Consider the following 57,201-nt stretch of genomic DNA (forward strand, 5'->3'; position numbering starts at 1 on the left):
ATGTATTAGGCACGCCGCCAGCGTTCGTCCTGAGCCAGGATCAAACTCTCCGAAGAAATGTTTGACTTGCTCATTTGCTTTTTTGATAGTGTGTGCTCACTTAAAATTTAACGTTGGCGCTTTGTTTTGTTCAGTTTTCAAAGAGCAATGTCTTTCGGAACAGCTTATTTATAATAACATTTCCTTTACTCTGAGTCAACAACTTTTTTAAAAACTTTTTAAAGTTTGTAATCTGTTTGCAACTCGTTCGTAACGACAGATATAAATATAACACCATTACGTTAACTGTGCAATACCTTTTATAAAGTTTTTTTGAGATAATGTTGTTTTTCTTTCAAACCCTAGAATTCGTACTATATAAAAGATATGAAATTATAATTAAAAAACAAAAACCGAATTGGACTTACCAGGATCAGAGGTTGCCCCCAATGATCCCAGCCATCCGAATTCGGCATGCAATCAAAACTCATTTTACTTATATTAGCGATGTCTCATTAAAGGGAATAGCAGGACGTCACGTATGGAAGGAGAATTGGTCAATAGCATAACCAAACGGTCAACACCAATTCCGAGTCCGCCAGTAGGCGGCATTCCGTACTCTAACGCCTCCAGGAAATCTTCATCCATTTCATGAGCTTCATCATTACCTTGCTCTCGTTCTTTTAATTGAGCTTCAAAGCGTTGACGTTGATCAATCGGGTCATTAAGTTCAGTGAACGCATTTGCATGCTCCCTACCTACAATGAATAACTCAAAACGATCTGTGAAACGGGAATCTTCCGGATTTTTCTTTGCTAAAGGAGAGATTTCCACTGGATGTCCATAGATGAATGTAGGTTGAATTAACTTATCTTCCACCTTTTGTTCAAAGAATTCATTTACGATATGGCCAAATTCCATGGATTCCTTAATTTCAATCCCATTTTCTTTAGCAAGCTGCTGGGCTTCTTCTTTACTCATTTCATTCCAGAAGTCCACACCGGTATATTCTTTTACAGCGTCAACCATGTGAAGTCGTTTCCATTCCGGTTTTAACTCTATCTCATACTCCCCATACTGGATGGTAGTCGTGCCCAGAACTTCCTGAGCAATATGGGCAATCAGGTTTTCCGTTAAACTCATGATATCTTGGTAATCCGCATAAGCCTCGTATAATTCAATCAATGTGAATTCAGGGTTGTGTCTTGTGGATACCCCTTCATTTCTGAAAACCCGGCCAATTTCATAAACTTTCTCCAATCCGCCAACGATCAAGCGTTTTAGATGAAGTTCAATGGCAATCCTTAAATTCAAAGGCATATCCAAAGCATTATGGTGAGTAAGGAATGGGCGTGCAGCTGCTCCACCAGCAACAGAGTGCAATAGCGGCGTCTCCACTTCAAGGTACCCATGATCATCCAAATACCTTCTCATGGCTTGTACAATGCGACTGCGCATGATCAACGTATTTTTGCTTTCCTCATTTGTAATTAAATCGACATAACGTTTCCGGTAACGCTCTTCAACATCCTTTAGGCCATGAAATTTATCAGGCAACGGGCGAAGCGCTTTAGCAAGGAAAACATATTCTTTAGCTTTAATGGAAAGTTCCCCGACTTTAGTTTTGAAAATAACGCCAGTTACTCCTACGATGTCGCCAAGATCCGTTTGATTGAAAATTTGGTAAGAATCTTCACCTATGTTATCTAAACGGACGTAGATTTGGATTTGACCGCTAATATCCTGGATATGGGCAAATCCCGCTTTCCCTTTTCCTCGCTTCGTCATGACACGGCCAGCGATCGTAACTTCAATTTCTTTTTCTTCAAGATCTTCCTTTTCTAATTCACCATAAGCACTGATTATCTCTTGAGTGTTATGTGTGCGCTCGAATCTGCTCCCGAAAGGGTCTTGTCCATTATCCATCATAGCCTGCATTTTATCGCGCCTTACCTGCAGTTGGTCATTCAATTCTTCATGACTCACGAAAATCATCTCCATCTTTATTAATAAATGCTTTATATAATTAATCAGAAATTCTTTTGCATACATATTTATTCTTACATAAAGTTAAGGAATTCAACAGCTTTTTATCATAAAACATTGTTTATGTACATATAAAAACTGCCAGGATTACTGGCAGTTAAGATAAGCGTATTATAGGAAAATAGGAAGGTGATGTCAAATTCAGACCATTTGGATATTTTGTTGCTTCGCTTCCACTTCATCAACAAGTCCATAGAGAAGCTTCACAACATCTTCCCTTGTTTCACAATCATTAATTCCTTTGCGAGCCGTAGCATTCCCTTTAACACCCTTTAAATACCAAGAAGCATGCTTACGCATTTCGCGAACGGCGACATTTTCATTTTTCAACGCAATCAGACGATCCATATGAAGCACGCAAACATCCATCTTTTCACGAACTGAAGGCTCATCCATCAGTTGACCGGTTTCAAGATATTTTACAGTCCGGTAAATCATCCACGGGTTACCTAGAGCTGCACGGCCGATCATGACTCCATCAACACCCGTTTCCTTCAGCATTCTTTCCGCATCCTGTGGAGTTTCCACATCACCGTTACCGATAAGGGGAATATTAATCGATTTCTTCACTTCACGTATGATGTCCCAGTTAGCTTTTCCTTCATACATTTGAACACGTGTTCTGCCATGCATGGAAACAGCTTTACCACCTGCGCGTTCAACAGCCTGAGCATTTTGAATCGCAAAAACGTGTTCATCATCCCAGCCTATGCGCATTTTTACCGTTACCGGCTTTTCAACAGCATCAACCACCGCTGAAACCATCTCATAAATTTTGTTTGGATCGAGAAGCCACTTGGCACCCGCATCACATTTAGTGATTTTAGGGACAGGACAGCCCATGTTGATATCGATGATGTCAGCAGTTGTATTTTTATCTACAAATTGCGCAGCTTCAACCAAAGATTTCTTCTCACCGCCAAAGATTTGCAAACTTAACGGCTTTTCTCTTTCATCTATATAAAGCATATTCATCGTTCTAGCATTTTTAAGAACGATTCCCTTGTCACTGACCATCTCCGCACAAACAAGACCAGCTCCAAATTCCTTGACAGTCAAGCGGAATGCCGAGTTACAGACTCCCGCCATCGGTGCTAGCACTACCTGGTTCTTCATTTCTATATCGCCTATTCTTAACACCTTGTGACCCCCTATAACATTCTTTCATTTATCCTCAGGTGGCTGAAGCTCCTCAATGGAAATATGAAGAATTTCCGCCACTTCCAGTAAAAATGCTTCTGAAGGGTTACGGTTCCCTCGTTCAACTTCTCCCAGCAAGGAAACGGAAACACCTATCTCCCTCGCAAACCCTTCCTGGGTATAACCCTTTAACTTTCGAAAAGCGCGAATACGCCTTCCCCATTTTTCACCTTCCATAATCGAACTCCTTCTTTATCCGAAATCTGTTCAAGCAGGTCGCTCAAAGGTGCATGCATTTGCGGAAGTGATATATCTGGGTCCACTTCCATTAAAGGCACGATAACAAAAGCCCTCTCGTGCATACGAGGGTGCGGGACTGAAAGAATCTCTGTCTCAATATTTTCATGATTATATAACAAAATGTCAAGGTCTAAAGTACGAGGACCCCACCTAATTTCCCTTTTTCTCCCTAAATCCTGTTCAATTTTCATACAAGCGTGAAGTAATTGTTCGGCTTCTAAATCGGTTTTCACTTTAAGGACAGCATTTAAAAAACAGTCCTGGTCTTCATATCCTATCGGGTCCGTTTCATAAAATGAGGAGCATGACACCAATTTGATATGCGGGCTTTCAGACAATAATTGGAAAGCCTTTCTGAATGTTTCAAGGCGATCACCTAAGTTCGACCCTATTGAAAGGTAAGCAATATTTCTCACAATCAGCGTCCCCTTACAATCTCTATAGCAACCGAATCATAGTGACCTGCTATTGGAGGATCTGGTTTATAAACCTTGACGGTGCATGTCTCGATGGAAGAATATTTATTAAGCAGTTCAGAGGCGATTTTTTCAGCGACAGCTTCCACTAACTTAAAAGGTTCTCCCTCAACAACATTTTTACACACTTCATATAACTCGCCATAGTTGATTGAGTCTTCAAGGTTGTCACTCTTTCCTGCCTTGGCTAAATCAGTCTGGACGATTAAATCCACTTTAAATCGCTGACCAAGCTTCGTTTCTTCCGGAAAAACTCCATGATAACCGTAAAACTCCATTTTATTCACATATATCTTATCCATATCATTCACCTTTTCCTAAAAGAGCATCCATCATCTTTGCAGTCCGTGCCATTTCCTTCACATCATGTACGCGAACCATTTGACAGCCTTGTTGAATGCCATGACAGATTGTGGCGGCCGTTCCTTCCATTCGCTCACTAGGCGGCAGGTCCAGAACATGTCCAATCATGGACTTTCTTGATGTGGCTAACAGAACTGGATAACCTAACGATACCAGCTTATCAAGATTCCTCATCATTTCTAAATTTAACTTTAAATCTTTCGCAAAGCCAATTCCTGGATCGAGTATGATGTTTTCATCCTTGACACCTGCATCCTTCACCAACATGATGCTTTCGAATAAATCTTGAAGTACATCCCGAACAAAATGTCCATATTCCATATTACCCCTGTTATGCATCAAGATGATCGGCACCTTATATTCCGCAGCAACCTTCGACATCAAGGAATCGGCTTTACCTCCCCAAATGTCATTTAATATATGGGCTCCTGCTTTTACCGCCGCTTCCGCCACTCTTGATTTATACGTATCGACCGATATTGGAACCTCAATATTACGGGATATGGCCTCTATAATCGGGGCGACTCTCTCTATCTCCTCTTCCTCCGATATCCTCTCATAATTAGGTCGGGTGGACTCTCCGCCTACATCCAATATATCCGCTCCATCGTTGACCATCCGTTCGGCATGCTTCAAAGCAGCATCTATCCGATTATATTTCCCGCCATCCGAAAAGGAGTCCGGGGTAACATTCAAAATCCCCATAATTAAGGTTTTATTGCTGTAATCCAAATCAAATGAACCGCATTTTATTTTTGACGCTCCAGCTAATGACATCCAACGTTCTCCTTCACTTAAAGAAATCTATATATACGAGTTTACCCATTTACACAGGCATAGTGCAAGCTCCATGAAGATTCGGAACATCTCTACAGACATTACTGCAAAAAGAAAAGCAAAGCCCCTAAGGAACTTCGCTTCTCATTTTTAGCGTCTTGTCTTACTCAAAGTTATATAATGGCGTACTTAAGTAGCGTTCACCATTACTTGGTATGATGGCAAGTACCTTTTTGCCTTTTCCCAGTTTGTCAGCCACTTTAATGGCAGCTGCGATTGCACCTCCAGAAGAAATTCCGCCAAGTATTCCTTCTTCTTTTGCTGCGCGGCGTGCATAATCAAAAGATTCCTCTGTATTGACTTGAATGATTTCGTCATAGAGATCTGTATTCAATATACTTGGAATGAAGCCTGCTCCGATTCCTTGGATTTTATGAGGTCCTGGAGTCCCGCCCGATAATACTGGGGAATCCGCAGGTTCAACAGCGTAAATTTTAATGTCAGGGAATTTCTGACGCAGGACTTCACCGGCACCTGTAATGGTTCCGCCAGTACCGATTCCGGCAACGAATGCATCCAGTCCTTCATCTCCAAAAGCTTCAACGATTTCAGGGCCTGTAGTGTTCCGATGTACTTCAGGGTTGGCTTCGTTTTCGAATTGCTGTGGAATGAAGTAACCTTTTTCTTTAGAAAGCTCAGTCGCCTTTGCGATTGCACCCTTCATTCCTTCAGGCCCAGGAGTAAGAACTAATTCTGCGCCATAAGCGCGAAGCAAGTTACGGCGTTCCAAGCTCATCGTCTCCGGCATAACCAGAATTGATTTATAGCCCTTTGCCGCAGCTACCATCGCCAGGCCTATTCCAGTATTTCCGCTTGTAGGTTCAATGATCGTATCACCTGGCTTAAGGGTACCATTTTTTTCTGCCGCTTCGATCATCGCAAGGGCGATACGGTCTTTTACACTGCTGCCTGGGTTAAAATACTCAAGTTTCAAATAAATATCTGCACTGTTTTCATTTTGAAGCTTGTTTAACTTAACAATAGGTGTTTGTCCAATTAAATCGATTACAGAATTAGCTATACGTGCCATTTTCTCCACTCCCTTATCATTTCAATACCGAGTATGTTTATTGGTTTTATAATTTTAAAGTTACCAGTTTTAATAGTTCATTGTCAATGATTATATACTATATTCTAAATTTTCTCACACAACCATTGACCTACTTTTCTTCCTTCAATCCATAAAACCATTCTACATCAAATTCGTCCCAGAAAATTTTCCCTGAGACCGGTGCCTGAATCTGTTCAAGAGCTATTTGGCGGTGAATCTTGTCTTTAACTTCTTCATATTCATATTGCTTGCCCTCTATTCTTTCATGCAGGTAGAGAACGGCCCAGCCATCCTCCGTTTGGATTGCATCACTCCACTTTTTCACCTTCAATTTCTCGGCAGCGGTAATGTATTCCTTGGATACTTGCTCGTTATCCTGTGATATATAACCCATGTCGCCCCCTTGATTGGCAGTAAATTCATCAAGGGACTTTTCCATCGCCAAGACATCAAAGGAGACACCTTTCTCCAGTTCACGTATGACTTGGTCTGCCTGCTTTTTTGTAGACGTGGTAATATGGGAAATATGGAAAGCAGTAGGGATTCTATAGATATCCTTATTATTATCATAATAATTCCGCATTGCCGTTTTGGAAACCGAAACGTCCTTGGTGAGGAGCTTCTCGAGGAGGAGACTCGACTGAATTTCCTGCCTCAATTGATCGTTACTTTTATTAAGGTTCTGACCGGCAGTCCCATACATCGTTTTCATCATTTTAAGTTCCCGATCTAGCTCTTCATCCGAAATTTTCACTTTGTATTTTTCAGCTGCCTGTTTCACTACCTCTTTATCGACCATTTCCTCAAGTACATCTTCCCCATATCTTTTTTCGAGTTCATTCATCCATGCGTCCCGGGAAATATCCTTCGACCCGACCTTCGCGGCCGTTTCTTCCCCTATGACGGTTTTTGAAATGATTAGTGGTTTTATGACAAAGATAATGATAGTCAATAGGTTCAACAAGGCAAGGCCAGCAATAATTGCCCGAAGCTTGTGTTTTGGCAAACCCTTATCCCCCGTACATTATTTTTTGGTTTCCGCTTCCAGTTCCTCAAGTTGTTCCTTAGAGAATTGGTAGGTCTGATTACAAAAATGACAATGCGCCTCCGCTTGTCCGTCTGTCTCAATAATATCCCGAATCTCAGCCTGCCCCAGGCTGATCAATGCATTCGCAATTCTTTCCCTTGAACATTGACAGGAGAACTGGACATCCACTTTTTCTAATATATTCACATTGCCCTCACCTAAAATTTCGGTTAGGATTTCTTCAGGAGTCATGCCGTTTTGAATCATCTTGGAAACTGGAGTAATCGTGCTTAGTCTTTTTTCGATTTTGGAAATCGTATCATCGGATGTACCCGGCATCAACTGAATGATAAATCCGCCCGCTGCAAGGATTGAATTATCCGGATTCACCAGGACCCCAACCCCCACTGAAGAAGGCACCTGTTCGGAAGTAACAAAGTAATAAGTGAAATCTTCACCCAGTTCTCCCGATACAAGCGGTACTTGCCCTGAAAAGTAATCACGAAGACCAATATCTTTCACAACAGTCAACAATCCATCGGTACCCACCGCTTTCCTGACATCCAGCTTACCTTGCTCATTCAAATCAAAGTGGGTTTGCGGATGAGTGACATATCCGCGGACTTCTCCCTTTGCATTGCTGTCGACCAGGATGGATCCAATTGGACCACCGCCCTCGATTTTAATCGTCAGCTTTTCTTCACCTTTTAACATTCCACCCATCATAACGCCTGCCGTCATAGCCCGTCCAAGGGCAGCCGAAGCAGTAGGCCATGTATAATGGCGTCGCTGAGCTTCTCCTACGGTGTCTGTTGTTGAAACAGCATATGCACGAACCTGTCCTTCATAACCTAACGCCTTTATTAGATAATCCTTCATTTATATTGCTCCTTTCATGCTTTATGTTACTTCTTCACTTGCTCACGATTACGTTTATAAATCAGCTGCAACCCCTTCAAGGTCAAAAATGGCTCCACTACGTCAATAACAGTAGACTCGTTAGCAATTAAGGTAGCCAGTCCGCCTGTCGCTATTACCGTTGGTTCTAGATTACTTTGCGCTTTAATTCGATTAACGATTCCTTCTACCTGCCCAACATACCCATACAAAATACCAGCCTGCATGGCGGACACCGTGTTTTTCCCAATAATTCCTTCCGGCCGGCTGATTTCTATTCTCGGAAGTTTGGCTGCCTTTGAATAAAGCGCCTCAGTAGAAATATTTATACCCGGGGCAATGGCTCCGCCTATGTATTGTTTATCCTCATTTATGTAGCAATATGTCGTTGCCGTACCAAAATCCACGATAATGAGAGGGCTTCCATATTCCTGAATGCCAGCAACAGCATTAACGATTCGGTCCGCTCCCACCTCACGGGGATTTTCGTATTTAATATTCAATCCAGTTTTTATTCCAGGTCCAACTATAAGCGGTTTAATTCCAAAGTATTTTTTGCACATGCGTTCAAGTGCAAACATAATTGGCGGAACTACCGAAGAAATAATGATTCCATCAAATTGATCAAACGTAAGACTTTCATGCTGCAGCAAAGACTTTATGATCATTCCATACTCATCTTCTGTCTTATGACGGTTAGTCTCAATTCGCCAATGATATTTTAAAATATCTTCATCGTATACGCCTAATACGGTATTCGTATTCCCAACATCCAATACAAAAATCATCGTTTCATCACTCCGGTAAATTATTCTCCAACATCATACCACACTGTTATTTCCCACGCTATTAGTCGCACTTTTCGAAAAGGTATCCCAGGAACTTTATCATAATTAATTTAAGAGTTAAGAAAAGGGTATTTCCGAGGCGGAAATACCCTTTTGAATTTAGTCGATTAAGACTTTTTATTGTCGTCTTCGTTCGGGAAGGAAAGCGGCTGATCTTGAGGTGCACCTTCTTTGATTGGAGGAGTATTCAATCCTTCCTCCGTTATTTCAAGGTCCTCAGGTCCTCTCTTATCCAATGGATCCAATAGGGCCTCTTTTTCTTCCTTCTTCTTATTGATGTTCACCTTGACATTCTCATCAGTGGTTAAATTCCCATTCAAGGCCGTATAATCCCGATCTGGCAATTTACCATTATGGAATAAACCTTTGATTTGTTCCGCATCAAGTGTTTCCACTTCAAGCAGGGTTTTTGCAACCAAATCAAGTTTTTCACGATTTTCAGTAAGGATTTTCTTACATCTTTCGTATGCTTCCTTGATGATACGTTGAATTTCAAGATCGATTTCATATGCTATTGCATCTGAATAGTTTTGATCATTGTTGAAATCGCGGCCTAGGAAGACCTGACCTTGAGAATTACCGAATTGAAGCGGTCCGAGCTTACTCATTCCATATTCCATAACCATGCTACGAGCTATGCCCGTTGCACGCTGGAAGTCGTTATGCGCACCGGTACTCACTTCTCCGAATGTAACTTCTTCGGCTACACGGCCACCCAATAGTCCTACGATTTTATCTTTTAGCTCAGGTTCCGTCATGAAGAAACGATCTTCTTTCGGCAGCATAACTGCATAACCGCCAGCTTGACCACGAGGAACAATCGTAACTTTATGAACGACTTCGGCATCATCCAGAACCAGCCCAATAATGGTATGGCCCGCTTCATGCCACGCTACGATATTTCTTTCCTTTTTGGAAATGACACGGTTTTTCTTGGCAGGTCCGGCGATAACTCGATCAGAAGCTTCATCCAAATCGGACATATCGATCTTCTTCTTATCTTGACGGGCAGCAACAAGAGCCGCTTCATTCAGTAAGTTTTCAAGATCTGCACCAGAAAATCCTGGAGTACGCTGAGCGATCGCTTTCAAATCGACTGTTTCTGCTAATGGTTTATTGCGTGCATGCACTTTCAGCACTTCTTCACGGCCCTTAACATCAGGGCGGCCTACCGTTATTTGACGGTCAAATCGTCCCGGACGCAATAATGCCGGATCCAATACATCAGCACGGTTAGTCGCAGCGATGATTATGATTCCTTCATTACCACCGAAACCATCCATTTCCACCAGTAATTGGTTCAATGTCTGTTCACGTTCATCGTGACCGCCACCTAGACCTGCGCCACGTTGACGACCGACTGCATCAATTTCATCGATGAAGATGATACATGGTGCATTCTTTTTAGCATTTTCAAACAAATCACGAACACGGGATGCACCGACACCCACAAACATTTCAACAAAATCAGAACCACTGATTGAGAAGAAAGGAGTTCCGGCTTCACCAGCTACTGCTCGTGCAAGTAAAGTTTTACCTGTACCAGGAGGCCCAACTAAAAGTACCCCTTTAGGAATACGGGCTCCAAGCTCGGCATATTTGCGAGGATCTTTCAAGAATTCAACGACCTCGACAAGTTCCTGCTTTTCTTCGTCCGCCCCGGCAACATCATTGAAGCGAACTTTTTTCTTATCATCATTATACAATTTCGCCTTACTTTTCCCGAAGTTCATGACGCGGCCACCACCGCCGCCCTGAGCTTGGTTAAGTAAAAAGAAGAAGAGGATAAAAATGATTACAAATGGAATGATGGAAGTGAAAAATGTCACCCAGCCACTTGTTTTTTCTGGAGGTTCCACAGTGATGATGTCCTTATCCAACTTGGTTACGGCATCATTTATCCGACTTTGCGAATATTCACTGAAAGGCACGTACGTCACAAAGAATTTGTTTTCCTCATAACCTTTGAGCTTTCCTGTGATTTCAAATACACTGCTTTCGGGCTGCATCGTCAGTGCAGTAACGTCCCCATTCTCCAAATGCTTATAGAATTCATCTTGGGTCATTTTCTCCGTTGGTTCATTGTTATTATTAAAAATGCTTACAATCCCAATGATGACCAAAAAGATCAGTAAATAAAATATGGTATTACGGAAGATCCGATTCATCCCTTACCTCCTCCCACGGGTAAACAAACTATAGTAAATACTATCATACAAAATTAATGAATTACAATAATTTAACACCGCTGTTTTTATCTGGTCTTCCCTTTCAAACAGGTACGATTAATTCGAGTAAATTTCAGGCTTCAATATGCCGATATACGGGAGATTACGATACTTTTCCGCAAAATCAAGACCATATCCGACAACAAATGCATCCGGAACGATGAACCCGGCATAGTCCGGAGTGATATCCGCTTTCCTGCCTGTTGGTTTATCCAATAAAGTAACGATTTTAATTGATTTTGCTTTTCGATAACGGAAAAGTTCCGCAAGATAGCTAAGAGTCAAACCGCTGTCGATAATATCTTCGATGATTAAAATATCCCGGCCTTCAACCGATGTATCAAGATCCTTGATGATTTTCACTTCACCGGAAGATACAGTGGAGTTACCATAGCTCGAAACATCCATAAAGTCCATTTCAAGATGTGTATCCACACGTTTCAGTAAATCTGACATAAATGGCATGGCGCCTTTCAGCACTCCGATGGCCAACGGGAACTTACCTTGGTAATCAGCTTCAAGCTGCGCACCCAATTCCCTTATTTTCAATTGAAGTTCTTCCTCTGTTATTAAAACTTTTTCAATGTCGTTTTGCATGGTCATTGTAATTATTGCCCCCCATGAAGAATTAAGCTTTTTTATATTCTAAGTAAATTAAAGATTTTTCATCAGAAATTATATCCGGCTCAATATTCGACTTCTTTAAACCAGGCAGCCAAATCGCCGTACCCGTTTGATCGATGATGACCGGCCACACATTTCTTTCTAGCATCGGGATCTTTTCATTAATAAAAATATCCTTTAACTTTTTAGTTCCACCTAATCCCTTGACGGCCATCCGTTCGCCTTCATTCCTGGTTCGGACTGTAAGCGGAAACTGAACAGCTGATTCGGGAAGAATAAAAGAATGATTTCCCCTAAGTACCGGAATTTCTTCTTTTATATAGTGCGCTTTAATCTTATATCCATTCGGAAGAATAGTCTCACCGGGAATTTGTAATTTCAGGGAATATTCACGGCTTTTTTGCCGGAAAAATCTAAACGTGCAAGTTTGATATGATTTTTCCGCAATAAGGCCCTCCGGAAGATGCAATTCTGCAGATGGTTGAGGATTCAAAAACAAAACTAAAAGTTGGTCAATATGTAATGCCGAAAGCGATGAAGGTCTCTCCAAATAAAGATAGTTTAATATTAGTTGAATCGCCCTTCTTTGTAAAGGTTTAGGCATCGCGAGAACCTTATCAATCTGAATAACCGCTTGATCTTTATCCTGCTGGATCCAAACCTCGGACATTTTGCTTGAAACCAGGTTCAAAAAAAACTCTTCATCTTCATATAGCTCTTCACTGAATCGTTGAAAATGCTCATGAACCTTTCTATTTTCTTTCTTTAAAAACGGAAGAACTTCATGTCTAAAACGATTTCTTGCATAGACACCCGTTTCATTGCTCGGATCAAACCTTGGTTCAATATCATGGAGGCCTGCATATTCGATTATTTGGCTTTTCGTGATTTCAAGAAAAGGCCTGATCAGATTCCCTGTATGAAAACGTCTCTTTATGGGAATACCCGCTCTTGCCTTGCCTGTCGCCCCTCTTGTTAAACGCATGAGCATCGTTTCTATTTGATCATCTCCATGATGCCCCAGGACAAGCGTGGAGGCTTGATGCTTATCCATGACTTCCTCATAGAAAGCAAAACGCAGCTTTCTTGACGTTATTTGTGAACTTTCCCCCGTCTGCTCCATCCGGGCAGGAACATCGATCCTTTTTCCCTCAAAGGTAATGCCCCACCGTTCACAAATATGCTCGACATATTTATAATCCCCATAGGATTCTTCACCACGAAACATATGGTCAACACTTGCTACGATCATCTCGTAATGAAAAAGAGGCTGAATTTCCTTAAGGATATGGAGAAGCACCAGCGAGTCCGGTCCTCCGGAAACGCCTATTAGCAACTTCGAGTTTTCCTTAATCAATTCGTTTCTATAAATGGTGCTCAGAACTTTTTCCTTTAACATACAATCTTCCTTCTTTATGGACAGGCATTAGTTTTATACGATTCAATCATGAAATGGTTTCAACCATTTCATGGCATTCACCTAATAACTATATCATAACAACTGTTCATATATGTAAAGAACATAGAGCATCGATATGATGGCAACCAGCAAAAACGTTTCAAAAAAACCGCCGCTTTTCTTTTTTGATTGGTTTTGGGACCTTCTTGCTTGTCTTGTTGAAGGTTGCGCGGTTTGCTGCTGACCCGTCGCTGTCTGGTTCGGGCCCTTTTTCTTCGAATGATTTTGCTTACTTAGCACAGTGACCAGATCCTCCCGCATTTGGACGGCTGAATCATACTGCCCGTGGAGCGCCTTATCCAACATCTTCCTGTATGGATGCAATTCCTTTTTCTGCTTAATCAAGTCGTTAAGCTGTTTATACCCCTCCCCTTTCTTCTGGAAACGTCCGGGATAGGCAGAATTGATTATAATCATCGCCACAGCGAACAAGTCATATTGCGGATCGGCCTTTCTTGATCCAAGTCCCCAGTACCCCCTGTCAAAGAACTCGGTGAATTCTTTAACAGACCGCCCGATCAAGGTGGTTCCGCCAACATCCACGCACCGAACCTTATAGGCTGGTGATGTCACGATCAAGTTCTCGGGTTTCAAATCACCGAACACCCAGCCATTGGAGTGCAAGGCAGACAAGCTTGTTAAAAGCTGAAGCATCAAGACTCCAATCCATGACGACCCTTTCTTATCGATGAAACGCAAAAAATCGTGTCCATGGATATATTCCATGACATAAAAAGGGAGCTGCTTTCCTGTTTTTATGAAATCATCCGCTTCCAAAAAGGAAGGTCCAAGGGTAGACCCCTGGACCTTTGAAAAGGATTTTAGGATATTCATCTCCGAAATAATGGACGTCCCATTATCACTGAGCTTTAAAGCATAATGACGATTTCCGCTTTCAACCAAATAAACGATCCCGTTCGCTCCACACCCCAATTCCTTAATTATTTTGTACTGGTTTTTATTCCATTTTCCAGTGACCAAACTGCCAGGAAGAAGGTTACATTGATTCCTCAAAGTATTGTTCATCATCATGTGATAACAATCCCCTCAATGAACGTTTTTTGTTGAAATGAGTTAAAGCTTCACGAATGGCTGGACCTGTCGGAGTGAGTCCCCCTGTACTAAGCTTAGGAAAAGTTGCCGTCAAGGCTTCGAGGTTCGGGGTCCAATCCAGCAACTTTTCAACGTCATTTCTTTTCCCAGGAAATACGAATACGGAAAAACGGCTGTCACCCATCCTTGCATTCATACTAAGGGAAAGATCTAATAAGGAATCTTTTACTGTAGGCAGTTTATGTTTCATGCTTGCACTGGTGTCAACAAGAATCAGTACTTCGAGCTTGCTTGTTTCCCCAAGCTCATCGACCACCTCCATCACTTCTCCCCGTTTATCCGGCGGAAGATCCTCCATCGTTTTTGAATCTCCGAGTATTTGTTGAAGTTCACGATTGATGACTCCCTGTATCGTTTGAGTCATCGCCTTTTGTGTCACCATCTGGACGGTTTGGGACAACTGCTGCGAATAGACTACTTGACTTACGCCACCTCCTGAACCAGCAATCTTCTCGATTTCCTTAAGTCCCTTTTCATCTATCACATCATTTTCCATTACACCTATGACATTGATGGTTATGCCTTGCTCCCTTGCTAATTCAGCCATGGCAGACGGCTCCTCACCATGATTTGAACATCCGTCGGTTATAAGCAAAATCTGTCTTAATGTTCCTGCTTTCATGTTTTGCTCTCCCTTCCTATCAATTTGTTACCATAATTGACTAAAAAAGGGGAATTTATACGCAATAGACATTACATCAAGTCATATCATGGAGCGGAATGATTGAAAAGAGTTCATCCCTTTACCTTTTATCCTTCTTCCATTTACACCACCTCATTTTGGGTTTTATTTATTTTATATATAAACGGCCTTTACTGGGCCTTTTTGCGTTTTGGGGAAACGGGAATGGATGCCCATTTCGGTGTGTTATGCTTAATTTTCGATGTCACCACTGTCATGTCATCATCTATGATGCCTTTTGTTCGGATGACCTCTTCCAATATTAAATCAGAGATTTCCTGCGGATCGTCAGTTTCCATTTCCTTGATTTTTCGTTTTAGCCAGAACTCGATATTTTCAACATGTGAGGGGCCATCGAACACTCCATCGCTCATCATGATTAATATATCCCCTGCCTTAAGCTCTTCTGATACTACATCAACATCGAAATCCTGGATGATCCCCATAGGGAGGTTACTTGATTCAATTTTTATTATCCTATCCCCCCTTTTAATGAAACTCGGTATCGAACAGATTTTTAAAAACTTAGCCCTTGCGTCCTGAAGATCAATCATTGCCAAATCAAGAGTCGAAAATATTTCATCGGTAGTGCGTAGAGATAATACGGAGTTTACGGATTTAATGGCTATTTTTTCTTCTATTCCCGATTGTAAAAATTTTTGTAGCAGCTTCAATGTTTCTGTACTTTCAAAATGGRCCCTTTCCCCATTTCCCATTCCATCACTAATGGCTATTGCGAATTTGCCGCAGCCAATTTCCATGGTCGTAAAACTATCTCCTGATACAAGCCCTCCCCCCTTGGCAGCATGAGCCACACCCGTTTCGACCGTGAATTTTTTTGCTGACCTAAATATCACCTCACATTGCCCGCTTGGATACGTTGCACACTCTTCTGAATGAACGACTATCGTTTCACCTAAAATGTCAGAAAGCATAGGTGCAATCAACTTTTCACATTCCCCTCTGCCCTGGCAGTATGGGACACTCATCTCTATATCAACATTTCCTTGTTCTAGACTGTATATTTCCACATGGCCTATGTGCAGGCCAAAATCCTGGATGGCTTCCAAAATGGATTCTTCATGTACATGATGATTCTTCCTTTCCCTTTGAATTTCTTTTGCAAAATCATCCATTACTGCCGAAACGCCCCGCAGTTGATCCGCCACTAGCTTCCGACTCTCCTTCACCTGCCTTTTTAATTTTTGGTTAGCTTCAAAATAAGTAAGCTCCTGTGATATCGCCCCGATCACCTGAGGCCCGCGACTGCAATATTTCCCCCATTCTTTCGAAGTTTTTTGGGGGAGCTGACCATTATTTTCACTTAATTGAAGCATAATTTCCTGCATGCCGTCATAGGTTGTATTAAAGTTCTTGGACCAGCATTGTTCCTTTTTAAAACAAAGCTGGCACGTCTTTTCCGTTACATTACTTAAGAAGTAGTCGAATTCTTTCTCATCTTCCTCCAATCTTCCCCTTTCATCCACTTGGGAAAAGCTATTAGAGAGCGCCTCAAATACATGTGAGAATTGCTCCACCCTTTGAGCGGTGACATCCCTCACTTTTCGGGCATACTGCTGCTGTTCATCAGAATTCTCGACTGTTCCCGGTATATGTTTCGCTATTTTGTTGATGATGGATGACGGTGTCAATATAAATAGGGCCACAGCTATAAGTGATTCATAAAGGGTCACCATAATATTATTGGTGCCCTCACCATATAAACCTATCAGTAATGTGGCAATCAAGAGGCCGCTCGCAACCCCTATCTTCCTTCCCTCCTTCAATAGTCCGCCCAGAAGCCCTGAAAATGCGAGAAGGCTCATCTGATATAGACTGGCAATACTTGCCAAGCTGAATATCAATCCAGTAACTACACCTACAGTGGAGCCTATGGCGGCCCCTCCCGCCAGCCCGAAGAGGAGGACCAGGTATCGCGAGAATATATGGTCGAGTGATAAATCGTATATCATCCAGCCGATGGTTCCGGTCATCACCGAAGCCAGCAAGATGATGATGCTGACAATTTCCTCCGTCTTTAATGTTTGGGCCTTTGTCCTGACGGTCAGCATCGGGATGGACTGTATGAAGATTAAAGTTAAAATCATCGCGAGTCCCGCCTCTACTCCTACCATCATCAAGTCGTACAGCTGAATCGTTCGAAATACCAGATATTGCTCGGCCAGGTTGACCAGGAATAGTGAAGCGAAGACGTACATCGACATCGTCTTGAATTGTCCCTCCACGGCGGGCTTCTTGATCTTATGAAATAACAGGAGCAGGAACGCCGATGCAAAGATGACTAAACTATTCGAATAGTGAACGGTCAGCCCACCTGCAATCAATCCGAATAATGCCAGTGGAGCCCTATCACGCCTCATGAGAAAAACGGCTGCGAAAAACGGAAGTCCAAATGGTGCCAGCTGCGAAAGAATTAAAGCCCTTCCTAATAAGAAACCGATGATTGCTAAAGAGATACCTTTTTTTATGAATATGTCTTCACTCTTCATTTGCAGTTGTTGGATCCAATTGATGGCCCCTGCCTTCGCTTCTTTTAACTGAACATCTCCTAGAGGTTCCATCATAGGTCTTTCCACTTTTTCCATTTCAACACCCCATTCGTATTAGTGATTTTTATTATAAAGAGGGCTTGTCTATTTTTTTGTCAGAATTTTATAAGCGGATAAGAAAAACGTTCGACGAAATTCTTGTTGAATAATCATTTGTATACAGGTTTTTGTGCCTTTTTTTCCAATACAGAAACGGGTGTTCTTTTTTTTTTGAAGAAAAGCAAAGTTTTTAGGTTATTTTTGCGGAAAATAACCCGAATAAATAATCAGGAAATGGAAACCGACAAACTTTAATATTTTTGTTGACATTTTTTCTTCACGAATGTAAGATATAACTTGTGCTTCAGTAGCACTTACCATCATGGCGGCGTAGCTCAGCTGGCTAGAGCGTACGGTTCATACCCGTGAGGTCGGGGGTTCGATCCCCTCTGCCGCTATCTTTTATCATGAAACTTACGGCCCGTTGGTCAAGCGGTTAAGACACCGCCCTTTCACGGCGGTAACACGGGTTCGAATCCCGTACGGGTCATCAAATACCAAAAGCGCCTCTGCACACTTATATCAGTAAGTGTACAGAGGCGCTTTTTTTATGTCGTTGATAATAAAAGAAGACAAGCCGGCAAGCTTGCCTTTATCTACACTATGAATAATTTCACAGGAAAAGTTGCTAAACTATTATTTTTCAGCAGCAGTTTTATCCGCGTCTTCCTCCTCGACCTCCCCGTTTCGTTTCGGTGCTACGTTTTAGGGTCGTTAAGCGGTCTTCGCTATCTTTTAAGAATTTAGCCATTTTTTGCTCAAAGTTTTCTTTCGGTTGGAAACCATTACCTTTCGAGCGGAAGTCTTTGGAACGGCTGTCATTCCCTCTACCTTGGCGCGGACGTGGTGTGTATGCAGGTTTTTGCTCAACTTCAGGACGGTCTATCGCTTTTTTTATGGACAAGCCAATCTTGCCATCTTTAACGTTGATGACTTTCACCTCAACTGTATCGCCCACTTTTAAATGATCATTGATATCCTTGACATAGTTATCAGCCACTTCACTGATATGGACAAGACCGGTTGAACCTTGAGGTAGCTCTACAAATGCACCAAAATTAGTTATGCCTGTTACTTTACCTTGTAACTTGCTGCCTACTTCGATTGACATAAAAAAAATGTTCCTCCTTAGAAATGTTAAAAAAATCTCTTCACCCTATATTATAACGAAAGTAAAAAAACAGTGTCAATATTAGTCACTATCTTCCTTACCTTTTGGAAGGGTAAAAATGATTTCACCCTTTTCAGACAAGAAATAATCCCGTCTTGCTATTTTTGCTATATAATCGTCGTCATTAAGCTTTACGATTTCTTCTTTAAGAAGGGTCTCGTCTTTTTTCAATTCAGCTAACTTTCCCTTCAATTCTTGCTTTTGCTGAACTTTCTCATCCAGTGCAACATTTTGCGTTATGAGGGTGGAAACGGCAAAAATCAAAAAGACAGCGGCGAAAACTGAGTAAAGAGTTAATCTACGCATTAGACCACGCTTCTTTTTTTCTACGGTTTGTACTTTTTTCTCTTGTTGAGCGACGTAGGGATTTTCTATTTTTGCCACTTTCCTTTTACGCAGGCTACTCATTTTTTATCGCTCCTCATTTCTTTTTATTTTTCCATCCATTTAGCGTTCTAAATATAGAATTCTTTATTTTCAATAAAATCCCTTTTCCTTTATTATAAAACTTCCCGACGTTTTTCGTAACAAAAACCGGCAATAAATTCCATATATAAGTCAGAATCCATTTTAATGGTCTCCAGAATATATTCAAAATAAAGAGAAGTATTTTCCCCGCCCATTTTAATAAGGTCAAAACGAACTTACCTATCCCGATGATGATGGCTAATATGGATACTATTACCCACTTTATCGGTAGAAATATCAGCATGTGAACCGAATTTGCTATAAATCTCGCCAACTTTATCACAAGTATTATCAAAAACTCCAAAAAACGTTGATAGAATCCTTTGAAAAGTGCTTGGTAAGCTGAAAAACCGCATAATAAGGCCAAAAATAAATAGAGGCGAAACTCTCCCTCATTCACTAAAAACAAAACATAAAAAATAAGGAGACCCTGAATGATCCAGAAAAGGAAGTCATGGATGAATACAATCCATCTTTTCCTTTCTGAACGATTCAGGAACCGGCTATACGTATCCAGGGCAGCTCCAAAGCCACTGCCCATGCCTATCATTGCAAGCAACGTATAAAATTGGATCGTTAAAGTCATTTGAACAACTTGCCAAAGAATCCTTTAGCTTTCTCCCCTGATTGCTCATCTAAATAAACAAGGTCGAAAATCTTTCCCTTAATGGAAACGATGCCTTTATCTACGTCCAAATTCTTCATTTGCAAGTTTTGGCCCCGGATAGATAAGAATCCCATTGACGTTTCGAGCAGAAACTCTTCATTATCAAAGCTTTCAACTTGTTTGACACCGGTAATATCAAGTAAACGGCGGCCTTTCATCGTTACATCATGCTCTTGGGTCGTTCCCTTTGTGTAACCAGCATTCGGATCAATATATTGGCTCATTTTATCATCCCTCACAGTACCACTGATTTTGTACAAGTGTATGTCCGTAAGAGTGGAATTAGAACCAAGCCTGTCCTTACTCCTCCGCTAGCTTTTCTTCCTTAACGATGGTATACATATCTGCAGCAGCTTCTTTTTTCGTCGTTTCTTGAATTTTATCGACACGTACCGTAACAAGCTTTTGACCGAATCTGACTGTCAGCTCATCGCCATCTTTCACATTAGAACTTGCTTTGGCCTGTTGTCCGTTAATCGTGATTCTCCCTTTATCCGCAACCTCTTTCGCAAGTGTGCGGCGCTTGATCAACCTTGAAACCTTTAGGAATTTATCCAATCTCATCGACATTCAAATCTCTCCCTTAATTAAAGTCCTTTAGCTTTTGCTTCATCCCAATATGAATCCAATTCTTCCAATGTATAATCCTCAAATTTTTTGTCTGCCCTTTGAATGCACTCTTCTATATATGTAAAACGCTGGTGGAATTTCTGGTTTGCTTTGTAGACGGCTTCTTCCGCTTGTATGTCATAATAACGTGAAATGTTGACAAGCGCAAAAAAGAGGTCGCCCAGCTCTGATTTTATTCTTTCGGCATCCCTGTTCGGACTTAATATTTCCTCTTCCAATTCCTGCACTTCTTCCCTGACCTTCTTCCAGGCTTCGGAAACCTCGTCCCAATCAAATCCAACCTTCGCAGCCCTTTTTTGATACTCTTCGGCCCGAAGTAAGTTTGGCAGCGATTTCTCAATACCATCCAGTATGGATTTCAGAGCTTTTGATTCGCCCCCCTTTTCACCTTCTTTGATTTTTTGCCAGTTCACCAATACATCTTCCTCACCGTTCACTTCAACATCTCCGAATACATGAGGGTGGCGCCGAATCATTTTTGCCGTAATGCCTTCAATCACATCATCTATCGTGAACATGCCCTCATCTTCACCGATTTGTGAATGAAGCATCACCTGAAGCAGGACATCCCCAAGTTCACCAACCATACCCTCATCGTCACCTTCATCGATGGAATCAATCAGCTCATATGCTTCTTCTATTAGATATTTCTTCAAGCTTTCATGAGTTTGTTTCTTATCCCACGGACATCCGTCAGGACCTCTAAGTTCTGCGATGACCCACCGCAGCTTAGAAAACTCCCTATATCGTAAAGCTTCATCTTTAACGGGCGGAACATAAACACTCGTCAAGTTACTTAACTCCATCTGACGGTCGAGTTCGAAAAGGGCACATTTTGTCACTTTTTCCTGACTGCTGCCTGCCGCAGTTACGATATATACCTCGTAGTCATCCGGTAGCTTTTCCATCAAAGTCAGCTTCACATCGGATGCACTGAATGCGTCATACACCTGTCCGATTATCATATGCTGGGTAATGTGTAAATCATCCGGTGAAAGATCTGTTCCATCCATTAGCTGAAACCCTTCAATTGGATCGATCCTAACAGCCTGAAACAACGGGTCAAGGAAACTTTGCCCGCCTTCGAGCTTAATGGCTATTCCAAGAGCCGGACCCTTTTCAAGCAAAAGCTGTACCGTTTTTTCCGCAACCATCGGATGCCCCGGAACTGCGTATAAAACGGAACGGTTCGAGGCCTCGTCTAATAATGTTTGGGCAATTTCTTCATATACGTCTTCAAATTGGTCGTGCTTTTCATATGTCCCGTCAAACGCCGTGAAATTTATTCCTTCCCTTTTCAAATCCCCGATTACCGGATGATCAGCCGTTCTGACGTAGCATTGTTCCGTTTGAACCAATTTTTTATAAATCCCTAGTGGAAGCTGCTCTAAATCCCCAGCACCAAGGCCTATTATCGTAATCTCATTCATGATTTCGTATACTCCTATTCGTTATTATAAATCGTTTAAGCTTTGAACCTGCAGGTATAAGTGAAAGTTCTTCTTCACCGAATAAGCCTGCACGAATGGCGGTCATCACAAACACGGCTGCACCGATCCCTACACCGATCAAAGCTTGGAGCGTAGCCAACAACCGGCTTTCGCCTGAGGACATCCATTCGAATAAACAATTGAATAAAACAACCGCCGCACCCATGTAAACCGTACTCTTCAGGATTATTAGCACATGCCGCTTTTCAATTAATGTCTTTTTGATATGTACTCTCAATACCACATAAAATAATACCGTCATGATCATATACGCAAGTACTGTTGCCGAGGCTGCTCCCGCGATTTTGTAATGGGGCACCAGAACAAGGTTCAAAGCCCACTTGCTGCCCACCCCCACAATCGTGATGATCACCGGCACGAACGAATGACCTAAACTTTGAATCACTGCCGCTTCTGCCATTATGAGGGATGTGAATAAAATCGATAAAGAGAATATTGCTAAAGTAATCGTCCCTTTAACATCAGTGAACAGCATATGATTGACAGGCTTCATCGTCACCACCAGCCCGATCGCAGCAGCGACCCCGATCGTCGCACTTACACGAAGCGCCAATTTGATCTTATTCAATAATTCAAGTTGACTTTTACTCTGAACGAATCCGGATATGACAGGTACTAGCGCCAATGCAAAAGAATTAGCCACGACTGTACCTAGCTGAAGCAAAGGCTGTCCTCGATCATATACCCCTTTCCATTCTTTGGCTTCCCTTTCCCCCATCCCCGTTTCCCTTAGCAGGGAATACAGGTGCAGTGAATCGACAAACTGAAACAAGATAAGGATCAAACCAGTAATGCAAAAGGCCAACCCTTGGAAAACCAGGGCTTTGGAAATTTTGATGAAATTCACCGGTTTGATTCTCATTCGTAAAAAAAGCTTCCATTCTTCTCTTAAAATAACGAAAGCAATAAGCAGTACCAAGCCAGTAATGCCGCCTGTTATCGAACCGAGGACCGCCCCCTTGCCGACAACATATTCAGAGTAGCCCTGATGCACGAATATTGTGGAAAGGACCAGTATCGTCAATACCCGGATGCATTGTTCAGCGACCTGCGAACTTGCCGTCGGTAACATGTCGTTTATTCCTTGAAAATAGCCTCTTAATACAGAAGAAATCGGCATTAATAAATAGGAATAGGCAACGATCCTCAGCAGACCGGCTAAATGCGGATCCTTCATCCATCCTGCAATCCAATCGGCGCCAAGGAATAGTGCAGCAAACATCATGACACTTATCGAACTTAAGACGACGAATGATGTCACCAATATGTCCTTGACTGCAAAGTTATTTTTGGAAGACTCCCGTTCTGCAATAAGTTTGGATATGACTACCGGAAAGCCAATTGTCGATAATGTAAAAGCAACACCGTAGAAGGGATAAACCTGTTGATAGATATAAAACCCGATGTCACCCGCAATGTTCTGATAAGGTATGCGATAGGCCGCGCTCAAAACTTTTACGATAATCGCTGCAGCGCTCAAAATCAGCGCACCTCGAAAAAGTTCATTTGATGTTTTATTAGGCTTTTCAGCCATTCTTTTTCCCCTTTTCACTCATATGTGGTAGTTATTATAGCATAATTCTAATGGTTATTTTTCAATCCCAGCAATACTGTAAATCATTTTCCATATTCACCTCGAAAAATATTCTCCCCCTCTTTATTTCCGCCCCGATCCGGTTAACCTTTTAGAAAGAGCAAAAAGGACAGCGCGAATGCTGCCCTTTCCATCTTTTAAGATATGAATGCATGTCCAAGGTTACTGTTCCATTTGTCTAGCTAGGAAGCTTGCTGCTGTTTCAACCGATTTCTGTTCCACTTCACCAATGGTGCTGTCTTTAGAGAAAATCAAGACGGCACCAATCGGGTCGCCACTCGCAATGATCGGAGCTGCAGTATAAGATTGGACCTCTTCATCATTGGAATCAACGAATGAGACTTGTCCGTTCGGAGACTCCAAAACAGGATTTCTTTCTTCCATGATCTTTTCCACTAGGTCACTAACACTTTTGTTTAAGTATTCTTTTTTGGAGCCGCCTGCCACCGCAATGTAAGTATCCCTGTCACAAATCATAACTGGGTTTCCAAGGCTATCATATAGTGCTTCTGCATATTCCCTTGCAAAATCGCCTAATTCACTAATTGGAGAGTATTTCTTTAGGATGACTTCACCATCTCTGTCCACAAATATTTCCAATGGATCTCCTTCACGAATACGGAGTGTCCTGCGAATTTCCTTCGGGATGACGACTCTTCCTAAATCATCAATTCGGCGAACGATACCAGTTGCTTTCATCTAATGTTGCCTCACTTTCATCTAATTGATTTGATAAATCCTCATTTTGTAGCAAAATCATCACCAGCTATTGTACTTAGTATTTTTCTAATGGTAAGTTCTATGCACTTTGAAAAAATTTTTCTTTTTGTTGCATTTTTTTACCATGGTACCTAAAAAAATTTCTTCAAGAGGACAATCATCAATTCTAATTTTTAGTGGCTTGCGTCTCTTTTTTTACATACTGTAAACCCTTGGCCATCTCAAATAAGATATTGAGCCATTTGCTTTGTTCCACGCCTTTTATGTGCAGGACCAGCTTCATTCGATTGCCATCCATGCCGAAGCCCACCATACGGCCATACTTCGATCCCAGCTCGAACACCTTTTGTCCATCCACATCGCTGCTGACCTTTTCCCTAAGGAGAATGCTGATTTCCTGTTTTAATTGTTTAATGCTTTCAATTCCGGCCTTTTCAGCATATACCTTCATTTCGGCAATCATGAATAAATAGGAAACTTCTTCTGGATACTCTCCGAAACGATCGATCATTTCATCCTGTAATTCTTCCACTTCTTCAAGTGAAGCGATACCTCTGAACCTTTTATACATTTCTATTTTCTGATGTCCATCCATTATGTAGGCATCAGGGATATAAGCATCCACTTCAACGTCAATTTCCAGTGTGTTCTTCTCTTCAGCTGGTTGGTCATTACGTTTCGCATCCACCGCTTCTTTCAGCATTTGTGAATACAGATCAAAACCAACCGAATCGATGAAGCCATGTTGTTGAGCCCCTAGAATGTTTCCAGCTCCCCTGATGGATAAATCACGCATCGCGATTTTGAACCCTGAACCCAATTCTGTAAATTCCTTAATGGATTGAAGACGCTTTTCTGCCACTTCCGTCAACACTTTATCTTTCCTATAAGTGAAGAATGCATATGCCACCCGATTGGATCGACCTACACGGCCACGCAGCTGATAGAGCTGTGAAAGTCCCATTCTATCCGCTTCATTCACGATAAGCGTATTGACATTCGGGATATCAACACCCGTCTCTATAATGGTTGTACTTACCAAAACATCATATTCGCCTTCCAAAAAGCCGAACATGACGGCTTCCAGTTCTTGCTCTGTCATTTGCCCATGAGCATAGGTAACACGGGCATCGGGCACAAGCATGGAAATTTCTTCTGCTTTTCTTGCTATATCCTCTACCCGATTGTAAAGGAAATAAACCTGACCGCCCCTGGCCAATTCCCGTTCTATCGCTTCCGTTACCAATGAGCCATTATACTCCATGACATAAGTTTGGATCGGAAACCGGTTCTCAGGCGGAGTTTCGATGACGGACAGATCCCTCACGCCCAGCATCGACATATGAAGGGTCCTCGGAATCGGTGTCGCAGTCAAAGTCAGTACATCCACATTAGTTTTTAACCGTTTGATCTTTTCCTTATGTGTAACACCAAAGCGCTGTTCTTCATCAATGATAAGCAATCCCAAATCGCGGTACACGATATCTTTGGATAAAATCCTATGCGTGCCAACCACAATATCCACCGTGCCGGCCTTCAATCCTTTTATCGTCTCCGTTTGCTGCTTTTTAGTCCGGAAGCGGCTCATATGGCCAATCGAAATCGGATAATCCTGAAAACGCTCCCTTAATGTTTCATAATGCTGCTGGGCAAGGATTGTGGTCGGAACTAGAAACGCAACCTGCTTCCCATCCATTATGGCTTTAAAAGCGGCCCGGATCGCCACCTCTGTCTTCCCATAACCAACATCGCCGCATAATAAACGATCCATCGGCCGTTCCCGTTCCATATCCTTTTTGATTTCGACTATGGAACGTAATTGATCTTCCGTTTCGTTATAAGCGAATGATGTTTCGAATTCCCTCTGCATATCACCATCAGGTGAAAAGGCATAGCCCTTTGCCGCTTCTCTTTCTGCGTATAACTTGATTAAATCATCGGCAATGTTCTCAACGGATGATTGAACCTTGCTTTTGACACGTTTCCATTCCGTACCGCCTAGCTTATAAAGCTTCGGCTCTTTTCCTTCAGAACCGACATATTTTTGAACAAGATCAATTTGGTCGACAGGAACATACAATTTGTCATCCGCTTGATAACGAATATTCAGGTAATCTTTATGGACCCCATTTATTGTAAGGGTTTCAATACCTAAGTATTTACCGATACCGTGGTTAACATGAACGACATAGTCACCGATCTTCAGTTCGGAATAACTCTTGATTCGCTCTGCATTCGATAGTTTCTGTCTCCGTACCGATTTCTTTGACTTCTTATTAAACAATTCCGTTTCCGTAATGATACTGAATTTTTGCATAGGCAATTCAAAGCCACTATTCAGACTGCCGCGTAAAATCTGTACTTTACCTGGAAGGATGCTGTCAGCATTAAACAGTTCTGCTGCCTCTATATCATAGTCGGCTAAAACCGAATGCAGCTTTTTTACCCGTTCTTCATCCTGTCCAAGTATGACGACTGTATATTTCCCTTTTTTCCAACGTTCCAGTTCAGCTTTGAACACATTCATCTGTCCATGGAAATTTTGCATTTGTTTACTGGCAAAATTCAGGATATTCTGAGGATTCGTATGCGGTACATGCCGTAAAAACAATGAAAGGTATACAAACGGCCTGCTGGATTTCATTATTAATTCCTGCATGGGATGGGCTAATTTAATGTCATGGATAATTTGTCCCTGACTTAAAAGGTCCGTGTACCAACCAGCCTCTTCCTTTTCCAAAGAATCATTGATTTCCTGGATTCTACTGATTTCATCTAATAAAACCAAACCATTTACCGGTAAATAATCTATTAAACTAGCTGGATCTTCATACGCTAAACTTAAGTATTTAAAGATTTTGTCGGGTATATTCCCCATTTTCAGCTGTTCAAGTTCATAACTGATCGTTTGGACCAGCTGTTCCTTGGTTTTCTCGTCCTTAAGTTTCTTCAAGCTTTTACTTAATCCGCTCTCGAGCCTAGTTATGATTCTTTCGATATGCTCCGTCTCTAGCAAAGCCTCACTGACGGGACCGATCGTCACTTTCTTGAGTTTTTCGATGGATCGCTGGTCTTCACTTGAAAAAGTCCTTATTGAATCTATTTCGGTATCGAATAATTCAATTCGTATTGGATTAGGTTCGGTGATCGGGTAAATATCGATGATACCGCCCCTGATACTGAATTCACCTGGAGAAGCAACCATTTCAGACCGGTTATAACCCATGGCAATGAATTTATTAAGCGTTGATTCAAGCTCGATGTCTTCCCCTAGATTAAACGCTAGCTGATACCTCTTCCAAATATCCTTTGGAGGAAGCACACGACGCACCCCAGGAATCGGGGCAATGACAATCCCTTTCTTTCCCTCTGCCCAAAAATTCAATGCCTCAACACGTTGGGCCCTTAATTCCGGGCTTGCAACACTCAAATCAGCCGCAATCAATTCATTGGCTGGATATATATACAATTCTTCCTCGGGAATGAAACTTGATAAGTCCTCATGGAATTTTTGTGCTTGCAATAAATTATGGGTAACCAATAAAATAGGCCTATTCGTCTTTTCATATACGGAAGCCAGCAATAGCGATCTCGAGGAACCTGTGAGACCAGAGACGATTTGCTCCTTAAGCCCTTCATCGATGCCGGCTATTAACGAATGAACATCATCTTGTTTGGAGAACAAGTTCTGCAATCCATTCATTTTCTTTCCCCCCTCTCTTTAACGTGCGAAAAACCATTTGCTGTATTTGAACTTGGCCATCACCAAGATCCTCTTTATTAACGGCAACTTTTATGTGCCCTGGTATTCCAGACAAACGGAAAAATGCTTTGGATTTTGTCCAAAGCCCTCTCCCGCTAATGAATAATATAATCGTTTTCATATAAATCAGGGTTTCTTTGCAGCGATTCATGGCAATCTTCACATATCGCCCTTACATGCATATCCCCTTCAGAATCATAAACGATCATCTCTTGTCGCTCTTCATCGGTAAGTTGATTAAAACCTAACTGCTCCGTACTCAGTGAGTGTGCCTCGATTGAGCCCAGCTTAGTTCCGCAATGTCGGCATCGATAATGGAGAGCCATTTGGTAACCCCCTATTTTTGTAATAGTGTTAGTATGTACAAAAGTAGAGGGTTTTTATTCAGCGAAACAGGAAGATATTATTCTTTACTTATATCTACTCTCTGCTTATTGGTTATATTCGTTCATGACCTGTATAAATGGTTTTTCCAACCAGGATTCACATGAAGCTGCGCTTTTTTCGATCGTTGCCCCGACATGATCCCATTCTTCAGGCGAAAAACGCCCTAATACATAGTCAGATACCGGAATGCGGCCAATCGGGCGGCCAATGCCTATTCTGATTCGATTGAATTCCTGTGTACCCAAATGGGCAATTGAAGATTTTATCCCGTTATGACCGCCTGCACTTCCTTTTTGACGAAGGCGAAGCTTTCCTGGAGGCAAATCAAGGTCATCATATATTATGACCACATCCGCGATATCCACCTTAAAGAAATGCATGACAGCCGAAATAGATTCTCCTGACAAATTCATATAGGTTAAAGGTTTAAGCAATAAAACTTTTTCTCCCTTTACCATTCCTGAACCATATATCCCCTTATGTTTTGCTTGATCAAGAGGGATCGACCATCTCCTGGATAACTCATCTATTACTTCAAATCCGACGTTATGTCGGGTTTTTTCATATTGTTTACCGGGGTTCCCTAACCCTACAATAATTTTCATGATTCACACTCCGTCATTACGGTTATTTAGGGAGTTACACTGGGACGAAGTTTTTCCAAGATCCATCGACCTTAGAAAAATAGTACCCTAATTTCAAGCTGGACTGCAAGCGACCGGAGAACTAATTAGGTAAAATCCAAATTAAAGGATTCCATTACGAAAAAAAATCTGTCCGATTTAAATGGATGCATCCAGAGATTGAAAAGACGTAACTCGTTAAGAGCTACGCCTATTATATCATGATTCACTTGTTTAATCCCGGCATCATGACTCTGGTGATGCCTTGGTTTCCCTGCCTTCTTCATTTTCAGGGATACCGCCATCCTGCTGTTCGCCCGTACTTATTTCCTCTTCCTGGCGAGGAGCCAAAACAGATGCAACAACTTCTTCACCATCGTGGCCGATTGTAACTTGCTTATTCGTTTGGATATCGGATATGTAGATTGTATCCCCTACCTGAAGTTCGGTAACGTCAACATCGATGGAGTCAGGAATGTCATTAGGTTTAGCCGTGACCGTCACTTCATGAAGAGACTGCTGGAGGACCCCACCGTCTTTCACGCCTTTACAAACACCGACAAGGTTAATGCGAACTTGTGCCTGTAATTGAGCGGACATATCCACAATTAAAAAGTCTGCATGATAAATGGAGTTTTTTAGTGGATCCTTTTGATAGTCAGAGAGCATGACTTTATAACTCTTACCTTCCAAGTCCAAAGAAATGATTCCATTACGGCCTATTTCCTTGATTGTCTTTTGAAGCTCGATATTATTGACGGAAATGGCCGTACTGTCATTTTTATTGCCATATACTATCGCAGGGATTTCGCCGCTTTCCCTCAAATTCCTTAAATTAGAGTGTTTTGAATCCGTACGTTCTTTTGCAGCTAATATATTACTCATACATCCTCCGCCTTCCTAAATATGAATTACAAGTTTCTCTATATTTAACATTTCCCTAAATGGTGAATCATTAAACATGAAAGGTAAAATCCGCTGGGAGCAAGAAGGCGATAAACATATGGTAAACATAGGAATTCTCTGCAAAATCTTTTTTCATTCTTTTTTCTCTAATTCAAGCGTGAATCGCTTTTTTTTCCATTTTTCCTTCAACTTGCATCACTCGGTCAAGGATTTGGGCTGCTAGTGATGAGTATTGAATACTATCCTTTTTCCGTGGTCTCGGCAGATTGATTTCCTTATTCATGACGACTTTTCCTTCTTCGATTAATATGACACGGTCGGCAAGCATTACGGCTTCTTCAACGTCATGTGTAACAAGTAAGGCAGTAAAGTCCCTTTTCCTCCATAGTTCTTCAATCAGCCTTTGCATGCCAATTCTCGTCAAAGCATCCAATGCCCCTAGCGGCTCATCCAGGAGGAGAATATCAGGTTGGTTAACCAATGCCCTCGCTAATGCAACCCTTTGTTTTTGCCCCCCAGATAAAACGGACGGCCAATCATTTGCTCGATCTGCAAGGCCCACTTGCTCCAGTAATTCCATAGCGTTTGACTTCCAATCCCCTTTCAAGCCTACGCCAATATTTTGAAGGATTTTTTTCCAAGGAAAAAGCCTGCCATCCTGAAACATCGTCCGTGATGATTTATTTAATCCATTCAATGGTTTTCCATTCACCAGTATCTGCCCGCCCGTCGGCTTTTCCAGTCCTGCCACAAGACGAAGCAAGGTGCTCTTTCCACATCCGCTCTTACCGACAATGGCTATGAATTCTCCCTTTTTAAATGCCAGGTCCATCCCCTTTAATACTTCAAACTCCCCAAAATCCTTTCTTACACCCTGCAACTCCAACGAATTACCATTTTTCATGTTAATGACCTCCTCATTGGTATGACGGATGCCACTTTAAGCATCTTTTTTCAATTATTTTGGCCGCAACGTCCGATATTTTCCCTAATAAGGCATATAAGAGAATACTAAGAACAACAATATCCATCCTCATGAATTCACGGGCATTCATAGCCATATATCCAATTCCGGAATTAGCGGATATTGTTTCTGCGACAATTAATGTGACCCACATGATTCCAAGGGAGAAGCGGATTCCCACCAAAATGGATGGAAAGGCTGCAGGGAGAATCACATTCCAGAATAAAGAAAAACCACTCAACCCATAAACCCTCGCCGCTTCGATTAATCCCTTATCCACCGATTTAACACCATGAAATGTATTTAAATAGATAGGAAATAGAACCCCTAAAGCGACAAGGAAGATTTTCGCTTCTTCATCTATACCAAACCATAGAATCACCAGCGGTATTAAAGCTAAATGCGGAATATTACGCAACATCTGAAGCGAGGTATCGAATAAGGTTTCAGCAATGGATGATAATCCATTTAATAAACCAAGTACAAAACCAATAATCCCGCCTATTAAAAAGCCGATGAAGGCACGCTGAGCACTGATGCCGATATAATCAATAAGTTCACCCGTCCCCAGTAATGCAACACCTGCTTGAAACACTTCAGTCGGGGCAGGCAATATCCGTTCCGACAGAATCCCCCACAAGGACAGCAGCTGCCAAGTTACCAAAAGGAGAATGGGCACAAGCCATGATATGAGGTGGAACTTATTGAACTTTTTGTTTAACTTCATCTTCAATTTCACTTCCTTTTGTAGGGTAGTGGTCATTAGCCAATATTTCCCCGAATGGGCTCGTAGCTTTTGAAACGGGTCCTTGCAGCCTCTCAACAGGGAGTAAAGGGAATAATAATTCCGCAACTCTGTACGCTTCTTCAAGATGAGGGTATCCAGATAAAACAAAGGATTCTATTCCGATTTCTTCATATTCCTTCATTCTGGCAGCAACATTTTCTGCACTCCCGACTAGTGCCGTACCCGCGCCCCCGCGCACAAGACCTACACCTGCCCAAAGGTTAGGGCTGATTTCAAGCGAATCCCTGTTTCCGTTATGGAGTTGCGACATCCGCTTTTGGCCCACTGAATCAAACCTTTCAAAAATCTTTTGTGAATTTTCAATCATTTCATCATCCACATATTTAATGAGTTCGTCCGCTGCCTGCCAAGCTTCTTCTTCCGTTTCTCTCACAATGACATGCATGCGAATGCCGAATCTGACTTCACGTCCGTACTCTGCTGCTTTTTTACGTACCTTTTCAATTTTTTCAGCCACTTGCACCGGTGGCTCACCCCAAGTCAAGTACACATCAATATGCTTTCCCGATATATCGATGGCTGGATCGGATGAACCTCCGAAATAGAGCGGTGGATACGGTTTTTGTACAGGTGACAACAGAATATTTCCACCTTCAACCTTTAGGTGCTCCCCTTCATAGTCCACACTCTCACCAGACATTTCCTTTCTCCAGATATCGAGAAATTCATTTGTTTGCTCATAGCGTTCCTTATGATTTAGAAACACGCCATCACCTGCCAATTCGACTGGGTCCCCCCCAGTTACAACATTGATCAAAAGACGGCCATTCGACAGCCGGTCGAAGCTTGAAGCCATACGCGCAGCTAAGGTTGGCGACATTAAACCTGGACGAATCGCAACTAGAAATTTCATTCTTTCCGTTGCGGAAATCAGTGAAGAGCCCACTACCCATGCATCCTCACAAGACCGTCCCGTCGGAAGCAAAGCCCCTTCAAAACCTAAATGATCAACCGCCTGTGCTATTTGTTTTAAATAAGGAAGCGTGATTGCCCTCCCTCCCTTTGTCGATCCTAAATAGCGACTTTCCCCATGCGATGGTAAAAACCAAAATACTTTCATTTTCATTTCCCCCTTATTGTTTTTTAAGATCTGCTGAAGCATCCAGAATATTAATCTTGCTTGGGATTAATTTAAGATGGTAAAACGTATCGGCAATCTTTTGTTGATCATCCAAAACCCCATTGGAAATCTCCTCAAGTCCATATTCTTTTCTATTTAATGTTTTTTCCAATGCCTCCACACTCATTCCAATTTCCGGAGATAGAAACTCAGCGACGTCCCTTGGGTTTTCTTCAATCCATTTATCAACTTTTATCAGTTCTTCTTTGATAATCTTCAAAGCCTCTTCATTCCCGGCAAATGAATCAGTTGCCAAAAAGAATTCCCGATTCGCCACCAGTCCTTCTCCATCCTGAATCGTTTTCGTTTCAAGTTCCAATTCCGCCGCTGATAAAAATGGATCCCATATTACCCAGGCATCGATTTGGTTTCCTTCAAAAGCAGCCCTCGCATCAGCCGGTGGCAAGTAGACGGGCTGAATGTCATCAAGAGTAAGACCTGCTTCCTCTAACGCTTTGACCAATAAATAATGAACATTGGAACCTTTATTCAAGCCAACCTTCTTTCCCTTTAAATCTTTCACATTTTTAATGGGTGAATCCTTTTGTACAACTATAGCCTCTCCTGATGGGTTTGCCGGCTGATTGGCAATATAGACAAGCGGAGCATTGGCTGCTTGTGCAAATATCGGCGGTGCCTCCCCTGTGTGCCCAAAATCAATACTGCCGACATTCAAGGCTTCAAGCAGTTGAGGCCCTGCAGGGAATTCAGTCCAATCGACTGTATATCCCACTTCCTTTAAATGTGTTTCCAGCTCCCCTTTTGATTTTAAAATATTTAATGTCCCGAATTTTTGATAACCGATTCGGATGGTCTTATCCGATTCTTTTGCGTCAGCACTTGTGGAACTGTTCTTTTCCTGCCCGCATGCACTTACTATCAGCATGATGATGCTGAAGATGGACAGCAGCCATATCTTTCGTTTTTTCTTCATATTCTGCACACCCTTCTTAAACTATTTATATAAAAATAAAAGGCTCCTTTTCTTCACCAATAGGACAATAGGGCAAAAAGATGCCTAATGTTCAATGGTAAGTGAAAAGGAGCCTTCGGTAGTCCGATCGGCGTTAGCCAGTATGAACTTGCATAGTACAGTTTTTCGTTCCATGAATATGAATTGTATTTTGTATGGTTATTTTATTATTACTATTCTCATCTGTCAACTAAGAATTAAAATTTTTCTGAACTTTTAAACAAAAACACGGCGAGCCCGAAAAGGCCCGCCGTGTTTTCGTTTTATTTTGTTATCAATCGAATAATGTACTGACTGATTGTTCCTCATGCACACGAATGATTGCCTCTGCAATCAAAGGTGCTACAGAAAGACCAACAATTTTATCGATTTTCTTATCTTCAGATAGGGCAATCGAGTTAGTCACGACCAATTCCTTGATCGTTGAATTTTGAATCCTTTCGATGGCAGGACCTGAAAGGACTGGGTGTGTACAACAAGCGTACACTGCTTTAGCACCATTCTCCACAAGGGCATTGGCCGCTAATGTAATAGTTCCTGCAGTATCGATGATGTCATCAATCAGTATTGCTGTCTTCCCTTCAATATTACCAATGATGTTCATGACTTCAGCCACGTTCGGTCTTGGGCGGCGCTTATCGATAATGGCGATCGGTGCTTTTAGGCGATCGGCCATTTTACGGGCACGTGTTACACCACCATGATCTGGGGAAACGATGACGATATCACTTAAATCTTTTTCCTTGAAGAAATCAGCTAAAATCGGAACGGCAACAAGGTGATCGATCAGAATATCGAAGAAACCTTGAATTTGAGGTGCGTGAAGATCTAATGTGATTACACGGTGGGCACCAGCCGTTTCTAAAAGATTTGCTACAAGTTTAGCTGTAATTGGTTCACGCGCACGCGCTTTGCGATCTTGGCGGGCATAACCGTAATATGGCATTACAATATTGATCGTTTTAGCTGAAGCACGTTTAAGAGCATCGATCATAATTAAAAGTTCCATTAAATTTTCATTGACTGGTTGGCTTGTTGATTGGATTACGAATACATCACAGCCACGGATACTTTCTTCAATATTAATTTGAACTTCACCGTCACTGAAACTTGTTACGCTACATTTTCCAAGTTCAACACCGATTGCTGCAGCAATTTCCTGAGCTAAATCGAAGTTTGAATTTAAAGAGAATACTTTTAAATTAGGATCTAAATACTGATTTGACATGATGACCTCCGTCGGTTATTTATTAAATTTCAAATTCTTGACATAATCTTCTTTGTTAACTTGACGAGCCCGGGCAACGGATAGGGCTTGCTGCGGTACATCTTGCGTGATGGTTGAACCAGCAGCTACATATGCCCCTTCTCCTACTGTCACAGGTGCAACCAGATTAGAATTGCAGCCTATGAAGACATTGTCTTCAATCTTCGTCAAATATTTATTTTTCCCGTCGTAATTCACGGTAATAGATCCACAGCCTATATTAACATTCTCCCCAACCTCTGCATCACCAATATAACTCAAATGTGAGGCCTTGCTTCCTTTGCCAAAAACGGTCTTTTTAATTTCGACAAAATTACCGATCTTAACGGAATCCTTAATATCTGATTGAGGTCTAACATGTGCGAATGGACCGATTTTAACAAAACTTCCAATACTGCTTTCGTGCACAACCGATTGGAGGACTTCCGTTCCATCACCAATTTCACAATTACTGATTTCCGTATTCGGGCCAATCAAGCAGTCCTGCCCGATGATACTTTTTCCTTTAATGAATGACCCAGGGTTAATGACTGTATCCTGTCCGATTTGCACATCCGCTTCAATGAAAGTTGTAAGCGGGTCGATGATCGTTACACCGTTCCTCATATGCTTTTCATTGATTCGTTTCCGTAAAATTTGCTCAGCCTGCGATAAAGCCACACGGTCATTCACACCCAATGTCTCCTCGAATTCACTGGATTGGAAAGCCGTCACCACTTCGCCTTCTTCTTTTAAGATTTCAATAACATCCGGTAAGTAATATTCTCCCTGGACATTTTCATTCGAAACCTTTTTCAGCGCGCTGAATAATGCTTGGTTGTCGAAGCAATATGTACCGGTATTTATTTCCTTAACATATCTTTCTTCTTCCGAAGCATCCTTATGCTCGACGATTTTTTCTACAAGTCCGCCTTCACCGCGAAGGACCCTTCCATAGCCAGCAGGGTTATCTGCATATGCTGTTAAGATTGTTGCTTTCGCCTGACTTTGCTCATGCAAGGCTATAAGCTCTTTCATTGTTTCCGCTTTAATCAGAGGCGTATCTCCGCAAATAACAAGGGTCGTGCCACTTTTTGCGGATAAAACGCTTTCCGCTTGCATTACAGCATGTGCCGTACCTAATTGCTGTTCTTGTAAGGCATACTTGCATGAATCACCAAGTTGCTCTTGAACCTTTTCAGCACCATGGCCGATGACTGTTACAATATCTTCTATTTGAAGTTGATTGACTTGATCGATAACATGTTGTACCATTGGTTTCCCGCAAACAGGGTGCAAAACCTTATAAAGCTTAGATTTCATCCTAGTACCTTGCCCAGCGGCCAATATTATTGCATAGCGATTACTCATAACAGGCCTCCATTTTCACCTTTTTATCCACTAAAAATATTATCTCAAATAGTGATTCTTTTCAAGGTAACAATTAAAAGTACATATAATTGTCAACCAATCGGGTGAAAAATTTCCGTTATCCGACAGCTTACAAATGTCAGCATTGGGACTTGGAGCATTATTTGACATCATGAAATGAATGATATATGCCCGGTCAATGTACAGAAACATGTTTCCTCCCCTTTATCCCAAAATTCCGCCACGACCGCGCCATGCCCTATGTACAAGCCATCTGGAAGCACTGCACCCGTTGTTAACTCCCATTCCGAGATCAGGTTACCGATTCATGTCATTAGAGAGATCCCCTTACAGGAATTTCAATTTCCGGTTGATCAAAAAGGTTTTAAAAATAAAAAGGATGGGTACTTAAACTTTAGATAACACCGTAAGTTTTACAATTCATTTAAGCAAATATCTGTATGATGAGCGGATAAGTTCTAAACTTTTCTGTTTTTGAATAAATAAAAAAGAGCACTACTTATGAAGTAGGCTCTAGATGCACGAATTATAAATTTAAAGTTTAAAAGTAAAGTTATTTTAGGAAGCACCTGCTCCAGCTTCCTCTAATTCAGTTTCAAGTTCTCCCAATCGATGATATTCTGTCAAGACAGCTTCTTGAATTTTCCCGCGTGTCGAGGAATTGATTGGATGAGCGATATCCCGGAATTCTCCATCTGGAGTTCGTTTACTTGGCATTGCTACAAATAAACCATTGTTTCCGTCGATCACACGAATATCATGAACCACAAATTCATTATCCAATGTAATTGATGCGATAGCTCTCATACGACCATCCGTATTTACACGGCGTAATCTTACGTCAGTTACTTCCATTTAAGCTCACCATCCCTTTTTGTTGTTGTTAAAACTTAAAGTACATATTCAACAAAAAAACGTGAACTCCTTCTATTATCTGTAATTTTTTTAGAAAATTCAGCCTAGTTTTTAAAAACATTAGAAATCACCCATATATTACAGGAAAATTACCCATTACGAATGCCCCTTAAAATAAAAAAACGCCCGTTTATTTAACGAGCGCTACCACTTCTATTTCCACTAGTGCATCTTTAGGAAGGCGAGCAACCTCTACACAAGAGCGGGCAGGTTTGTGAGCAGAAAAATATTCTCCGTATACTTCATTAATCGAACCGAAATCGTCCATACTTTTAATGAATACTGTAGCTTTAATGACAGTTTCCAATGAAGCCCCAGCTTCTTTCAATACGGCTTGGAGATTCTTAAAGACCTGGTGTGTTTGTTCCTTGACATCCCCTGTCACCATCTCACCAGAAGCAGTAAGCGGGATCTGTCCAGAACTGAAAAATAACGTATCCACGATCACGCCTTGTGAATATGGTCCGATCGCTGCCGGTGCTTCATCAGTATGTATCGTTTTCATGAAATCATTCCCCCTATTCCTTTTTCGTAAAATAATTCCCACGGCTGACCTTGATTTTCTTGTCTCTTTCGACCACCTGTGTCAACTTGATTAAAGAAACATAGTCCTCGACAAGGCACTCCTCCGTATGCTCGGATTCAACCAGCACCGCAATTCCGGCAACTGTTGCCTTAAATTCATCCAATAGACTGACCATACCGTTAATGGTACCTCCAGCCTTCATGAAATCGTCTACAATCAATACATTCGAACCCTCAACCAAGCTTCTCTTAGAGAGTACCATAGTCTGGATCCTCTTTGAAGAGCCAGAAACATAATTGATGCTCACTGTAGAACCTTCCGTTACTTTATTATTCCTACTTACAATGACAACTGGAACATTCAAATAATTTGCCACGGCGTATGCTAATGATATCCCTTTGGTTGCCATCGTCATGATGACTGAGACATTTTTCTTGGCATACATTGAAGCGATTATCCTTCCAACCTTATTCACGGTTTGCGGATGTCCTAAGATGTCTGTCATATATAGATAACCGCCAGGAAGTAGCCTTTCGGGACTAGCGATCGTATCGCATAATCCGTCAATGAAGGCATTGACCTCTTCTTCCTTGATGGAAACAATATATTTCACTCCACCGGCCGCACCTGGAACGGTTGTTAAAGAACCTATCCCCCGTTGTTCAAAGGTATCTTTGATGATGGTCAAATCTTCACTGATCGAGGACTTTGCCGAACTATATCTTTCAGCAAAATAAGTCAGCGAAACTAATTCCCCTGGATGTTCTAATAAATAATTGGTCATATCGACTAGCCTCTCGCTGCGACGAAATTTCATTGAGACACCCCCTTTGTGAATTCCGAATATTATATTGCAACTATACCACTAATGTACGTTTCTATTCAAGATTGTTTCGATCACCCAACAAACGGACCGCATAGACCTGATCACAGAATCCGCGAAGACCATTGTAAATCCTCTGCATGCGCGAATCATGTTCCACCAAACCAAAAACGGTCGGACCGCTTCCGCTCATCAAGACCGAATCTGCTCCAAATGTCTTCATTTGATCTTTAATGTTCGCAACCTCCGGGTATAACTGCAATGTCACTTGTTCAAGAACATTCCCTAACCCTTCACATACATCGTGATAATTGTTTTCCATAATAGCCGAAATCATTCCAGGTACATCCGGATGCTCCATTTTTGAAGTTTGGAGCCTTTTGTATATATCGGCAGTCGAAACGCCGATCGTCGGTTTGGCCAAGATGACCCAGCACTTTGGCGGTGCAGGAAGATGCGTGATTTTTTCCCCGCGCCCTCTGGCCAATGCCGTACCTCCATATACACAAAATGAAACATCAGAGCCAATTTCAGCTCCGATTTCCGCAAGTTCATCCATGGAAAGACCAAGCTTCCACAGTCTATTTAAGCCTCTTAAAGTTGCTGCGGCATCACTGCTGCCACCAGCAAGTCCTGCGGCTACAGGTATATTTTTCTCTATAGTTATGGAAACACCTTTATTGATTCCAAAACGTTCCTTTAGAATAAATGCAGCTTGATAAGCCAAATTCCGATGATCATCCGGAACAAATCGATTATGGGATAGAATTTGAATATGATTTCCCTTTATTTCCTTTAGTTCAATTCTATCGGCAAGGTCGACTGTCGTCATGATCATTTCCACCTCATGATACCCATCAGGCCGTTTGAAAAGCACATCCAAAGCCAAATTAATTTTAGCCGGGGCTTTTTCCATAAGCTTCAATATGTCCACCTACTTTAACGTTCTTAAAAGTTCTTGTCCTATTCTATCATATTTGTTTATATTCTAAAGGTTTTTTCATCGTAATTTCAATGTAATGAAGCTAAGATTGGCCCTTAGAGGAGAATAGACACATGTAGGCACATTGGGGAGCAGCCACTTCCTGCATCCCAAAAGACTTGCTACATATCCATATAGCATTCACCGATACATAAAAAAACCAGACTCCTTAACTACAATGTAAGCAAAAATGAATAGAGCTATACATTGTATAGAGAGTCCGGCTTCCATCAACATGACGGCATGATACAATTAAGTGTTTTATCTTACTCTTTGTTCACCAATTGACGTTGTGCTTTTTCGATAGCAAGTTTTACCATGTTTCCTGCGTCCCTGGCCCGGATTCCTCCCCAGCCTTCTTTCTGGACAACATCGTAAAATCCAAGTTCCTTAGCCAATTCCTCTTTAAGATTATTTGACATAATCCCTTTTTTCCTGCTCAAGCGAAGCAACCCCTTTCACATGCCGTCACATGCCTAGTGTTTGCAACATACGCTATTTCATTACATCCTTTTTAAGCCTTTATTGGGACTCACAGGATATTTTATGCAAAACAAAAAGCAGCAAACAAAATTGTTAGCTGCCTCGTCTAAGTTACATCTCTTGTTGTTTGTTTAAAAATGTTAGTTCTACGGTTTCCGTTAAAACATCCGCATAGCTGTAAGATACTCTTTCAAACGCATTTTCATCTTGGTCGAGCTCAATTACAAAAACAGCCGGATAAGTTTCCGCCAAAGTTCCAAATCGTTCTACAGTCTTTCTTCTTCCACCGTTTGCTTTTAAGAGCAATCTTTTACCCAGGTTTGAATCAAGTGCAGTTTTAATATCAGCTAGAGTTTTTGGCATTTTCGGTCCACCTCACTAAGTTAAGTATATCACAATTTACAAATATACGCAAACAAAATAATAAATTATATCAGCACTTAAAAATGTAGTCAATATATTTTTATCTGAAATTCGGCAAAATCGCGAACAATTTTATTATATCCTGGGAAATGAAAAATTATGTAAACGAACTATTCCATTATTTATTAAGCCGAATTTTCGTAATTAAATCATTGCCTACGAACATTGCTCCACAAATAACCCATTTTTTTGTGAGGATATCCGAATTCTCCCCCTACCAAAAGCAAGCTGCATTCTTTCAAAATGCAGCTCGTTCATTCTTCCTGAAATGGCTTGAAAGGCAACCCGGTCCGTAACACCCCTTTTGTCTCAATTCCCCCCAGCCCCTTCTCTCCCGTTAATGTATTCCGAAGGACATCCCATACATGAATATGATCGGAAAATGGCGTAAAGCTTATCTTTCCGACGATATAAACCGGATCAAGAGCATGTATATTAACACGGGAAGGAGAACTTGCGAAATTTGCCCCCGCTTGGATCAGCGATTCAAAATGCGACTGACAAGCCCCGGCAAATATAATCAGTTGGTCTAAATGAGAAACCCTCCTTCGCGCTTCTCTAACTGTCTGTACAAAATCCTTTGAGTGACGGTAGGCATTAATATCGGACATCGGTCCTTTTGATTTTGAATAGGCATCATGACCGGTGACAACAAGAATGTCCGGCCGATAATGATCCAGCAACCCCCCGATCCTTTGGGGCATTTCCTTTTCATTGCAATAGATGCCATTGACCGGAATACCGAATTTCTGATATAGATCCATGCATTTCCTCAAGTAAGATGCATCCCCATCAACATGGAGCACCCTCCCTGGTATTTGAAAATATTCACCGCTATACCGATAGCCATTACTGGATTGATAGCCGTTTTTTTGTTGTTGCAGCTCTAGATCTTGCGTTAATAAGCGGTCAGATTGTTCTTGTAGTACCTCATTCGACCTTTGTCGATCATTTCTTTCATTATCATTAATAATCATTAAATCTTGAAAAGGTGCATCTGCAATCAGTCGGATATCTTCCCCATAAAGAATAGCTTCACGCCTTCCGTCAATATCACGGATATCAATTACCCGGAACAACACGTCGCATTTATAAGAAACCCGACCAACAATATCGTTTATTTGAATATTCATGGCCCCACCCCATGAGAAGACTTATTTTCAGCCCGCCCTAGTTTATTTTCATTCTTAAGTTATGCGAACCAATCTTGAATGGTGAAAGGTGGATATTGATTACATTTTCGGGTATGTTCCATCATGATGGGCCAATTTCAAAATAAAAAAAGCCGGAAGCTGGGAGTGACCCCATTCCGACTTGAATCTTTCACGTTTTCTTTATTTGAAATTCGGCAATAACGCATCACTTAAGCGGCCAAATTCTTTGATGCTCAGTGTTTCGCCCCGTCTGGAAGGATCCACTTCCGCGGCTTCGAGAGCGGCAAGTATGTGTTCCTTTTTCGATTTACCATCTGGCATCTGACTGGTTAAGTTATTTAAAATCGTTTTCCGACGCTGTGCAAAGCACGCCCGGGTCACAGTGAATAGGAAATCCTCATCCAGGACCTCGACGATTGGCTTCAAGCGCCTAGTAAGGCGGATTACAGCTGAATCAACATTAGGCTGAGGCATGAATACCGTTTTTGGTACGATCATCACTGTTTCGGCTTCTGTATAATATTGAATGGCAATGGATAAAGAACCATATTCCTTTGTCCCAGGTTTTGCGGCAATTCGGTCAGCCACTTCTTTTTGCAGCATGCACACGATGCCTCTAATGGGCAAGTCCTCGGACAATAGCTTTAAAATGATCGGCGTCGTGACATAGTATGGCAGGTTTGCAACAACCATCAAGTCCGAGAATCCAGCAAATTCATCCTCGATGACCTTCTTGACATCAGCCTTAAGAACATCCCCGTGAATGATGTTTACATTGTTATAGGGAGACAGTGTATCCGATAAGATGGGCAGTAGACGCTGATCAATCTCAAAGGCCGCAACCTTTTTGCTGCTTTTCGCCAGTTGTTCCGTCAATGCCCCGATTCCCGGCCCAATTTCGATGGCGCCGCTTTCCTCTGTCAAATTGGCATGTTCGACAATACGTTTCAAGATATTCGTATCGATTAAAAAGTTTTGGCCTAAGCTCTTTTTAAAGGAGAATCCGTACTTCTTTAATATTTCTTTCGTTCTGACAGGGGTTGCAATATCCTTATTCATTTTTTTCCTCCTGAATTATCTGTACCATCGCTTTCTCAAAAGCCTCAGTTGATATTTGGAACATTTTTAGTCTCTTATATAACTGTTTACCATTGGTAAACCCGATTTTTAACATAGATCCAAGTTTTTCCCTTCGTTCCTTGGCACCGGATCCCCCGATTAAACCTGCATCTATTAAATCCTGCTGTGAAATCTCTTCCGAAGCCTCTTCGTCCATTATTTGGGCATCCTTTAAAGCATTACGAATTGCCTCAGGAGAAGCATGTTCCACACCAATTCCTCTACCTGACTTAGGAAGGGCTTCCTTCTTCGTTAAAAAGGCGTGTTTACACCCTTTTACTTGTTCTGAAATGATATTCCTGATTTTTTGACCAGGAAAATCAGGGTCAGTGAAAATGATGGCTCCACGTGTCTTTTGTGCAAGCCTCACCTGTTCAATACAGGACTCATTCACCGCTGATCCGTTGGTTTCTATTGTATCAGCATTAACAGCCCTTTTTATCGCCACCGTATCGTCTTTTCCTTCTACAACAATAATTTCTTTAATCTTTTTCATGGTTTCCTCCATACAGAAAAGCGCAAGCGCTTTGATTAGCTCTTGGATAAACGTAACCGGTCCCCCGTAAAAAACTTTTTTGGGTAGAGAATCCAGTCTAGATCATTTATGAAAGTTTACACGCATATATTGAAACCTTATGGAATGGCAAGACGTCTATCTTATTAAAACAGTTTTACATGGGGTTTTTCAACAAATGGAAAATAAAACGCAAAAAACAGGAGACGAATTCATCTCCTGCGAGAGAAACCTTATTAGTCCAATACGCGAATCTTTACTCTCTTTACACCCCAGCGATAGGCATCATTTTTTGAAGAAAAGAAGACGTCAATCTTATTTCCCTTTATTGCTCCGCCTTTATCAGCTGCTACAGCATAGCCATATCCCTCTACATATACTTTCGACCCCATGGGAATCACGCTTGGATCGACAGCAATGATTTTCGCACCCGGATTACTCTTTAGATCTACTCCTGTGGACGTGACTCCGGAACAGCCCTTACAACTGGCAGTATAAGCTGTTGAAGATACGTATATTTCTTTTCCACTTGAAGAACTAACGTTAGTTACTCCCCGTGATGCCTGCGCAACAGTCGTTCGAGTTCCGACCGTTACAACTTTATCCTGCTTTTTATTAACTACTTTTTCTGAAAGTAATTCTCTTTTGACCTCTTTGCCATTTTCTTTAACAACTTCATATTTCTTGGAGACGAGTCCGTCTTTTCCTTCTTTGACAATTTTCTCTTTCCCTTTTGATAAAGAGTCATCTTTTTTAGTTATGACAGCAAAGTCAACTGGTTCTTCCACTACATCGGTGACTTTTTCAATTCGAACTACGTTTACCGTATTCTCAGCTTTAACTTTTTCGGTTAATTCTGGCTCAACTCGATCCAAATCATTGAGTTTTACTCCTTGTTGCTTTAAAAAGTCAGCGACAGTAGTCGAAGTTGACCATACCTGCTTTTCTTCTCCACCTACCACTAATTTCAGTGAAAAGGCTTTGTCTATGGCAACTTCCATATTCGCTTTCAGCTTCGTGCTTTTTGAAGGGGTGATCTTATCCTGTTCCTTCACACTTAGATTTTGGTCTTTTAAAAGTCCATCTACCGTATCTGCGGTGGACCAGACTTCCTTCTTCTTACCATCCTGTACCATGACGATTTTTTGTGCAGGCTTCCAAATCACATCCAAATCATCATCAACCTTTGTGGTTCTTGATGGGTGGACATAATCTGCGGCTTGAACGTTAATCTCTAAATCTTCCAACATATCATTTACAGTAGCCGCGTGTGTACGCACTACCTCTTTTTTTCCATCTAGCATGATTGTTACTGTATCCTTTGTTCCTTGATATATAAGTATTCCCAATGCTGTAGAAACAAGAATAGCACTGCAAATGGCCATTGCCATTCTCTTCTTCCCAAAAGGTTTGGGAATAAGGTTTTTCATAGTTTTTAATAGAATGAAAAACTCCTCCTTCCTCCCGGTGATTATATAGACTTAGTTATCAAGCTGTCAACCCATTCACTTCTCATTCAGGAAATTACTACCTATTATGCATATTCCATAATGAAAAGGAAAGGGCGACTTCTCGACATAATAAGCCTATAGTTGGAGTGAAATTTGTAGAAACCTTAAAAAGTTGCGATTTTAGCTAGCAAACCCCGGGGGATATTGTAAAAAAAAATGTCAGTTAATGCCGAATAATTTCTTGGCATTTTCCGTTGTTGCCTGGGAAACTTCCTCTATTGTAAGTTGTTTGATTTCTGCAATTTGTTCAGCGACAAGTTTCACATATGAAGGTTCATTACGCTTCCCTCTATAAGGATGGGGAGCCAAGTATGGACAATCGGTCTCAATCAGTAAACGGTCTAAAGGTACGGCTGCTGCCACTTCCTTTGGTTTTTTGGCATTCTTGAAGGTCACAGGGCCTCCCAATGAAATATAAAAATTCATATTAATGCAATCCAAAGCCGTTTCTGCACTTCCGCTAAAGCAATGCATGATGCCCCCAACCCTTGATGCCTCTTCTTCCTTCAGTATGTTCACGATATCCGCGGTCGCTTCCCGATTATGGATGATAATGGGCAGCCCCACCTTTTTGGCCAATCGAATCTGCTTCCTGAACACCTCCATTTGAACATCTTTTGGAGATTTATCCCAATGATAATCCAGGCCCATCTCCCCAATGGCCACAACCTTTGGATGATTGGATAATTCCTCGATCCATTGTAAGTCATCTTCCGTCATATCTATAGCATCCACAGGATGCCATCCGACTGCGGCATACATGAAATCATAAGTTTCTATTAATTCCATTGCCCTTATAATGGTAGGCCGGTCAAAACCAACGACTACCATATTATCGACCCCTGCTTCCTTAGCTCTTTCTATTACGTCTTCGAGATCCTCGTTGAATTGTTCCACATTAACATGTACATGTGTGTCAAATAACATTATTTTTTTCTTCCTTTCTAGCACTATTTTATAAAAAAATGAAAGTTTTATGTTTCACATTTAGGTAACAAACAGATTACAAAAGAGGCTGTATGCCCAATTAATAAATGTAGAACCAAAAACTAAACCTATATTACGTTACTTTTTCCAAAAGCATAAAGAAAAAAACATAAAAATGTTTCATATGAAACACCTTTATGTTTTCATCCGTTTATTTCACCTTTGAACCATTTGGAATCGATGAATCTATTGTAGCGACTGAGAGCACATCATCCTGGCTTCCCGCCAAAATCATTCCTTGAGAGAGCTCGCCACGAAGTTTAACAGGTTTCAAATTCGTGACGCATATCACTTTTTTGCCTACTAAATCTTCTGGTTTATAGTACTGTGCAATGCCTGATACGACTTGCCGTTTCTCATAACCCAAATCAAGCTGAAGTTTAAGAAGCTTATCCGCCTTCTTTACAGGCTCAACTGCCATTACCTCAGCAACACGCAGCTCCACTTTTGTAAAGTCATCAATAGTGATTTCATCAACCTCGGGAATCATCTCTTCCACTTTTTCCTTGGCCTTAGGGGCATCCCCCTGCATTTGTTCTTTAATATATAAAACTTCCTCTTCCATATCCAAACGAGGGAAGATCGGGTCTCCCTTCAAGACTTTTGTTTCAGCAGGAATTTGACCGAACTCCGCTAAACTGTCCCAGGATTTTAACACATCATCTTTGATGCTAAGCTGAGCAAAGATCTTTTCCGGTGTTTGCGTCAAGAACGGTTTCAAAAGGATTGCCGTCCTGCGTAATGATTCCGCCAAATGAACCATGACACTGGCAAGGTCTTCTTTCTTTGATTCATCTTTAGCAAGAGTCCATGGCTGGGTCTCATCAATGAATTTATTAGTTCTGCTCACGAGTTGCCAAATGGATGTCAGTGCAACTGAAAATTCCATATTTTCCATTGCTTCCTCATACTTGCCAACCGTTTCTTGGTTCATTTCAAGCAAAGCTTTTTCGAATTCACCATTGGATCCTTCATAATTTGGAATCACACCATCAAAATATTTATTGACCATTGCAACTGTTCGATTTAATAAATTCCCTAAATCATTGGCCAGGTCAAAATTGATCCGTTCCACAAACCCTTCCGGTGTAAATACCCCATCGGAACCAAATGGTACTTCACGCAATAAATAGTAGCGTAAAGAATCCAACCCGTAACGATCGATCAATGTAACGGGATCCACTACATTTCCTTTTGATTTGGACATTTTACCATCTTTCATGAGAAGCCATCCGTGGGCGAAGACTTTCTTTGGAAGCGGCACGTCAAGAGCCATTAACATGATCGGCCAATAAATTGTATGGAAACGAACGATTTCCTTTCCGACCAGATGTACATCGGCCGGCCAATAATTCAAGTATTTAGAATCATTGTCCGTTCCATACCCTAATGCCGTTATATAATTGGTCAAAGCATCAATCCATACATAAATGACATGCTTTGGATCTCCCGGCACCTTGATGCCCCAATCGAAAGTAGTACGTGAAACGGCCAGATCTTCCAATCCAGGCTTGATGAAGTTATTGATCATTTCGTTTTTGCGGGATTCCGGCTGAATGAAATCCGGGTTTTCCTCATAAAACTTAAGTAACCGATCCGCATATTTACTCATCTTAAAGAAATAAGATTCCTCTTTCACCTTTTCAACAGGCCTGCCGCAATCAGGACAGTTTCCATTGCTCTCTTCGACTTGACGTTCCGTGAAGAAAGATTCGCAAGGTGTACAATATAATCCTTCATATTGGTCTAAATATATATCACCCTGGTCCAATAACCTTTTGAAAATCTTGGCTACGACCTCTTTATGGCGATCTTCCGTCGTCCTGATGAAATCATCATATGAAATATCAAGCTTTTCCCAGAGTTCTTTGATCCCTGATACGATATTATCTACATATTGCTGTGGAGTGATTCCTTCCTCAGCCGCTTTACGCTGGATTTTTTGGCCATGTTCATCAGTTCCTGTTAAATACATGACATCGAAGCCACGCATCCTTTTATAACGAGCCATGGCATCCCCTGCCACTGTCGTATACGCATGCCCTATATGTAAATTGCCACTCGGATAATATATGGGTGTCGTGATATAGAATGTTTTTAATTTATCTTGCACTTCGTTCCCTCCTCATCATTTGAAAAACCGGCTATGGGACTGGCCCAAGCCAAAAGAATATATTTAAGCTAGTATCTCTATTTTAACGCTATATACAATTCTGTGCGACAATAATCACTAATCTAATCATCATGTTAATAGAATAAAAAAATAATAAGTAGACTCAACTTAAAAATAAGGGTACTTCCCTTCTGTCAGCATTACCTCTTACCTGAACAAAATATACCTAAATTTCTTTTTTTGTGCAACAACTCACATATTCGCAAACTTTTTCAGAAAATTATCCTTAATTCAGAACTTTTGTTTTGAAACTAAAATATATTTAATCATATAATAAGGAAGTATGTTTTCATATGCATACTTTGTCGAAATGTGGTGAAGTGAGCAGTTCTTTGTATCCTGCATTTCTTTACTTTTAAAGGCATAACCGATTTTTTCTCTTTAAAAGCCATTTTGTTACACGAAGTGGACCCTGCTATTTCTTACAAAAAAATGAAAATAAATCATTGACGAATTTGGGAATGGCTGGTATTATAAATTTATAAAAAAATTTGTCGAATAATGGCGAAAAAAATAGAAATAGGGTACTAGATTGTAACTGAGAGGAGAATTTTTTAAATGAAATCTACAGGTATTGTTCGTAAAGTTGATGAGTTAGGCCGGGTGGTTATTCCAATCGAACTTCGTCGTACATTGGGTATCGCTGAGAAAGACGCTCTTGAAATCTATGTGGATGATGAGCGCATCATCTTGAAAAAATACAAACCAAACATGACTTGCCAAGTTACAGGTGAAGTTTCCGATAACAACCTTACACTTGCCAATGGCAAATTGATTCTTAGTCGTGAAGGTGCAGAATTACTTATTCAAGAAATTCAACAAAACTTCACTGCTTCTAAATAAATGATAAAAAAACTTCCGTTCTTCGGAAGTTTTTTTATGCTCATTATTCTTGTATATCAATGTGAAACGCTTGATAAACATCGCGTTTTTGCATATTGCGATCTTTTGCGACCTGCTTGATTGCGTCCTTTGAAGTGAACTGCTTGGTTTCTATATAATGATTAACATGGCCGACGATATCAAGGTCCATCCACCAAGCCTCTTCCGATTCATCCTCCGACCATTGCCCGCCTTCTATTATTAAACAGAACTCACCGCGAATTTCGGATTCCACCGCCCATGTCAAGGCCTCACTCACAGTCCCTCGAATGAACTCTTCAAATTTCTTGGTTAACTCCCGGCATAATACTATACGACGGTCACCTAAAATTTCATGCATATGTTTCAATGTTTCTTTCAATCGATGTGGCGATTCATAAACGATCCAAGTTGATTCCATTTTTTTTAATTTTTCCAGTTCCTGCTTTTTTTCTTTTGCTCCTCGTTGCAGAAAACCATAGAAGTAAAAAGGCTGGGGAACCAGTCCAGATGCGATCAATGCAGTTAATGCAGCATTTGCCCCCGGCAACGGAATGACTTTAAACTGTTCGGCAATGGCATCTTTGACCAGTTCATATCCCGGGTCGGATATCGTCGGCAAGCCAGCATCACTTACCAATGCGATGACCTCTCCAGATCGAAGCCTCTCAAGCATTTGTTTCCCGCTATATTCCTTATTATGTTCATGGTAGCTGACGATAGGTGTCGAAATTTCAAAGTAGTTGCATAATTTCTTCGTATTTCGCGTGTCCTCAGCAGCAATGACATCCGCTTCCTTTAAGATTCTTAAAGCCCGGAAACTCATATCCTCAAGGTTTCCTATCGGTGTAGGAACCAGATATAGAGCCGGCTCCAATCCTTCTTTTTCAAAACTCTTTTGCTGCCACATATCATGTATCCTCCTTTGCCATCCACTTTTCCTTTTGTTTTCTTGTTAATTGCTTAAATTTATATTCAGCCTGCATGGCCAATGTCCGTGTTTCGAATATTTCATGATAAATCAGTTCAACCGGTGTCCGGCCACGTGTATACTTAGCGCCCCTGCCTTGATTATGAACATCAATCCTACGGTGCAAATCATTGGTATACCCAGCATAATAACTGCCGTCCCTGCACTTTAAAACATATAAATAATGCTTATTCCTCTCCATATAGAATCCTTCTGATTTCGGGATTATACTCATTTTGATCATTATATACAACAAGCGGGGGAAGAATCTTCAAATCAGGGTTGCCGTCCTTTATCCCTTCTATAAGAATCGTATTCGCTTCTTTTGAACTCTTAGGATAAACGAATTGCAGTCGCTTCGGTTCAATTCTGTACATCCTCATGAAATGCAGGATATCCATCAGACGGCCCGGTCTATGAACGAATGCGGCTTTCCCACCTTGACGCAGCAATTGGCTTGAAACACGCATGACATCCTCAAGATTACACATGATTTCATGTCGGGCAATTGCAAAGTGCTCATTTTTGTTAATTTCCTCCATGGATGGCGTCGGGAAATAGGGTGGATTGCAAGTAACGACGTCATATTTGCTATACCCTATCTGCTTTGGAATTTCTTTTATATCTCCATGAATCATCTCGATTTGGGAGGTTACGCCATTATAGTCCATGCTCCTCTGGGCCATGTCATATAACCGCTCTTGAATTTCAACACCGGTAATTTTCCCTTTCGTTCTTGTACTCAGCAGCAAAGGTATGACCCCATTGCCTGAGCAAAGATCGACGATTTTCCCTTTTTGGATCGGTACATTCACGAACCTTGATAATAAAACGGCATCTAATGAAAAAGAGAACACCGATGGGCTCTGAATGATCCTTAAATTCTCAGCCAAAAGATAATCCAGGCGCTCATCTCCATTAAGTTCTACCATTGCTGTTACCCTCCTAATCATGTATGGAAAAAGCATGTTTAGGGACCATGCTTCTATGTTACTGTCGTACAAAAAGGGGCCTGACTCATAGTATGCGTCAGACCCCGAATCACTATATATTGTAAACGGTCTATCTATCACGTAAAAGAGATGGAACATCTTTTATATTATCCATTATCACTTCTTGTTTAAAAAAGATAAACAGAACAGGCAATCCCCTTCTTTTCGTAAACTGCCAAAATGCAGATTGCAAATATGAAAGCCTTCTTGATAGATACGGGCTAAGTTATCATAGCCTTCCCCGATATCCATAACCTTTTCCGCACTTGGAGTACGGTTTTTCACTTTTTGTTTGACCTTAACTGCAGCAGGCGCACTTTCGACTTCCACAAGGCCCAACCGATGGCGCAAATGCTCGTTTTCCAGCTTGATCGACTGATTTTCCTCAAGTATTTCAGCTAAGTTCTGCTTCAATTCTCCAAGCTGCTTATATAATTGGCCTATCTGGGTTTCCATATTGGTCACCGACTCAAAAATATCTTTCTTATCCACGCTCTCCCACCACCTTAATAATCTGTGGCTTGAATAGAAACGGCTCCCTCTTTTAGAATCTCATCTAGAGTATACTCTAATACTCTTTCTTGCCCGATTAGTTCAATCTGAAGTACGCGTTCTAGAATATTAAGCCCCACTACCTTGCCTTTGCCACCAGGCGTATTAATCATTTCACCTAAATCAGGAAGCATTTCCTTCGCACTTTCATACTCATCATTTTCATATTTCAGACAGCACATCAATCGACCGCATAAACCTGAGATTTTTGTAGGGTTTAATGATAAATTCTGATCCTTCGCCATTTTGATGGAAACCGGTTCAAAATCTCCAAGAAATGTGGAGCAACAAAGCATTCTGCCACAAGGTCCGATGCCACCAAGCATCTTTGCCTCATCCCTTACCCCGATTTGGCGCAGTTCTATGCGAGTTCTGAATATGGCAGCTAAATCTTTGACTAAATCACGGAAATCCACGCGACCATCCGCTGTAAAATAAAACACGACTTTATTTCTGTCGAAAGTATATGACACATCAACCAGCTTCATATCCAGCTTATGTTCCACAACCTTTTGACAACATATAGTGTAAGCCTCTTCTGCAGCCGCCTTATTCTCGTCTACAATCAGCTTATCTTTTGCATCAGCGACCCGAAGTACTTTTTTCAATGGCAGGACAACATCGTTTTCATCTACTTGTTTACGGGCTGTAACGACTTTACCGAATTCAACACCGCGGACAGTCTCCACTATTACAAAATCGTCCTTAGGAATTGCGAATTCACCCGGATCGAAGTAGTATATTTTGCCCGCCTTTTTAAAACGGACACCTACAACATCATACAAATCATGATCCCTCCTGCAAATTCAGCACAAGCTGTTCCATCAACAGCTGTGGATTCGTGTTGGACATCAGCTTCCTTTTTGCTTCCAAAATGCAACCCATATGTTCAGCAAGGCGTCTTGGGGAAAGATGAAGAGCGTGAGTTTCAAATTCCTTCAGTTTATTTTGGAACACAACGAAGTCCTTTTTGTCCAACTGAATGTATAATAAATCCTTATATATAAGAAGTAACAAATCAAGACCTCTGTCAACCTGTTCTCTTTCTTTAAAGTGTGTGAACCAATCCGTCTGAAGGTACAGCATTGCCTTCAAGGAATTAAGTTTTAACACTTCATATAATTTTACCACTATTTTTTGAGCTTGTACAAACCATTCATCATGGCTAAGCTCGATTCCAGCTTCCACATTCTGTGTGATGTGGGCAATAACCGAGGCCAGCTGTGGTTCTAACTCCTGTTCTATCAGCTTCCGTTTCACATTCTCCGGAGATAATGGCTTGAACGAAATCACTTGGCACCTTGATAATATAGTCGGCAGAATCCTCTGAAGCTGTTCGGTCATCAATATTGCTACCGTATCAGCCGAAGGTTCTTCTAAAAATTTCAATAGACTGTTGGCTGCCCCCACAGACATTTTGTCAGCATCGGCAATCATATAAACCTTCCGATCTGCCTCTACGCTCTTTTTCGAAAATTCTTCCTGAAGCCCCTTGATTTGCTCTTTCTTTATTGAGAGACCGTCCTTTTCTATCAAATGGACATCAGGATGATTCCCACTTGAAATCCGTTTGCAATTCCGACAAAGTTCGCATGGCTCATAACCTGCTGTCGGGGCTTCACATAGTAAGCTTTTGGCAAAGGCATAGCTTATCTCTTGCTTGCCTGTCCCTTTTTCCCCTTCAAATAAATACGCATGAGCCACCCTGTTTTTCGTTATGCTATTTTGCAGCATCGTCATTACCTGCGGCTGAATTTCACTCATGTCCTGCCATGTTTTATCCAAAACCATCAACTCACTTAAGTATATAAATTAATCAGAAGACCTTTAATCTCGCCTATCATTTCCAATATTTCAAGCGAACTCTTCTCTTTATTAAGAATTTCCTCGCTTAACTCAACTAATTTTGCATCTATCGTTTCCACGGTTTTCAATGGCCGGCTCTGTCCATATTCATTCCAGCTCGTTGATTGCTTCAGTTCCAGTCCATATTCAACCGCTTCTTTAACAAACCGTTTCACCAATGCTTTATATTTTGCCAATTCCCTAAAAGTACGTGACCTTACTAAACGCTGACCCGCCCCTTCGATATCGCCTATCAAACGGTTTAATGTTTGGATTTGCATCTTTTGATCCTGTGTCTGAACCATTTGTTGGAATCTTCCATTTCCAGTTTGGAATTGTTTGGCATCCTGTCGCGATTTATCCAGCTTAATAGGGATATCATGGTTGATTTTCATAATGAACCTCCCTGAAACTAACCGTTAAAATTGTAAAAAGTTTTCAACCGGCAGAACAAAAATGGTCGCACCGCCCACTTGAATCTCCACTGGGTAAGGTACATATGACTCGGCATTCCCGCCCATCGGTGAAACCGGTGATACTAATTGGGATCGTGACTGACAATTCTGTTTGATGATCTGGATGGCTTGGTCAACACGTTCATCCTCTGTTCCAATCATAAAAGTCGTATTACCTGATTTTAAAAACCCGCCAGTGCTGGCTAACTTGGTCGTTCCGAAATTATTTTCCACTAATTGATTCAGCAGGCGATGACTATCCTTGTCTTGAACGACAGCAATGATCATTTTCATTCTCATCATCCTCCGGTTACTCTGAATTTTTACTAACTACATTATATCAAATAGTATTGGTTGAATAATATGGAAACCTATATAATCAGTTTCCCGCTTTCGCTAAAAAATCCAATAGGCTGGCTTTCGATTCCTCAAAGACTTCATCTATTGTCCGGCCTGCATCCACGATAATGAAACGTTCTTTCCATCTATTTATAATGAACTGATACCCTTCACAAACTTTTTTATGAAAGTCGAGTGCTTCAAGATCCAGCCGGTTCACTTCCCGTTCCCCATTGGACTGGATGCGTCTCAATCCCTCTTCTGGGTCGATATCAAAAAAGAGCGTGGCATCTGGCATCATATCTCCAATTGCAAATTTATTGATATTGTAAACTTCTTCTATATCCAAACCCCTTGCATGACCCTGATAGGCTAATGAGCTATCTATAAACCGGTCACAGAGGACAATTCCCCCTCGTTCCAGCTCAGGCATGACCACTTCCACTAAATGCTGACGCCTTGCTGCTGCGTATAATAAAGCCTCTGTCCTCGAGTCCATGGCTGTATTATCTTTATTAAGGATCACTTCCCTAATTTGCTCCGAAATGGGAACTCCCCCTGGCTCACGGGTTAATAGAACTTGATAGCCTTCTTGTTGCAGAGCCTTGCCAAGCATTTGGGTAATGGTTGTTTTCCCGGCACCCTCAGGCCCTTCCATTGTTATAAAAATACCACGTTTCATCGATGTACCTCCAAGGTTCTTTGTATGTAGTATATCATTTTAACCAGTCTGCCCGCTTTCATAAACGATTAATTCTCCGTTTGAAAGGGAGGAACCACCATGAAACCTTGATCCCATTTCCAGCAGTCTCCGCAAATTGGATATATGTTCAGGAGTAATCATTTCCCCGGACATAATTAAAGGGATGCCCGGCGGATAAGGAATGACCATCTCGGCGGATACCTCTCCGACTGCTTTCCGTAATTCGACAGGTCTTGCTTTGCTATGCTTCATGACGGAGTAGGGCATTTCAAGCCCTGTCATTGACCTTCCATCAGGCCAGAGGACCCGAAGATCTGCTTCCTTGTTTCCAGCTCTGTCTTGAGTGGCACTTTTTATAGTTTGTATGATTTCATGAAAAGGAAAATCGGTACCCATTTTTAATAAGGGTAAAATCATTAATAAATTATCAGGATCAGCCAACTCCGTAAAAATGCCTTCGGCTTCACATAGCTGCTGTAACTCAAATCCACTTAAACCATTTGTTGATTGAATGACTACTTTTAACGGGTCTGCCAAGGTGCCTGGCGGCGCCTCCAGAACCCTTACTGTCTGCAGGGCACCTAATTCTCCTCTGAAGTCCGATATCTTTTCAATAAGGAATTTTTTATCTTCTGATGTAAAAGCGGCTAAGTAGGCCCTGGCCAAGTCGAGCGAACCCATAATTGGGTAAGATGGACTGCTGGACTGAAGCATTTGTAAATAGAATGATGCTTGATCGACATCAATTAAGGATGAATTCACATGAAGAAATGACCCCATCGTCATGGCTGGCAGTGTTTTATGCGCTGAATGGACAACGGCATCTGCCCCTGCCGAAATGGCCGACTTGGGAAACGGACTTCCTAACTGAAAATGAGCGCCATGTGCCTCGTCCACCAGCACAGGAATCCCCTTTTGATGTGCGAGTCTTACCATTTCCGTCAAGTCTTCACCAATTCCATAATAATTAGGATAGGTAACAATGATGGCTTTTGCATCTGGATGTACACTCAAGGCTTCTTCAATTAAATTTGATCCCAAACCGCCGGCAATGCCCCATTTCTCATAATAGTCCGGTTGCAAAAAAATCGGTTGTACATTCGCTAACATCAATCCATGTAAAATTGATTTATGGCAGTTTCTTTGGACAAGGACCTTATCACCTTCCCTGCAGGCAGCAAGAATCATGGCAATGTTGCCTACAGTTGACCCATTAACGAGAAAATAACTCCGCTTTACCCCATATAGATCAGCGAGTAGTTGCTCGGACTTTAGAATGGCGCCCTCTGGAGCATGCAGGTCATCTAAACCGCTTATTTCCGTGGCATCAATACCAAGCAGGGGGTTGTATAAGGCTTGGCCCTTTTTATTAAACACCCATCCATTTTTATGCCCTGGGACATGCAGGGATATGGAGCTTTTTTTATGAAAAGCACTCATTGCATCGAACAATGGTGTCTGTAATTGATTCATTTTTCTCTTCCCTCATATCATAGTATTTTTTCATTTTATCAAATAAGTACAATTTTATCTCATATTGCGCCGACAGAAAGGCAATTATGCATCTCTGAACAGTCTGTTTGGAGGGAACATACGGCAACATGGGAGCATGTTGCCAAGCATTCTTCTAAAGTACCAAAAAAAGAATCAGAGACTAAAGAAACACACATTTCTTTTATCTCTGATTCTTTAACTTTCCACAAACTATTTTTTCATGATAATATTTCAGGATTAGTGATTTTTCTTAATTTCTTTAAGTAATATTGGTACTTGGGATCGTTCGTATCCGTCCCGATCATATCCCTTTCGCATTCCTCACAAATAAAAGTCGTATATAGATGTATACCCATCCCTTTTACTTGTTCACAAACCGCGCACGTTTCCCCTGCCGTTGTTTTGGTTTTTGTTGTCCCCAACATCTCCACCTCCATACCTGCATTCTCCCCAAAAACCATTGTTCGCATACATTGATTTAAATAGTTTAAGAGAACCCGGGGATGCTTTTAACAATGTATGATGAAGAATTTCAATACGTGTATGTCTTCATAAAAGTTTCCATAATTGATAATCCCTTTATATCCAATGATTTTTCTTTGCATTAAGCAAAAAAAGACCAGCCGGATGGCTGATCTTTTTAAATGGCTTGGCGGCGTCCTACTCTCACAGGGGGAAACCCCCAACTACCATCGGCGCTGAAGAGCTTAACTGCCGTGTTCGGAATGGGAACGGGTGTGACCTCTTCGCTATCGCCA

The 57,201-nt window shown here is 41.4% G+C and carries 58 protein-coding genes, 2 tRNA genes and 1 rRNA gene; 3 read left to right on the top strand and 58 right to left on the bottom strand.

Annotated elements, in window-relative coordinates:
* Window positions 1-480: 480 nt before the first annotated feature.
* The 16 genes from lysS to spoIIE all read right to left on the bottom strand — a co-directional run bounded on the left by lysS (window position 481) and on the right by spoIIE (window position 17,676).
* The gene (gene lysS / locus AC1DIV_RS22175; RefSeq protein WP_161798638.1) at window positions 481-1,974 is read right to left on the bottom strand and encodes a lysine--tRNA ligase; all 1,494 of its coding nucleotides are present in this window, start codon (window positions 1,972-1,974) and stop codon (window positions 481-483) included.
* Between the two features lie 192 nt (window positions 1,975-2,166).
* On the bottom strand, window positions 2,167-3,165 hold the full coding sequence (gene dusB, locus AC1DIV_RS22180; protein WP_048690049.1) for a tRNA dihydrouridine synthase DusB: 999 nt from the start codon (window positions 3,163-3,165) through the stop codon (window positions 2,167-2,169).
* Between the two features lie 24 nt (window positions 3,166-3,189).
* Complete coding sequence (locus AC1DIV_RS22185; protein WP_034316283.1) at window positions 3,190-3,402, bottom strand: helix-turn-helix domain-containing protein; 213 nt, start codon at window positions 3,400-3,402, stop codon at window positions 3,190-3,192.
* Window positions 3,354-3,881 (bottom strand): 2-amino-4-hydroxy-6-hydroxymethyldihydropteridine diphosphokinase, encoded by a 528-nt coding sequence (folK, locus tag AC1DIV_RS22190; protein WP_251543752.1) that lies wholly within the window; start codon window positions 3,879-3,881, stop codon window positions 3,354-3,356. The genes AC1DIV_RS22185 and folK overlap by 49 nt, the downstream gene beginning before the upstream one ends.
* A gap of 2 nt (window positions 3,882-3,883) precedes the next feature.
* Window positions 3,884-4,243, bottom strand: a complete 360-nt coding sequence (gene folB, locus AC1DIV_RS22195) for a dihydroneopterin aldolase (protein WP_034316287.1) — start codon at window positions 4,241-4,243, stop codon at window positions 3,884-3,886.
* Between the two features lies 1 nt (window position 4,244).
* Complete coding sequence (gene folP, locus AC1DIV_RS22200) at window positions 4,245-5,081, bottom strand: dihydropteroate synthase (protein WP_034316288.1); 837 nt, start codon at window positions 5,079-5,081, stop codon at window positions 4,245-4,247.
* 163 nt (window positions 5,082-5,244) lie between these two features.
* The gene (gene cysK, locus AC1DIV_RS22205; protein ID WP_048690037.1) at window positions 5,245-6,171 is read right to left on the bottom strand and encodes a cysteine synthase A; all 927 of its coding nucleotides are present in this window, start codon (window positions 6,169-6,171) and stop codon (window positions 5,245-5,247) included.
* Window positions 6,172-6,301: 130 nt separating this feature from the next.
* Complete coding sequence (locus tag AC1DIV_RS22210) at window positions 6,302-7,198, bottom strand: peptidyl-prolyl cis-trans isomerase (RefSeq protein WP_048690035.1); 897 nt, start codon at window positions 7,196-7,198, stop codon at window positions 6,302-6,304.
* 18 nt (window positions 7,199-7,216) lie between these two features.
* Window positions 7,217-8,098, bottom strand: coding sequence for an Hsp33 family molecular chaperone HslO (gene hslO, locus AC1DIV_RS22215; RefSeq protein ID WP_034316295.1), 882 nt, complete (start codon window positions 8,096-8,098; stop codon window positions 7,217-7,219).
* A gap of 26 nt (window positions 8,099-8,124) precedes the next feature.
* A complete protein-coding gene (locus AC1DIV_RS22220; RefSeq protein WP_477577418.1) occupies window positions 8,125-8,904 on the bottom strand; it encodes a type III pantothenate kinase in 780 nt (259 codons plus the stop codon).
* Window positions 8,905-9,071: 167 nt separating this feature from the next.
* Window positions 9,072-11,132 carry an ATP-dependent zinc metalloprotease FtsH gene (ftsH, locus tag AC1DIV_RS22225; RefSeq protein WP_081088801.1) on the bottom strand — a complete coding sequence of 687 codons (2,061 nt, stop codon included), beginning with the start codon at window positions 11,130-11,132 and terminating at the stop codon, window positions 9,072-9,074.
* Window positions 11,133-11,249: 117 nt separating this feature from the next.
* A complete protein-coding gene (gene hpt / locus AC1DIV_RS22230) occupies window positions 11,250-11,789 on the bottom strand; it encodes a hypoxanthine phosphoribosyltransferase (protein WP_048690059.1) in 540 nt (179 codons plus the stop codon).
* Window positions 11,790-11,820: 31 nt separating this feature from the next.
* Window positions 11,821-13,215, bottom strand: coding sequence for a tRNA lysidine(34) synthetase TilS (gene tilS, locus AC1DIV_RS22235; protein ID WP_477577420.1), 1,395 nt, complete (start codon window positions 13,213-13,215; stop codon window positions 11,821-11,823).
* 93 nt (window positions 13,216-13,308) lie between these two features.
* Window positions 13,309-14,307, bottom strand: coding sequence for a protein kinase domain-containing protein (locus AC1DIV_RS22240; RefSeq protein ID WP_477577422.1), 999 nt, complete (start codon window positions 14,305-14,307; stop codon window positions 13,309-13,311).
* Window positions 14,273-15,010 carry a VWA domain-containing protein gene (locus AC1DIV_RS22245; protein ID WP_034316300.1) on the bottom strand — a complete coding sequence of 246 codons (738 nt, stop codon included), beginning with the start codon at window positions 15,008-15,010 and terminating at the stop codon, window positions 14,273-14,275. Before AC1DIV_RS22245 ends, AC1DIV_RS22240 begins: the two co-directional genes overlap by 35 nt.
* Before the next feature lie 191 nt (window positions 15,011-15,201).
* On the bottom strand, window positions 15,202-17,676 hold the full coding sequence (spoIIE, locus tag AC1DIV_RS22250; RefSeq protein ID WP_477577423.1) for a stage II sporulation protein E: 2,475 nt from the start codon (window positions 17,674-17,676) through the stop codon (window positions 15,202-15,204).
* A 327-nt stretch (window positions 17,677-18,003) separates the two neighbouring features.
* Between spoIIE and AC1DIV_RS22255 the strand changes: the two genes are divergently transcribed.
* Window positions 18,004-18,077, top strand: a tRNA-Met gene (locus tag AC1DIV_RS22255).
* Window positions 18,078-18,097: 20 nt separating this feature from the next.
* A tRNA-Glu gene (locus AC1DIV_RS22260) sits at window positions 18,098-18,169 on the top strand.
* A gap of 165 nt (window positions 18,170-18,334) precedes the next feature.
* Here the strand turns inward: AC1DIV_RS22260 and AC1DIV_RS22265 are convergent.
* From AC1DIV_RS22265 to metG, 30 genes are all read right to left on the bottom strand, one after another.
* On the bottom strand, window positions 18,335-18,790 hold the full coding sequence (locus AC1DIV_RS22265; protein WP_034316303.1) for a S1 domain-containing RNA-binding protein: 456 nt from the start codon (window positions 18,788-18,790) through the stop codon (window positions 18,335-18,337).
* 81 nt (window positions 18,791-18,871) lie between these two features.
* Entirely contained in the window at window positions 18,872-19,258 is a 387-nt protein-coding gene (locus AC1DIV_RS22270; RefSeq protein WP_034316305.1) for an FtsB family cell division protein, read from the bottom strand.
* Window positions 19,259-19,271: 13 nt separating this feature from the next.
* A complete protein-coding gene (gene yabQ, locus AC1DIV_RS22275; protein WP_048690026.1) occupies window positions 19,272-19,904 on the bottom strand; it encodes a spore cortex biosynthesis protein YabQ in 633 nt (210 codons plus the stop codon).
* A complete protein-coding gene (gene yabP / locus AC1DIV_RS22280) occupies window positions 19,901-20,209 on the bottom strand; it encodes a sporulation protein YabP (protein WP_034316308.1) in 309 nt (102 codons plus the stop codon). Before yabP ends, yabQ begins: the two co-directional genes overlap by 4 nt.
* A 76-nt stretch (window positions 20,210-20,285) precedes the next feature.
* Window positions 20,286-20,549 (bottom strand): RNA-binding S4 domain-containing protein, encoded by a 264-nt coding sequence (locus AC1DIV_RS22285; RefSeq protein WP_034316386.1) that lies wholly within the window; start codon window positions 20,547-20,549, stop codon window positions 20,286-20,288.
* A gap of 23 nt (window positions 20,550-20,572) precedes the next feature.
* Window positions 20,573-22,045, bottom strand: a complete 1,473-nt coding sequence (yabN, locus tag AC1DIV_RS22290) for a bifunctional methyltransferase/pyrophosphohydrolase YabN (RefSeq protein WP_340878266.1) — start codon at window positions 22,043-22,045, stop codon at window positions 20,573-20,575.
* Window positions 22,038-23,660: a putative polysaccharide biosynthesis protein gene (locus tag AC1DIV_RS22295; RefSeq protein WP_340878265.1), complete on the bottom strand. Its 1,623-nt coding sequence runs from the start codon at window positions 23,658-23,660 to the stop codon at window positions 22,038-22,040. Before AC1DIV_RS22295 ends, yabN begins: the two co-directional genes overlap by 8 nt.
* A gap of 222 nt (window positions 23,661-23,882) precedes the next feature.
* Window positions 23,883-24,419, bottom strand: coding sequence for a stage V sporulation protein T (gene spoVT, locus AC1DIV_RS22300; protein ID WP_034316314.1), 537 nt, complete (start codon window positions 24,417-24,419; stop codon window positions 23,883-23,885).
* A gap of 187 nt (window positions 24,420-24,606) precedes the next feature.
* Entirely contained in the window at window positions 24,607-28,143 is a 3,537-nt protein-coding gene (gene mfd, locus AC1DIV_RS22305; protein ID WP_340878264.1) for a transcription-repair coupling factor, read from the bottom strand.
* Window positions 28,144-28,298: 155 nt separating this feature from the next.
* Window positions 28,299-28,529, bottom strand: a complete 231-nt coding sequence (locus tag AC1DIV_RS22310; RefSeq protein WP_034316319.1) for an anti-sigma-F factor Fin family protein — start codon at window positions 28,527-28,529, stop codon at window positions 28,299-28,301.
* 105 nt (window positions 28,530-28,634) lie between these two features.
* Window positions 28,635-29,195: an aminoacyl-tRNA hydrolase gene (gene pth / locus AC1DIV_RS22315; RefSeq protein ID WP_048690016.1), complete on the bottom strand. Its 561-nt coding sequence runs from the start codon at window positions 29,193-29,195 to the stop codon at window positions 28,635-28,637.
* A 264-nt stretch (window positions 29,196-29,459) separates the two neighbouring features.
* Window positions 29,460-30,098: a 50S ribosomal protein L25/general stress protein Ctc gene (locus AC1DIV_RS22320; protein ID WP_034316323.1), complete on the bottom strand. Its 639-nt coding sequence runs from the start codon at window positions 30,096-30,098 to the stop codon at window positions 29,460-29,462.
* 172 nt (window positions 30,099-30,270) lie between these two features.
* Entirely contained in the window at window positions 30,271-31,023 is a 753-nt protein-coding gene (locus AC1DIV_RS22325; protein WP_340878262.1) for an ATP-binding cassette domain-containing protein, read from the bottom strand.
* A 13-nt stretch (window positions 31,024-31,036) separates the two neighbouring features.
* Window positions 31,037-31,810, bottom strand: a complete 774-nt coding sequence (ssuC, locus tag AC1DIV_RS22330) for an aliphatic sulfonate ABC transporter permease SsuC (protein WP_202808332.1) — start codon at window positions 31,808-31,810, stop codon at window positions 31,037-31,039.
* Window positions 31,785-32,951: an FMNH2-dependent alkanesulfonate monooxygenase gene (gene ssuD / locus AC1DIV_RS22335; protein ID WP_323599548.1), complete on the bottom strand. Its 1,167-nt coding sequence runs from the start codon at window positions 32,949-32,951 to the stop codon at window positions 31,785-31,787. The genes ssuC and ssuD overlap by 26 nt, the downstream gene beginning before the upstream one ends.
* A gap of 13 nt (window positions 32,952-32,964) precedes the next feature.
* Window positions 32,965-33,945 carry a sulfonate ABC transporter substrate-binding protein gene (locus AC1DIV_RS22340; RefSeq protein WP_340878261.1) on the bottom strand — a complete coding sequence of 327 codons (981 nt, stop codon included), beginning with the start codon at window positions 33,943-33,945 and terminating at the stop codon, window positions 32,965-32,967.
* A 313-nt stretch (window positions 33,946-34,258) separates the two neighbouring features.
* Entirely contained in the window at window positions 34,259-35,212 is a 954-nt protein-coding gene (locus AC1DIV_RS22345) for a ribose-phosphate diphosphokinase (protein ID WP_034316329.1), read from the bottom strand.
* Window positions 35,213-35,227: 15 nt separating this feature from the next.
* Window positions 35,228-36,601 carry a bifunctional UDP-N-acetylglucosamine diphosphorylase/glucosamine-1-phosphate N-acetyltransferase GlmU gene (gene glmU / locus AC1DIV_RS22350; RefSeq protein WP_034316331.1) on the bottom strand — a complete coding sequence of 458 codons (1,374 nt, stop codon included), beginning with the start codon at window positions 36,599-36,601 and terminating at the stop codon, window positions 35,228-35,230.
* Window positions 36,602-37,180: 579 nt separating this feature from the next.
* Window positions 37,181-37,477 carry a septation regulator SpoVG gene (gene spoVG, locus AC1DIV_RS22355; RefSeq protein ID WP_034316332.1) on the bottom strand — a complete coding sequence of 99 codons (297 nt, stop codon included), beginning with the start codon at window positions 37,475-37,477 and terminating at the stop codon, window positions 37,181-37,183.
* Window positions 37,478-37,667: 190 nt separating this feature from the next.
* Window positions 37,668-38,042 (bottom strand): RidA family protein, encoded by a 375-nt coding sequence (locus AC1DIV_RS22360; RefSeq protein ID WP_252279409.1) that lies wholly within the window; start codon window positions 38,040-38,042, stop codon window positions 37,668-37,670.
* A 13-nt stretch (window positions 38,043-38,055) separates the two neighbouring features.
* Complete coding sequence (gene purR / locus AC1DIV_RS22365) at window positions 38,056-38,880, bottom strand: pur operon repressor (protein WP_048690004.1); 825 nt, start codon at window positions 38,878-38,880, stop codon at window positions 38,056-38,058.
* 61 nt (window positions 38,881-38,941) lie between these two features.
* Window positions 38,942-39,811, bottom strand: a complete 870-nt coding sequence (ispE, locus tag AC1DIV_RS22370; RefSeq protein WP_048690002.1) for a 4-(cytidine 5'-diphospho)-2-C-methyl-D-erythritol kinase — start codon at window positions 39,809-39,811, stop codon at window positions 38,942-38,944.
* A 323-nt stretch (window positions 39,812-40,134) separates the two neighbouring features.
* Window positions 40,135-40,311, bottom strand: coding sequence for a small, acid-soluble spore protein, alpha/beta type (locus AC1DIV_RS22375; protein ID WP_340878260.1), 177 nt, complete (start codon window positions 40,309-40,311; stop codon window positions 40,135-40,137).
* Window positions 40,312-40,462: 151 nt separating this feature from the next.
* The gene (veg, locus tag AC1DIV_RS22380) at window positions 40,463-40,714 is read right to left on the bottom strand and encodes a biofilm formation stimulator Veg (protein ID WP_034316343.1); all 252 of its coding nucleotides are present in this window, start codon (window positions 40,712-40,714) and stop codon (window positions 40,463-40,465) included.
* 314 nt (window positions 40,715-41,028) lie between these two features.
* Window positions 41,029-41,907, bottom strand: coding sequence for a sporulation peptidase YabG (yabG, locus tag AC1DIV_RS22385; RefSeq protein ID WP_048689999.1), 879 nt, complete (start codon window positions 41,905-41,907; stop codon window positions 41,029-41,031).
* 201 nt (window positions 41,908-42,108) lie between these two features.
* A complete protein-coding gene (rsmA, locus tag AC1DIV_RS22390) occupies window positions 42,109-42,987 on the bottom strand; it encodes a 16S rRNA (adenine(1518)-N(6)/adenine(1519)-N(6))-dimethyltransferase RsmA (RefSeq protein WP_477577425.1) in 879 nt (292 codons plus the stop codon).
* Complete coding sequence (gene rnmV, locus AC1DIV_RS22395) at window positions 42,980-43,543, bottom strand: ribonuclease M5 (RefSeq protein ID WP_048689993.1); 564 nt, start codon at window positions 43,541-43,543, stop codon at window positions 42,980-42,982. The genes rsmA and rnmV overlap by 8 nt, the downstream gene beginning before the upstream one ends.
* Window positions 43,544-43,797: 254 nt before the next feature.
* Window positions 43,798-44,952: a ubiquitin-like domain-containing protein gene (locus tag AC1DIV_RS22400; RefSeq protein WP_477577427.1), complete on the bottom strand. Its 1,155-nt coding sequence runs from the start codon at window positions 44,950-44,952 to the stop codon at window positions 43,798-43,800.
* A gap of 279 nt (window positions 44,953-45,231) precedes the next feature.
* Window positions 45,232-45,999, bottom strand: coding sequence for a TatD family hydrolase (locus AC1DIV_RS22405; RefSeq protein ID WP_477577428.1), 768 nt, complete (start codon window positions 45,997-45,999; stop codon window positions 45,232-45,234).
* 211 nt (window positions 46,000-46,210) lie between these two features.
* Window positions 46,211-48,172 carry a methionine--tRNA ligase gene (gene metG / locus AC1DIV_RS22410; protein WP_477577430.1) on the bottom strand — a complete coding sequence of 654 codons (1,962 nt, stop codon included), beginning with the start codon at window positions 48,170-48,172 and terminating at the stop codon, window positions 46,211-46,213.
* A gap of 618 nt (window positions 48,173-48,790) precedes the next feature.
* Here metG and AC1DIV_RS22415 point away from each other — a divergent pair.
* Complete coding sequence (locus tag AC1DIV_RS22415) at window positions 48,791-49,075, top strand: AbrB/MazE/SpoVT family DNA-binding domain-containing protein (protein WP_048689982.1); 285 nt, start codon at window positions 48,791-48,793, stop codon at window positions 49,073-49,075.
* Window positions 49,076-49,118: 43 nt separating this feature from the next.
* Here AC1DIV_RS22415 and rsmI read toward each other — a convergent pair whose 3' ends face one another.
* The 12 genes from rsmI to rrf all read right to left on the bottom strand — a co-directional run.
* Window positions 49,119-50,003, bottom strand: a complete 885-nt coding sequence (gene rsmI, locus AC1DIV_RS22420) for a 16S rRNA (cytidine(1402)-2'-O)-methyltransferase (RefSeq protein WP_048689979.1) — start codon at window positions 50,001-50,003, stop codon at window positions 49,119-49,121.
* A gap of 1 nt (window position 50,004) precedes the next feature.
* Window positions 50,005-50,265 carry a GIY-YIG nuclease family protein gene (locus AC1DIV_RS22425; RefSeq protein ID WP_477577431.1) on the bottom strand — a complete coding sequence of 87 codons (261 nt, stop codon included), beginning with the start codon at window positions 50,263-50,265 and terminating at the stop codon, window positions 50,005-50,007.
* Window positions 50,252-50,995, bottom strand: a complete 744-nt coding sequence (locus AC1DIV_RS22430) for a tRNA1(Val) (adenine(37)-N6)-methyltransferase (protein ID WP_477577433.1) — start codon at window positions 50,993-50,995, stop codon at window positions 50,252-50,254. The genes AC1DIV_RS22425 and AC1DIV_RS22430 overlap by 14 nt, the downstream gene beginning before the upstream one ends.
* Window positions 50,996-51,172: 177 nt before the next feature.
* Window positions 51,173-51,511, bottom strand: a complete 339-nt coding sequence (yabA, locus tag AC1DIV_RS22435) for a DNA replication initiation control protein YabA (RefSeq protein ID WP_207117975.1) — start codon at window positions 51,509-51,511, stop codon at window positions 51,173-51,175.
* A 50-nt stretch (window positions 51,512-51,561) separates the two neighbouring features.
* Complete coding sequence (locus AC1DIV_RS22440; protein WP_048689969.1) at window positions 51,562-52,392, bottom strand: PSP1 domain-containing protein; 831 nt, start codon at window positions 52,390-52,392, stop codon at window positions 51,562-51,564.
* Between the two features lies 1 nt (window position 52,393).
* On the bottom strand, window positions 52,394-53,398 hold the full coding sequence (gene holB / locus AC1DIV_RS22445; RefSeq protein ID WP_141236117.1) for a DNA polymerase III subunit delta': 1,005 nt from the start codon (window positions 53,396-53,398) through the stop codon (window positions 52,394-52,396).
* Window positions 53,399-53,406: 8 nt separating this feature from the next.
* Window positions 53,407-53,847 carry a YaaR family protein gene (locus AC1DIV_RS22450; RefSeq protein ID WP_048689968.1) on the bottom strand — a complete coding sequence of 147 codons (441 nt, stop codon included), beginning with the start codon at window positions 53,845-53,847 and terminating at the stop codon, window positions 53,407-53,409.
* Window positions 53,848-53,871: 24 nt separating this feature from the next.
* Window positions 53,872-54,201 (bottom strand): cyclic-di-AMP receptor, encoded by a 330-nt coding sequence (locus AC1DIV_RS22455; RefSeq protein ID WP_034316369.1) that lies wholly within the window; start codon window positions 54,199-54,201, stop codon window positions 53,872-53,874.
* An 85-nt stretch (window positions 54,202-54,286) separates the two neighbouring features.
* Window positions 54,287-54,928, bottom strand: coding sequence for a dTMP kinase (tmk, locus tag AC1DIV_RS22460; protein ID WP_063595536.1), 642 nt, complete (start codon window positions 54,926-54,928; stop codon window positions 54,287-54,289).
* Window positions 54,929-54,967: 39 nt separating this feature from the next.
* Complete coding sequence (locus AC1DIV_RS22465) at window positions 54,968-56,422, bottom strand: aminotransferase class I/II-fold pyridoxal phosphate-dependent enzyme (RefSeq protein WP_477577435.1); 1,455 nt, start codon at window positions 56,420-56,422, stop codon at window positions 54,968-54,970.
* Window positions 56,423-56,661: 239 nt separating this feature from the next.
* On the bottom strand, window positions 56,662-56,880 hold the full coding sequence (locus AC1DIV_RS22470) for a sigma factor G inhibitor Gin (RefSeq protein ID WP_340878251.1): 219 nt from the start codon (window positions 56,878-56,880) through the stop codon (window positions 56,662-56,664).
* A 210-nt stretch (window positions 56,881-57,090) separates the two neighbouring features.
* Window positions 57,091-57,201 (bottom strand): 5S ribosomal RNA (gene rrf / locus AC1DIV_RS22475); the annotation flags it as partial.

Source organism: Peribacillus sp. 05N428 (genome assembly GCF_056397085.1).

What these genes read in the sequence shown, in the direction of transcription:
- AC1DIV_RS22185 (WP_034316283.1), bottom strand. Translation starts at nt 3,402, where the DNA reads ATGGAAGGTGAAAAATGGGGAAGGCGTATTCGCGCTTTTCGAAAGTTA.
- AC1DIV_RS22360 (WP_252279409.1), bottom strand. Translation starts at nt 38,042, where the DNA reads ATGAAAACGATACATACTGATGAAGCACCGGCAGCGATCGGACCATAT.
- hpt (WP_048690059.1), bottom strand. Translation starts at nt 11,789, where the DNA reads ATGCAAAACGACATTGAAAAAGTTTTAATAACAGAGGAAGAACTTCAA.
- AC1DIV_RS22295 (WP_340878265.1), bottom strand. Translation starts at nt 23,660, where the DNA reads ATGGCTGAAAAGCCTAATAAAACATCAAATGAACTTTTTCGAGGTGCG.
- AC1DIV_RS22450 (WP_048689968.1), bottom strand. Translation starts at nt 53,847, where the DNA reads ATGAAAATCAACCATGATATCCCTATTAAGCTGGATAAATCGCGACAG.
- AC1DIV_RS22325 (WP_340878262.1), bottom strand. Translation starts at nt 31,023, where the DNA reads ATGAAAAATGGTAATTCGTTGGAGTTGCAGGGTGTAAGAAAGGATTTT.
- AC1DIV_RS22470 (WP_340878251.1), bottom strand. Translation starts at nt 56,880, where the DNA reads ATGGAGGTGGAGATGTTGGGGACAACAAAAACCAAAACAACGGCAGGG.
- ftsH (WP_081088801.1), bottom strand. Translation starts at nt 11,132, where the DNA reads ATGAATCGGATCTTCCGTAATACCATATTTTATTTACTGATCTTTTTG.
- mfd (WP_340878264.1), bottom strand. Translation starts at nt 28,143, where the DNA reads ATGAATGGATTGCAGAACTTGTTCTCCAAACAAGATGATGTTCATTCG.
- AC1DIV_RS22270 (WP_034316305.1), bottom strand. Translation starts at nt 19,258, where the DNA reads ATGAGTAGCCTGCGTAAAAGGAAAGTGGCAAAAATAGAAAATCCCTAC.
- rsmI (WP_048689979.1), bottom strand. Translation starts at nt 50,003, where the DNA reads ATGTGGCAGCAAAAGAGTTTTGAAAAAGAAGGATTGGAGCCGGCTCTA.
- AC1DIV_RS22240 (WP_477577422.1), bottom strand. Translation starts at nt 14,307, where the DNA reads ATGATGATGAACAATACTTTGAGGAATCAATGTAACCTTCTTCCTGGC.
- AC1DIV_RS22405 (WP_477577428.1), bottom strand. Translation starts at nt 45,999, where the DNA reads ATGTTATTTGACACACATGTACATGTTAATGTGGAACAATTCAACGAG.
- yabQ (WP_048690026.1), bottom strand. Translation starts at nt 19,904, where the DNA reads ATGACTTTAACGATCCAATTTTATACGTTGCTTGCAATGATAGGCATG.
- pth (WP_048690016.1), bottom strand. Translation starts at nt 29,195, where the DNA reads ATGAAAATTATTGTAGGGTTAGGGAACCCCGGTAAACAATATGAAAAA.
- folP (WP_034316288.1), bottom strand. Translation starts at nt 5,081, where the DNA reads ATGTCATTAGCTGGAGCGTCAAAAATAAAATGCGGTTCATTTGATTTG.
- yabN (WP_340878266.1), bottom strand. Translation starts at nt 22,045, where the DNA reads ATGAATGAGATTACGATAATAGGCCTTGGTGCTGGGGATTTAGAGCAG.
- rnmV (WP_048689993.1), bottom strand. Translation starts at nt 43,543, where the DNA reads ATGAAAAAGATTAAAGAAATTATTGTTGTAGAAGGAAAAGACGATACG.
- glmU (WP_034316331.1), bottom strand. Translation starts at nt 36,601, where the DNA reads ATGAGTAATCGCTATGCAATAATATTGGCCGCTGGGCAAGGTACTAGG.
- AC1DIV_RS22455 (WP_034316369.1), bottom strand. Translation starts at nt 54,201, where the DNA reads ATGAAAATGATCATTGCTGTCGTTCAAGACAAGGATAGTCATCGCCTG.
- AC1DIV_RS22345 (WP_034316329.1), bottom strand. Translation starts at nt 35,212, where the DNA reads ATGTCAAATCAGTATTTAGATCCTAATTTAAAAGTATTCTCTTTAAAT.
- AC1DIV_RS22425 (WP_477577431.1), bottom strand. Translation starts at nt 50,265, where the DNA reads ATGGAGAGGAATAAGCATTATTTATATGTTTTAAAGTGCAGGGACGGC.
- tilS (WP_477577420.1), bottom strand. Translation starts at nt 13,215, where the DNA reads ATGTTAAAGGAAAAAGTTCTGAGCACCATTTATAGAAACGAATTGATT.
- AC1DIV_RS22285 (WP_034316386.1), bottom strand. Translation starts at nt 20,549, where the DNA reads ATGAGATTGGATAAATTCCTAAAGGTTTCAAGGTTGATCAAGCGCCGC.
- purR (WP_048690004.1), bottom strand. Translation starts at nt 38,880, where the DNA reads ATGAAATTTCGTCGCAGCGAGAGGCTAGTCGATATGACCAATTATTTA.
- yabA (WP_207117975.1), bottom strand. Translation starts at nt 51,511, where the DNA reads ATGGAAACCCAGATAGGCCAATTATATAAGCAGCTTGGAGAATTGAAG.
- yabP (WP_034316308.1), bottom strand. Translation starts at nt 20,209, where the DNA reads ATGAGCCAATATATTGATCCGAATGCTGGTTACACAAAGGGAACGACC.
- yabG (WP_048689999.1), bottom strand. Translation starts at nt 41,907, where the DNA reads ATGAATATTCAAATAAACGATATTGTTGGTCGGGTTTCTTATAAATGC.
- AC1DIV_RS22220 (WP_477577418.1), bottom strand. Translation starts at nt 8,904, where the DNA reads ATGATTTTTGTATTGGATGTTGGGAATACGAATACCGTATTAGGCGTA.
- folB (WP_034316287.1), bottom strand. Translation starts at nt 4,243, where the DNA reads ATGGATAAGATATATGTGAATAAAATGGAGTTTTACGGTTATCATGGA.
- AC1DIV_RS22320 (WP_034316323.1), bottom strand. Translation starts at nt 30,098, where the DNA reads ATGAGTAATATATTAGCTGCAAAAGAACGTACGGATTCAAAACACTCT.
- holB (WP_141236117.1), bottom strand. Translation starts at nt 53,398, where the DNA reads ATGGTTTTGGATAAAACATGGCAGGACATGAGTGAAATTCAGCCGCAG.
- AC1DIV_RS22245 (WP_034316300.1), bottom strand. Translation starts at nt 15,010, where the DNA reads ATGAAAGCAGGAACATTAAGACAGATTTTGCTTATAACCGACGGATGT.
- AC1DIV_RS22400 (WP_477577427.1), bottom strand. Translation starts at nt 44,952, where the DNA reads ATGGCAATGGCCATTTGCAGTGCTATTCTTGTTTCTACAGCATTGGGA.
- rsmA (WP_477577425.1), bottom strand. Translation starts at nt 42,987, where the DNA reads ATGAATAAGGATATTGCAACCCCTGTCAGAACGAAAGAAATATTAAAG.
- ssuC (WP_202808332.1), bottom strand. Translation starts at nt 31,810, where the DNA reads ATGAAGTTAAACAAAAAGTTCAATAAGTTCCACCTCATATCATGGCTT.
- AC1DIV_RS22265 (WP_034316303.1), bottom strand. Translation starts at nt 18,790, where the DNA reads ATGTCAATCGAAGTAGGCAGCAAGTTACAAGGTAAAGTAACAGGCATA.
- AC1DIV_RS22310 (WP_034316319.1), bottom strand. Translation starts at nt 28,529, where the DNA reads ATGGCTCTCCATTATCGATGCCGACATTGCGGAACTAAGCTGGGCTCA.
- AC1DIV_RS22415 (WP_048689982.1), top strand. Translation starts at nt 48,791, where the DNA reads ATGAAATCTACAGGTATTGTTCGTAAAGTTGATGAGTTAGGCCGGGTG.
- AC1DIV_RS22340 (WP_340878261.1), bottom strand. Translation starts at nt 33,945, where the DNA reads ATGAAGAAAAAACGAAAGATATGGCTGCTGTCCATCTTCAGCATCATC.
- ssuD (WP_323599548.1), bottom strand. Translation starts at nt 32,951, where the DNA reads ATGAAAGTATTTTGGTTTTTACCATCGCATGGGGAAAGTCGCTATTTA.
- veg (WP_034316343.1), bottom strand. Translation starts at nt 40,714, where the DNA reads ATGCCAAAAACTCTAGCTGATATTAAAACTGCACTTGATTCAAACCTG.
- lysS (WP_161798638.1), bottom strand. Translation starts at nt 1,974, where the DNA reads ATGATTTTCGTGAGTCATGAAGAATTGAATGACCAACTGCAGGTAAGG.
- AC1DIV_RS22465 (WP_477577435.1), bottom strand. Translation starts at nt 56,422, where the DNA reads ATGAATCAATTACAGACACCATTGTTCGATGCAATGAGTGCTTTTCAT.
- AC1DIV_RS22430 (WP_477577433.1), bottom strand. Translation starts at nt 50,995, where the DNA reads ATGGTAGAACTTAATGGAGATGAGCGCCTGGATTATCTTTTGGCTGAG.
- tmk (WP_063595536.1), bottom strand. Translation starts at nt 54,928, where the DNA reads ATGAAACGTGGTATTTTTATAACAATGGAAGGGCCTGAGGGTGCCGGG.
- cysK (WP_048690037.1), bottom strand. Translation starts at nt 6,171, where the DNA reads ATGGCACGTATAGCTAATTCTGTAATCGATTTAATTGGACAAACACCT.
- hslO (WP_034316295.1), bottom strand. Translation starts at nt 8,098, where the DNA reads ATGAAGGATTATCTAATAAAGGCGTTAGGTTATGAAGGACAGGTTCGT.
- spoVT (WP_034316314.1), bottom strand. Translation starts at nt 24,419, where the DNA reads ATGAAAGCAACTGGTATCGTTCGCCGAATTGATGATTTAGGAAGAGTC.
- spoVG (WP_034316332.1), bottom strand. Translation starts at nt 37,477, where the DNA reads ATGGAAGTAACTGACGTAAGATTACGCCGTGTAAATACGGATGGTCGT.